Genomic DNA, 51,097 nt, shown 5'->3' on the forward strand with positions numbered 1-51,097 from the left:
GTTCTTCAGGTCGCGCTTGAAGTTCTTGAGGCGCGTGTGCGCGCCACGCACGGCGGCGCGATACCCGGCCTCGGCGACGACGCGGGCCGCCTCGAAGGGTCGATACGCTTTCACGGCGACGTCGTACGCCTCGCCCTTCGCCTCGATGGCTGAGGCCCAGGCATTGCGCTTGTTCTCGGGCCATTGCGGCGCGTTGGCGGCGAGGATGCGGGTCCTTAGGACCTCCATGAGCAAGGGCTGCCCGAGCGGGTCGCCCGCGGTATACGTGCCGATGCCCTCGGGATAGACGCCGTCCATGTGCGTGCTCTGCTGGGGCCGGCCGAGGGCATTCCACATCTCGTCGCGGACGCTGCCAATGAGGCCATCCGCGTCGTGATCAATGCCGGCCACGGTGGCCCACGCGAGGGACTCTGCCTTTTTCGCGGCCTCATGGATCGCCTTCGCGTTGTCGAGCGCCGTGACGCCCGGCTGGAGCCGGGCGACAGCCGTCTCGGCGACCTCGCCCCCGCGCCCAATGGCGGTCTCGTATGCAGAATGGACGTCCTCGTCGATGCGCTCGATGGCCGCCGTCGCGGAGATGACTTCTCCCATGGGAAATGCCCCCTTTATGTGTGTAAAGGCGTATGGGCGGGCACCATGCTACAAAGGTAGGGGAGATGTCAAGGGGGAAGGTGTGGAACCGGTCGATGATGGGCTACGTCGAGCGGAACCATCGTTTCGGACACCTCGTGTTCGAACGCGACGCTATCGTCCGCGCCGCGTTACGCGCTTACGTCGAAGCCGTCCTCGCAGGCTACCCGCTCCAATACCCCTCGTTCGCCACCGCCTCCTTCTATCCGCGTTGGCTGGGCGACCTCGGGCGAGGCGCCTTCGACAACGCCAATGGAGAAGGAGACAACGACGTCGTGGCCTGGACCGAGGCGGGCGTCGTTGGCCTTGCGTACGAGCTGGGGTTCGGGCCGATCGAGCACTTCGGCCTGTCAGAAGACGCGGTGACCGGTGGCCCGGACGATGTGCGCGGGGCCGTGCCGGGGCTCCCCGCCGAGCTTTTGCCGGCCCTCGTGATGGCCGTCCGCATGCTCGGAGAGGGAAATCAGGGGGAGAAGCTGGCAGGGGTCGGCTTCTGGCTCTACGGCGATCGCGTCGCCGGCACGCTGTTCGACGACCCGACGCTCTGTGGCGCCGACCGGCTGGCCGCGTGGGGCTTGCTCCGAGGTGGTCGGCTGCTGCCCGTTCATCACGCCGATGTGGCGGAGTACAACCGAACGAACGCCGCCTCCATCCACGCGATTGTGGACGCAGTGACCGCCCGCGCTCTGGTTGGCCCTACGGAGCTGACGACGGACGAGCTCGCGACGCTGCTTCCCAAGCCGCCCGATCCGAAGCAATTGCTTCACGCGCAACGCAAGCTTCAAAAGGTGGGCATCACGTGGCCCGGTTCGCCCGAGATCCCGCCGCTGCCGCCTCCAGGGCTCAACCCTTTTACGGGCGAACCCTTTACGGCAGCGGAAATCGATCGTTTCATCCTATGAAGGCGTAAGCTCCCACGGATCAACATTCCTCGATGCAAAGCGGCAGCGGTGGCGGTCGCGGAAACGGTAATCGGGATCTGATTGTGTACCGCTGTTGCGGAAACTCGCCGAACGGCTGCTCGTTGGAGCGTCAGGGGCCTAGGAACTTCGTGAGAAAGCCGCCCCAGGGGGCGCCGGGCGGGGTCGGCTGCGCGGCGTTATAGACGGGGAAATTCGCGGAATCCGTCCAACCAGCCACGACGGCGTTTCCATACTTATCGACGGCGACGCCGTACAGAGAATCGTGGCCGCTCCCGCCCAAATACGTCGAGTACGCCGCCGCCGATCCCCAGACATTCAGCTCCATCAAGAATCCGTCGGCGGAGCCGCCGCGGTACGTCTTCTGAAGCGCGTTCGCCGTCACGGGGAGGCTAGACGAGGTCGTCATCCCCGAGACGTACGCCTTTCCGCTGCTGCTCACGGCGATGAAGGGAATCTCGCGGCCCGGGCCGCTCCCCACCCAGGTGGAGTACGAAATAGCGCTGCCAGGCTCGTTGACCTTCGTCACGAATACGTCGAATTCATCGGCAAGCCCCTTCTTGACCCCGCGGAACGCGCCCGGCGTCGTGGGGAAATTGGTGGAGTCCGAAATCCCAACCACGTATGCGTTGTAAGCGCTGTCCACCCCGATTCTGTACCCGACGTCGGAGCCGCTGCCTCCGATCATGGTCGAGTAATAAAACGCCGAACCGCTGGGGATCAGCTCGGTGACGAAAACATCCCCGCCAAACGTGGGGTCACCGTAGGTCCTTTGATATGCGCCGGGTGTCGTCGGGAAGGGGAGCCCGACGCCATTCGGCGGAGGGTACGTGGCCCCGGCGACGTATGCATAACCGGCCGCATCGACGGCGATGTCCATGCCGTCGTCGGAGCCGCTACCTCCGAGGTAGGTCGAGTACACGAGGCTCGAGCCCGCCGCATTCAGCTTCGTGACGAATGCATCCATGTCCCCGCGGAGCGTTTGCTGTATTGCCCCGGGCGTCACAGGGAAATCGGCCGAAAGCGTACTACCTGCCACGTAAGCATTTCCAGCGGGATCCACGGCGATTCCGTACGGCCGGTCTTCTCCGCTGCCGCCAAACCGGCTGTAGTAGGCGAGCGCGTTGCCCGCGGCGTTGAGCTTCGCGACGATGATCGTCTGCGACGGGTGCGCATAGGTCTTCGCGAGCACGTACACGCATCCCGCGTTGTCCACCGCGATATCCCGGACACTCTCATTGTAGGAGGCGCCGAATGTCGCCGTCCACAAGAGCGCGCCGCTGGGGCTGTATTTGGCGACGAAGATATCAAGGTTGCTGCTATTGATGATCGACGCCGTGCCCGCCACGTACACGTTCCCCGCCGGGTCCACCGCCGGTATGCCGCCCGAGATGCCTCCCGTTCCTCCGACGAACGTCGAGAAACCCACCGAGGTGAGCGCCTCCGTCGCCTCGGCGACGTTCTCCTCTTCGCTCACCACGTCGGAGCCGCCGCGTACCTCGATCTCTTCCCATTCCTCGACGACCATCTCGTCCACGGGCCCGCAACCCAGCATCGCCGGCGCGAGGCAGGCCAAGCAGAGCCCCGCCGCCGTCCATCGGCCCGTCGTCATCATCGCTTTGCCCAAGGTATGCGCAGGATTCATCGTATGCCTCCGGTGTCGGAGGCAGCATTTGCAGGAACCGGGCCAACGCTCGGGCGGTGGGAATGGCGGGTAAAAGCTCGAGCGAGTTTGGCTGTGAAGGGCGGCTGGCGCGTCAATCGCGCGCGGGTGACGTCGACGGGACCGCTGACGTGTCAGCCCCGACGTCGTGGCGGCCTGAACCGGGAGGGAACGCGGCTCGTCACGGGCTCGTAGGATGGTGCCGCGCGAATTGGGAGCGAGGCGGGCGCAGGAACGGATACGTATACGGGAGCGGGTTTGGTAGCGGAAGCGGGAGCGAAGGCGGGACTTACGCGGGCGCGAGTATCTTCAAACGCTTCCGGGCGAGACGCAGGCGACCGTGCCATACCGTGATGAAGACGTCTTGCAGGACATCGTCCACGTCGCTGAGAGGGATGGCCTGGACGAGAAGAAGGCGGCGCAGGAAAGCGCGGTGTTCGAGGTAGAGGCGGCCGAGCAAGGCGTGCGATGCCGAAAAGTTTGCCGGCGGAGGATGGAAGAGTAGGGTGAGCATTAGCTCATGGCTCCGTGGCGTCGGGGTTGTGGGTGAGACGCTGGTCGGTGTTGCAGCACCGACCAGCGTCGCTTGTTTTGTCCCACGAATCGGGGACGAACTCAACGATAAAAGTTGAATTGGTTCGTCCCGGGGGAACCACCCCGTTGCTCTTGGCAGGACCGCTTGCGGTCTTGATTCGGCCTGTTCGATGAACTGCGCATCGCGCAGTTCATCGACCCCGGGTCCAGCGCTTGCGCAGGCCCCGGGTCCAGGGGCGGATAGCCCCGGTGGGGTCTGGGGCAAAGCCCCAGCGACCCGCCTTCGACTACATGGGCTTCTCGCACATCCCCGCGATGCAGACGTAGCCGAGACAGGGCTGGCCGCAATCTGCGTCGACTGTGCAGTTTGGCGGGAGACCGCCGGCGGAGTGGCACTCGGTGTTGATGCAGACGCTGCCGCAGCCGCATTCCTCGTCGGTGTTGCACTGCTCCGGGAGCGGGTCGATCTGCACGCAGCAGCCGACGCCGATTCCCGAGCCGCACGGGTAGGTGTTGGCGTCGAGCCACTTGCCGTTGAGGCAGGCGCCGGGCGCGCTCTCGGTGCAGATGCCGCCGGCGTCGGTGCAGGCGTTGCCGCCGCCTGCGCCGCCTGCGCCGGCGGTACCACCCGCGCCGCCTGCGCCGGCGGTACCACCCGCGCTGCCGGTGCTGCCGGTGCTGCCGGTGCTGCCGGTGCTGCCGGTGCCGCCGCTACCTCCGCTGCCTCCGTTGGCGATTGTGGCGGGCGTGCAGGCGGCGATTGCGAGCGTGGTGGCGAGGGCGATGAATGAGAATGAAGCAAGACGAAGCATCATGTTGGGCCTCCTTGCGACGTGAATGCGGGGGGGGAGGCGGGACCTTCGGAGAATCGACAGGGAGAATCTTTTTTTCGAGCCCCTCACCGCGCCCCTTCGAGGCGCTTGCGCACGCGCTCCTCGTATAGGCTCCCGCGTGCTCGGCTGAGGAGGGCCTCGCCGCGGGTGCGGGCCTCGTCGGTGCGGCCGAGACGACGGAGCGCGTCGATGATCACGATTTCGCGCTCCATTCCGAGCTTGCCGGTGGGGAAGCGGGCGGCGTGCGCCTCGGCGAGGGAGAGTGCCTCGGCGGGGCTTGTGTTGAGTGCGGCGCGGGCGCGCTCGAGCAGGGCGGCCTCCTCGGCCAGCGGATCGGGCGCGGGGGCTTCGGCGGATGCACTGAGCGACGGCGCGGGCGCGGCGGAGATTGGGGCGCGCGGCGCAGGCGGGGGCGGGGTGGCCGTGGAGGACGGCGACGGCGCGGGCGGCGCGGCTGGAGGCGGGGGCTGCGCCACGGTGAGCGCGGCGGGAGGCGAGGGCGGCGGCGCGGATGGGGGCGGCGCGGGCGCAATGAGGGCATGCACGCCCCAGGCGACGAGCGCGGTCCCGGCGCCGAGGCCGGCGCAGAGCGCGGCGGCCGGCAGCCATGAGATTCCTCCCGCCACGACGGCGGCGGCGGCGTACCGCCCGAGGCGCGCGCTGGTGCGGGCGCGCTCGGCCTTCGTCATCGGGCGTGCCTTCGATCCGGCGCGGAGAAGCGCGCGCACGTCGTCGGGACCGTCATCGCGAAGGCGGGTCGGCTCGCTCATTCGAGGCTCCCTCCGCGCGCCTTGTGGCGCGCCACGATCTTCTGGAACTGCTTGCGCGCGGCGCTGAGCCGCGACCACACCGTGCCGACGGGGACGCCGAGGATCGCCGCGATCTCCTCCGATGGCAGCTCGTCCAGCTCGAACATCACGAAGACCGCGCGCTTGTCGAGATCCATCTCGTCGAGCACGCGGTCGAGCGCCGCCCGCGCGCGGCGCGCCTCCAGGGCGGCGTCGGGGGACTCACCCGTGGGCGCCTCGAAGGTCGCCGCGACGTTGTCGGTCGGCACCTCGCGGCGGAACCACGCGCGCCGCCGGTGCGCCGCTGCGACCCGCAGGCACACGCCGAAGAGCCACGTCGTCAGGGCCGAGCTCCCGTCGAAGGTGTGCAGGCGTTTGTGCACGACGACGAACACCTCCTGGAAGACGTCCTCCAGATCGGCCGGCCGGATGCCGAGCCGCTGGAGCGAGCGCCACACGAAGTCGGCCTGCGCCTCGTGCACGGCGAGCACGTCGAGCTCGTTCGTGGCGGAGGAGGGCGCGGTGGCGGTGCGGGGGGCGAGGGCGGCGAAGATCACGCGGCTGGCCGTGAATGCGCGGAGGTGCGCCGGACCTTCACGGAAAATTTGCCCCCAATCCCACGAAGGGCAGCCCGGTCACCGGCGCTTGCTCGAAGATGGGCTGCGTCCACCCGTTCACCTCGAACGGGCGCTGTGTGATCGGCACGATCACGTGCACGCCCATCTCCGCGTGCAGGCGCGGCGCGAGACGCACGCGAAGCCGGGGCGTGATCGCTGCGCCTGCCCAGAACCAGTCCCCGGGCTCGGCCGGCTCGAGGTCGTAGACGACGGCGTGCAGGGCCCCCGCCCAGAACGACCCACAAGCGGCCAGATCCGCCGCGCTGGTGCGCGCCACGTCGACGCACGCCCCGAGTGCGAGTGTCGACAGCCCGAAGCCGAAGTGCCCGTCTTCCGTCCGCGCCTCCGGCAGCCACAACATCTCGCCGGTGATCTGCACGCGCGGCGCGACGGCCACGTGCCCTGAAAGCCCGACGCCCGGCGCCGCCTTTGGCAACAGGCCGAGGCCGATCCCGCCCCGCAGGGCGATCCCCGAGGCCCCGAGCGCCTCCGGCGGCGTGGGCGCGGGGGCGGGGACGGTGGGCGCGGGGGCGGGGACGGCCGGTGTGGCAGAGGGCAGCGGCTGCGGAGGCGGCGGAGGCGGAGGCGGCGGAGGCGGAGGCGGAGGCGGAGGCGGAGGCGGAGGCGGAGGCGGAGGCGGAGGCGGCGGCGGCGGGAGCAGGCCGGCATCGGGATCGATGACGAGGGCGACGGCGAGCACGATCGCAGCCTCGATCGGGCCGCAGTTGGTCGCCTCGCTCGTCAGATCACGCACACCGGCGAGGGCCCCGTCGCGGCCCCGCACGTAGATCTCGGCGCGGAAGCCGCGGTCCGCGCGCGAGATGATGGCCTCGATCGAGCGTTCGGCATCGGCTGTGAACGGGCTCCTCCCCAGCCGCGCCGTCACCAGGTCGGCGATTTGCTGCTGGCTGGAGCATGCGTCCGCGCCCTGCCCCCGCACCCAAGCGAAGCGTACCGACTCGGTCTCCGCCCCCGCGTCCGGCGCGAGGAGCGCGAGGGCAAGCGCGGTCGCGCCCGCGCAGAGGGAAGAGGAAGCGATGGGTCGGGGAGGGGAGCGCACGGCGGGGAGCATCGCTCAGTGCAGGCTGATCGACCAGGAGGCTGGTGTCCTGGGACCGAAGCTCGTCGAAGAACGATTCCCTCACCCCCCATCCCCTCTCCCTCGCGGAAGAGGGGAGAAACGCCATCTGTCACCCCTCTCCCAGAGGGAGAGGGGCCCGGGGGTGAGGCGCGTACTTTTCATATGGCGATTGCCGATCCCCTCTACGACGGTCCGCGAGGTCATTACGACATCTGTGGCCTGTGGCGCAAAGAGGCATCTCGCGCACGGCTGCCTTGTCATACACCCGTAACACACTTGTCAATATCCCCGGCGCCCTTGCCAGGCCGACGTTCCTGAGCAATAAAGGGTCGCCACCCCTCGCTGGAGATACCATGGTGAACAAATCGCGCTTCCTTGCAATTGGTCTCCTTGCTGCCCTTTCCGTCCCCGCCTGCGCTGCGCAGGATTCTACGCTCCCCGAGGAAACAGAATCGGCCGCCTCCGCCGCCACGGCGACCCGGATCTATGCCTCGGAGGGAGACCTCGACTTCTCCTTCGAGACGCTCGGCACCTTCGAGGAGCGCGACGGCGTCCGCGCCCTCATCTTCCGCGGCACCGCGAACCGATACCTGCAGAACGTCTTCAGCTTCGTGCCCGATGACGCTTTCGCGCAGGCCAACATCATCAGCGAGCGCCGGCTCGAAGTCGTGATCCACGAGGGCCACGAGCTGAATACCTTGCTTTCGGGCCTACCGCTCTTCGTCTCCATCAACACCTTCACGGGCTCGCCCAACCAGTACACGGCTCGCGTCGAGATCTCGGCGCGTTTTTACGATTTCCTCGGGGCAAGCGACCTCTGGATCGACGAGGCCGTGAAGCCTTCCTACGTCGTCAACGGCACCGATAACATCGTCTATCGCGGTGGCGTCAACGTGCTCGGAAACCCGCTCACCGTCACGGCGCCCGATGGCGCGCCGACGGTCTTCCCCGTCGATGCGGATAGCTATCGCCTCGACTGGTCGTACGCGAATCTGCACGACGCCATCGATCCGCACACGCAGGCCTTCTCCTTCAGCGCGACGCGTCCCGACGGCACCATTGCGAACAAGACGGCGCGCCTCGTCGCGCGCGTGACGGGCCTCGCCCTCACCTCCGGCGACCCCTACAACGTATGGCCGACGCCTCCGTGTGAGCCGGCGGTTTATAGCTGCTACCACAGCCAGCCCGCGGGCACGACCGACTTCGCGGCGTGTGGCACCTACCGCCAGGTGCAGCGCTGTGTTTATGCGAACGCGTGCGACGTGGCCCAGGAGCCCCTCTCGCTCTCCGCGATTGATGCTTCCTCGCTCGAGCCCGCGCGCGCGGCGTGGAACCAGGGATCGACCGGCTACAACTGGCGCAACATCCAGCCCATCGCCGCCTACGATACGCCGGAGTGTCCGGAGGCGCCGGTCACGATCACGAGCATCGTCGACGAGATCGCCTCCACGGATCAGAACCAGCCGGCCGCCGAATACGGCACGTTCACCGATCGCGCCGGCCTCGCTTCGACCACGTTCTTCGGATCGAGCGGCGGCAGCGCCCTGCTCGCCGCGATCGACGCCTTCGCGGGCGGCGGCGACATCGAGGCGTGGTCCTACAGCGAGCAGGTGTCGTGCCACAACTGCACCGACAACATTGCGCGCGTGGTGCTCTACTACCCGCAGAGCGGCGTGGTGCTCGTCCTCGACGGCAATTACGGCTACGACTCCTGATCCGAAAGACCGCTTGTAGCTGTCGCGCTCGGCATACCCGAAGACTGGACAGCCCACCCATTCCAGGCAAACGCCTGCGCGGCGCAAGAAAGGCGTGCGCCGCGAAAAGCCCGATCTCCCACCGGACCCCTGCGCGATCACGCTCGACCTCCCCGCCCTCGCGAAGCGCCCCACGCTCGCCACGACGCGCGCCGCCTCCTGGTCACGAGCGCCCCGTGCCTCTTCGCCCGCGGCGCGCCTCCCGCTCGAACCGCCCCGCCGCCCTTCCTCCGCAGAGGCCACCCCGACGCAGGGGCCCCCACCCCCCGAGCGAAGGAGCCCGCCGACCGACCGAAGGACCCCGCGCACCGGTTTCCGGACGGCCCCCCCGATCGCCCCGCAGCCTATCCGCCCGTCGGAAGCGCCGCGCCTTCGGCCGCAGGGGTGACGGGCGCGCACCACATCACCGAGAGCCCTCGGTATCTGCCGGGGCACTACGACCGGCGCCGTCGTTCGGGGACGTGACGACCACCGATCGACCCCTGAGAGGTGCAGGGGCTTGGTCGCTCGTCGCCTCGCGTTTGCCCTGGGACGTTCACATGTTTGGGCTCACACGTGCCTCTGGCGGGTGCGTCGGAAAGACCCCGACGACGGCTACGACGTAGACGAGGGGACGAGCGCAACCCTTCGACGCGGTCCTCGGGGCGCGAGGACCTGGCACGGCGCAGCCGAGCGCGCCTCGCCTCTTGCTTCGGAAGAATCAGCTCTTGCGAGGGCGAGAACCCTCCCGCTTGGCGTAGATGCTCGGCAACACGCCGTACACGAGCGGCACGAATGCATAGACCACAACACTGAGGACGGTGCTCATGAACGAGAGCCCTATCGCGATCAGATAGATCACCGGTGTGGCGAGCGAGCGGCGTAGATGGATTTTGACGTCCTCGAGATCAATGTGGGGATCGACCAGCCGCCGGTTCCTGGTCGCGTAACGCCACGTCGCATGGTGGACGAGGCTGATGGCCAGGAGGTGTGCGCCGTAGAGCACCACGACCGCCTGCTGATCCAGGTACCGGCCGAGCAACGTCGTGGTGAAGGGGACGGTCGCGATGAGCATGAGGAACAGCATGGTCATCCACAAGAGGGCTTGATCGGCGCGCTTGACGAAATGAAATTGCTCGTGCTGCGCCACCCAGGACATCCCCAGCACGATGAAGCTGACGAAATAGCCAAGGAACATCGGCCACAAGCGGAGCAGCGCGCGGGGTATGTCCTGGGCTGTAGGATGCTCGATCTCCGGTACTGGTATCTCGAGGACGAGGATCGTCATGACGATGCCGAAGACCGCATCGCTCAGGGCCTCGATCCGACTGGTCCGGAGGCTCGACGCGAATTCGTGCGGGACGGGTGGAAGCGCCATTGGGTCAGTGTATTCGAGCCGGACGCGCGCGCGAGGGGAGTGCGTTTTCGAGGATCTGTCTGGCCACGCTCGTGAGCTGCGCCCGGAAGCTACCGGTGTTGTAGCTCTGCCCGTACCGTTCGCAGATCGCGCGCACACGCGGCGCGATCTCCGGGTAGCGGCAGGCGGGGAGATCGGGGAACAGGTGGTGTTCGATCTGGTGGCTGAGGTGGCCACTCAACACGTGGAACAGGCGACCTCCTTCGATGTTGGCCGACCCGTGGATCTGGCGCAGGTACCAGGCACCGCGTGGTTCGTCCTGGATTTCCTGCTCGTGGTACATGCGCACCCCTTCCGGGAAGTGCCCGCAGAAGATGATGGCGAAGGCCCACACGTTGCGGATCCCATTGGCGATGAAGTTTCCGAGCGCGACCCGTGGCGCATTCGCCAGCGCCAATGCCGGAAAGAACACGTAGTCCTTGAACAGTTGTCGCGAGCCCTTGGCCAGGAATGGCCGCGCACGGGTCCAGAGCTCGGCGACGGACTGGCGGCCGGCGATGGTCTCGTCGAGGCGCAGCGCATGAGCCCCGATGCCCCACTGGAACAGGAATGCGAGCCCCACCGCGACGAACGGCTGGATGATATGGGCCGGATTCCACGGCTGTTCCGACGTCACCCGAAGAAAGCCGTAGCCGACGTCGCGGTCGCGACCGAGGATGTTGGTGAACGTGTGGTGCTCGAAGTTGTGGTACTCGCGCCACTGGTGGGCGGCGCAGGCCATGTCCCAATCATAGGTTTCGCCGTCGAGCTCGGGATCGTGCGTCCAATCGTACTGGCCGTGCATCACGTTGTGCCCGACCTCCATGTTCTCGAGGATCTTGGCCAGGCCGAGTGCTCCGCTGCCGAGCGCGAAGGTGACGGGATCGATCCCGACGTGGAGGAGCAACCGGCCGGCGGCCTCCGCGTAACGCATGGTGCGCACGACGCTGCGAATGTGATCGACATCGCGTTGTCCGCGCTGGTCGAGAACTTCTTGGCGGATTGCATCGAGCTCGCGGCCGAAGGCGTCGATTTCGTGGGGGGTGAGGATGCGGTTCATCGGAGGTCCTGTCGGATCAGAGGGCGAGCGTGAGATCGGAGCGGGCGACGGACACGCAAAGGCGGATGTCGTCGTCGGGTTCGCTGGAGATCGCGCCGGTCAGGACGTTTTCGACCACCCCGCTCCGCTTGGCGCACCGGCAGGTGTTGCAGATGCCCATGCGGCAGCCGTATTCGAGGCGTTCACCGGCCTGCTCCAGTTCGTCGAGCAGTGTCCCGCGGCCCGTGGTGGTGATGGTTCGTTTCGAGCGACCGAGATGAATCAGCGCACCTGCGCCGGGCGCCGCTGCCGCAGGTTTGGCCGCGACGAATCGCTCGTGATGCAAACGTCTTTCGAAACCCAGGAACGCGGGCGCGACGGCGTCCATCATGCCGGTCGGACCACAAAGGAACGTCTCGCGGTGGGCGAGGTCGGGGACCAACACCCAGAGCTGTGTGGCATCGAGTCGTGGCGATTCGTCGTCGAGGTGGAGCACCACCCGGAGCCCGGGGTACAACGCCGAAAGGCGCGCGAGATCGCGGGCGAAGAGTACGTCTCGTTGCGAACGCGCGGCGTGGAGATAAGTCACGTCCTTTAGCGCGCGCCGATGGGCAAGGTCGCGGAGGATCGCGATCAGCGGTGTAGCCCCGCTGCCGCCGCTCAGGAGGAGGAGTTTCGCGGGCGTCGCCTCGGGGAGGACGAAGTCGCCTGAGGGCGCGCCGAGGCGAACGAAGTCGCCTGCGTGCAGATGCGTATGCATCCAGTTCGAGACGCGGCCGTCGGGGACTCTCTTGACGGTGATCTCGACGTGGGGGTCGTTCGGTGGGGAGGAGATCGAATAACAACGACGGAGGCGTATGCCGTCCACCTCGATTTCGACCGGTACCCATTGCCCTGGCAGGTGACCGGGCCATACCCGGGGTGCGAGCACGAACGTTTTCACGTCGTGGGTCACGTCGGCCACCGAAAGGACGCGTGCGCGAAGCTCGGCACGCGAGGCGACCGGAGCGAACTCGTCGACCCAGAACCGGAACGAACGGTCGAGGAGCAACGCGCGGCTGACGCGCTGCGCGGCCCGAAGGGCGAACGAAGCCGTACGCGCCACGCGCGGCGCGCTTGTCGCGAGCGTGTTCATCTGCACTCCTCGATGGGCGCTGGTCCTACACGTCCACCCTGCCACCCTGCCGATAAACCTACGCCCCCGCAGGTACGTGGACAAGATGCGATGCGTCACGATTCGTTCAGGAATGGGTCGAGCGCCTGTTTTCCTCGTGTGGCTCGGCCGCTCTGCCGGCCTACCCGCCACAGCGAGCGGCGCTCGTCGGCAAACGGTGGGACGAGACGCAAACGGCAGGCGGCTCCGGGCTTCCCACGCTCGAAGCGCCCGAAAGGCTGCTGTCGATCGGTCATCAGGCGAGCCTCCTCCGCGAAGGAGCAGCCGGTCAGCGTCCGACGGATCCTCGGCGGTGCCGATCCATTCCCGGCCGAAGTCGGACAGTCACGGCGGCTTCGATATCTGGGAGATCCTGCATTCCGGGCCCCGCTGGGTGCGTTTGGCGAAAGCTCAACGATGCGGCCATTCGTCACCTCGACGCAGCCCAGGGCCAAAACGACTTCCTGCTCGCCGCGATCGACGCCTTCGCGGGCGGCGGCGACATCGAGGCGTGGTCCTACAGCGAGCAGGTGTCGTGCCACAACTGCACCGACAACATTGCGCGCGTGGTGCTCTACTACCCGCAGAGCGGCGTGGTGCTCGTCCTCGACGGCAATTACGGCTACGATTCCTGATCCGAAAGACCGCTCCCATCGTCGGGGCGGCGCAGCCTGCGCCGCCCCCGTCCCCCCCTTCCGCTCCCGTGCCCGCGTTTGTCGTGTGAGCCGCGCCTCGCCTGTGGTAGGAACGTGAGCCGTGTCGATCCGAGGCCGCGCCGCGGGGCAAGAGCAAAGCGACCGGAACATCCCCGAGGGCGCCGCTCCCTCCACGACGCTGACGCAGGCCGACGGCCAGGCCTCCACGAGAGGCACGGTCCGCCGCTTCCGCCTCACCGTCGTCGAAGGGCCGGCGCGCGGGCTCGGCTGGCAGTCCACGGGCGACCGCTGCTCGGTCGGCTCCCACCACCGCAACGACCTCATCGTCGACGACCCCACGGTCTCCCGGTTCCACTGCGAGATCGTGGTCGACGAGGGCGGCGTGCGCGTTCGCGACCTCAAGAGCCGCAACGGCACCGTGCTCGACGGCGTCGCGGTCCTGGAAGCGTTCCTGCGCGTCGGTAGCCTCCTCCGGCTTGGAAAGACGGTGATCCGCTTCGAGCTCGCCGCCGAGACGAACCGGCTCTCGGTCTCGGAGGAGACACGCTTCGGCTCGCTCGCGGGTGTCTCGCCGGCCATGCGCGCGACGTTCGCCATGCTCGCGCGGGCGGCGGAGAGCGACGTGACGGTGCTGCTCGAAGGCGAGACCGGCACGGGCAAGAGCCAGGCGGCGCACTCGATTCACAAGAAGAGCGCACGCAGCGAGGGGCCGTTCGTCATCGTCGATTGCGGGGCCATCCACGGAAACCTGCTCGAAAGCGAGCTTTTCGGGCACGAAAAAGGAGCGTTCACCGGGGCCATGGAGCGGCGGGTCGGCGCGTTCGAGGAGGCGTCGGGCGGGACGTTGTTCCTCGACGAGGTCGGCGAGCTGCCCGTCGACCTGCAACCAAAGCTGCTCCGCGCGCTGGAGGCGCGGGAGGTCCGCCGCGTGGGGTCGAATGCGTACAAGCCGGTCGACGTGCGCGTGATTGCCGCGACGAATCGCGATCTGCGGACGGACGTGAACGTCGGTCGATTCCGCGCCGATCTGTATTTCCGCCTGGCGGTGGTGACGATCGGAATGCCTCCCCTGCGCCGGCGGCCCGAGGACATCCCGGCGCTGGCCGAGGAAATCATCGCGTCCTTGCGCGCGCCCGAGGGCGCGGCCGAGCAGCTCCGCACGCCCGAGTTCATGGCGCAGCTCCGGAATGGGGCCTGGCCCGGCAACGTGCGCGAGCTACGCAATTACGTCGAGCGTTGCTTGATCCTCCGCACGATCGAGCCGGCCATCGAGCCCTCGGGCGCGACGGAGGAGGGGTTCGTCGTGGACCCGACGGCGCCGTATGCGTCGGAGCGGGAGCGGGCCATGGCCGATTTCGAGCGGCGGTATTTCACGGCGCTTTTGCGGTTGCACGACGGCAAGGTCGCGCGGGCCGCGGGCGCGGCGGGGATGGATCGGACGTATCTGTATCGGCTGCTCCGGCGCCACGGGATCGAGCCTTAGGGGACGGATCGCATGGAGGGCCATCCGGAGAGCCAGCGCGATCGCTCGGGAGAAGCTCCCAAGAGGGAGCCGGAGGCCGATCCCGCGTTCGCCCGGACCGCGCGGGCCATGACCGGTCCCAATCCGGAGCAGCCCTCCCGCTCGACGGTCTCGGCGACGTCGCCGCCGATCGCCTTCGGCGCGCCCGCGATTCCGGTGGAGTCGCTTTCGCTCCAGCCGGGCAGCGTCATCAAGCAGTACGAGATCATCCGCGAGCTCGGTCAGGGCGGCATGGGGCGGGTGTTTCTGGCGCGTGATACGAGGCTCGCGCGGCTCTGCGCAATCAAGCTGCTCGTGGGGTACACGGGCAAACGCGCCGGGAGGTTTCTGGCCGAGGCGCGGGCCACGGCGCGTTGCAAGCACGAGAGCATCGTGGTCGTGTACGAGGTCGACGAGCTCGAGGGGTATCCCTACATGGTGCTCGAATACCTCGAAGGTCGCACGCTCAGGGCGTGGATGACGGGGCGCGAGCGTTCGAGCGGGGTCTCGCCGAGCGTCGCGGCGGAGCTCATGATTCCCGTCCTGCGCGCGCTCGTCTGCGCGCATGAAATGGGCATCGTGCACCGGGACCTCAAGCCGGAGAACATCCTCCTGACCGAGGGCGGGCAGGTGAAGGTGCTCGATTTCGGAATCGCCAAGCGCTTCACGCTCGACAATACCGGGACGATGAAGATCGCGCCGCCGCGTCCCGGCGATGATCTCACGACGACGGAGGACGGGAGCGTGGTCGGCACGCCGCCGTACATGTCGCCCGAGCAATGGCTGGGGCTCGATGTCGATCCACAATGCGACGTCTGGGCCGCCGGGGTCATCCTGCACGAGCTCGTCACGGGCGCGCACCCGCTCGCGCCGGTGAGCATGGCGCGGCTCGTCGGCGTCCAGGTCCTCGAATTGCCGATGCCAAGCGTGCTGGAATCACGCCCGGACCTCGGGGCCCTCGGCACGCTCATCGATCGATGTTTGAAGAAACGCAAAACGGAGCGTATCGGTTCGGCGCGGGAGCTGCTCACGGCGCTCGAATCCCTCGTGGACGAGCCAACCACGGTGGCGCTGTCCGACGACGACAATCCGTTCGCCGGCCTTTCGGCGTTTCAGGAATCGGATGCTGCGCGGTTTTTCGGGCGTGAGCGCGACATCGCGGGTGTGCTCGGGCGCCTGCGCAACCAGCAGCTCGTGGTCGTGGCCGGGCCCTCCGGCGCGGGCAAATCGTCGTTCGTGCGGGCCGGGATCCTCCCTGCATTGAAGCGCTCGGGGGGCACCTGGGAAGCCTTCATTCTGCGCCCAGGTCGAAAGCCGCTCACCGCGCTCGCCGATGTGCTGGTCCAGATCGCCGACCCGCCCATCGACCTTCGAGGGAGCGTGCCCCCCACCACCGACGCCGAGGAGCTCGCGGCGATGCTCCGCAGCCGCCCCGGCTACTTCGGCGCCCGGCTCCGCGCGCGGTGCCGCCGCGCGGGGCAGGACCATCACATTCTGCTTTTCGTCGATCAATTCGAGGAGCTTTATACCCTCGGCGCGAGCTCGGACGAATGGAAGGGGTTCATCGCCTGCCTCGAAGGCGCGGCCGACGACGCATCCTCGCCGCTGCGTGTGGTGCTCGCCATGCGTTCGGATTTTCTGGATCGGCTCGTCGACAATCGTCCTTTCATGACCGAGGTGACGCGCGGGCTCGTTTTCTTGCCACAGCTCGGCCGGGAGGGGCTGCGCGCGGCGCTCACGAAGCCCATCGAGGCGGCGGGGTATCGATTCGAGGGCGACGAGCTCGTCGAGCAGATGCTCGATACCCTGGAGAACACGCGGAGCGCCTTGCCGCTTTTGCAGTTCACGGCGACGAAGCTGTGGGAGGCGCGAGATCGCGAGCACAAGCTCCTGTCCCGCGAGAGTTATCGCGCGCTCGGCGGGGTCGCGGGGGCGCTTTCCACACACGCGGATGCGGTGCTCGCGACGCTTTCAGGGCCGGAGCAGGCGCTCGCCCGGTCGATTCTGCTGCGGCTCGTCACGCCCGAGCGGACGCGCGCGCTCGTGAGCTTGGCCGAGCTTCGTGAGCTATCCGAGGGCGCCGATGCCACGGAGCAGGTCGTGCAGCACCTCGCCGCCGCGCGGCTCCTCGTCATCGAGACGGGCGGCGATTGGGAGGGGTCGACGGTCGAGATCGTCCACGAATCGCTGGTCGAGCGGTGGGCAAAGCTCCGGCACTGGCTCGACGAGAACGAGAAGGACGCGCAATTCCTTTCGCGCCTGCGCGCCGCGGCCCAGCAATGGGACGCGAGCGCCGAGGCCGAAGGGCTGGTCTGGCGGGACAGAGCTGCCGAGGAAGCGCGGCAATGGCTCGCGCGCCGCCGCGCCGCGCAGGGAGCGGGCGCGCCGTTCCGGCTCGGCCGGCGCGAGGAGCGATATCTCCTCGCCGTCGTGGCGCTGGCCGATCGCGAGCGGAGCTTGCGGCGGCGGGTGGCGATGGGCGCCATTGCGGCGCTCTGCGCGATCACGGTCGTCGTGTCGTACCTGGCCCTCCGCGCCGGGGAGCATGCGCGGCGCGCCGATCAGCAGGCCTCGCACGCGGACGCGGAGGCGGCGCGCGCGCAGGCCGAGGCGAGGCAGGCGCGGAATGCGACGCGTATCGCCGCGGCGCGTGAGCTCTCGGGGGATCCGACGACGGTGCTCGCCCTTTTGCGCGAGGTCGAGCCGCCCGAGGTACCGCGCGGCTTTTCGGAGCTCGCGCGCTGGGCGCTCCAGAGCGGGCCGGCCCGCGTGGTGCTCGTGCATCCGGCCCTCGTCATGTCCGCGGCCTACAGCCCCGACGGCAAACGGATCGCCACCGCGTCGGAGGACGGAATCGTCCGCGTGTGGAATGCCGACGGCCGCGGCGAGCCCTTGCTGCTGCGGGGCCAGGAAACCGTGCAATCGGTCGCATGGAGCCCCGACGGCCGCCGCATCGCGGGGGCGTCGTGGGACAAGACCATACGGATCTGGAATGCCGACGGCTCGGGCCGCCCGATGACCCTTTTGGGCCACGAGGACGCGGTCCGAACCGTGACGTGGAGCCCCGACGGCACGCGGCTCGTCTCGGCGTCGCGGGACCGGACGGCGCGCATCTGGCGGAGCGACGGTACGGGCGAGCCCGTGATCCTCCGCGGGCACGAGCAAAGCTTGCGCTCCGCGGCCTTCAGCCCCGACGGCGCGCGTGTCGTCACGGCCTCCGAGGACAGGACGGCGCGGGTCTGGAATGCGGACGGCTCGGGCGAACCCGTGGTGTTTCGGGGCCACCTCGCGGCGGTCAATTCGGCGACATTCCGGCCCGACGGCGAGCACATCGTCACGGCCTCGTGGGACAGGACCATTCGGGTGTGGAATGCGGACGGCTCGGGCGAGCCGCAGGTGCTCACGGGCCAGAAGGACGGCGTGTATGCACTCGCGTTCACCTCCGAGGGCGAGCGGATCCTCACGGCCTTCCAGAATGAGGGCCTGCGCCTCATGACCGCGGAGAACTCGGGGGATCCGCTGGTGTTCCGTGGCCACGAGGACGCCATTCAAAGGGCCTCGTACAGCCCCGATGGCCAGTTCGTCGTGACCGTCTCCTCGGATAAGACGGCGCGGGTCTGGAGCGCGGACGGCGCGGGCAGACCATTGCTGCTCAAAGGGCACCAGCGTATGGTCTACCGGGCGTCCTTCAGCCCCGACGGCCGGCATATCGTGACGGCCTCGTGGGACAACACGGCCCGGGTATGGAATGCGGACGGCGCGGGCAAACCCCTGGTTTTGCGCGGCCATGAAAATGTGGTCCACTGGGCGGAATGGAGCCCGGATGGGAAACGTATCGTCACGGCCTCCGAGGACAAGACGGCGCGGATCTGGAATGCCGATGGCAGCGGCGAGCCGTTCGTGCTTCGGGGCCATCTGGCCACGGTGAAATCCGCCTCGTGGAGCCCGGACGGGAAACGTATCGTCACGGCTTCCGAGGACAAGACGGCGCGGATCTGGAATGCCGACGGGAGCGGCGCGCCGCTCGTTTTGCAGGGCCATCAGGCCGCAGTCAATGTGGCGTCGTGGAGCCCCGACGGCCAGCGCGTCGTGACGGCGTCCCGCGACAAGGCTGTTCGGGTGTTTTACGCGGATGGAAGCGGTGAGCCGCTGCTCTTGCTCGACCACCAGGGGAACGTGCGGAGCGCGGTGTTTAGCCCGGATGGGACGCGGATCGTCACGGCCTCGCACGACCGGACGGCGCGGGTCTGGAATGCCGATGGGACGGGGACGCCGCTCGTCCTCGAAGGGCATCAGCACTGGGTCAATTCGGCCGAGTGGAGTCCGGATGGGAAGCGGATCGTCACGGCCTCGCAGGACAAGACGGTACGGATCTGGAATGCGGACGGGAGCGGCGAGCCGCTCGTGTTGCGGGGATCCGATTTCGTGCTGAATTCGGCGGTGTTCAGCCCCGACGGGAAGCGGCTCGTCACGGCTTCGGACGACAAGGCCGCGTGGGTGTGGACCGACCTCGAGCCGCTGACCGGCGCCCTCGATCCGAAGTTGTGGTCGGCGACGACGTACTGCATGTCGGTCGAGCGGCGGATCGCGCTTCTCAACGTGCCGGAAGCCACGGCGCGGGCCGAGCAAGAGGCCTGCGAGCGCCGCGTCTCCGGGCCGCCCCGCTGATCTGTCGACAACGAGTCCACACCTGTCGACCGCGGGTCCACGCCCGTGGAGGACGCGGCGAGAAACCGTCGTGATCGCGCGGGAGAGCGGGATGGCACGATCGCTGCTGAGGGCCCCCGCAACCGTCTCGACCGAGGTGTCCCGATGCGCAACGTTCTCGCCCCCCTCTCGCTCTTTTGCCTTCTCGGCTGTAGCAATGCCACGAGCTTCGTCCGGAGCGACACCACGCTCGGGCGTGTCGTCGTGTACCGCAATGGCGTCGCGTACTTCGAGCGGTACGCGGAGATCGACGGGGATTCGCTCCGCCTCAGCGTGCCCGACGACAAGGTCGACGATTTCTTGAAATCGCTCACCGTGATCGACGCGACCACGGGCAAACCCGCGCCGATCGCGTATCCGACCGTGGGATCGGGGTATGCCGGGCAGCAATACGATGGGCAGGGGGGAAACCTCGTCAACATGGAGATCCAGCTCCAGGGCGCGCGGCCGCACAAGCTCCGGCTCTCGTACGTGACCGAGGCGCCCTCGTGGAAGCCGAGTTATCGCATCTCCGTCGGCAAGGACGGGAAGATGAAGGTCGATGCGTGGGCCGTCGTCGACAACACCTCGGGTGAGGACTGGAATCAGGTCAAGCTCGGGGTCGGGTCGAGCTCGGCGCTCTCGTTCCGCTTCGATCTGCGAACGATCCGCGTGGTCGAGCGAGAAACGTTGCAATCGGACGGCCTCTTCGCGCAGGCGCCTCCGATGGGCGGGGCGACGCACGGGGGGCAGCCGGGGCAGCCTGGGAAGCGCATTCTCGCGAATCTCGACGACACGAAGCTCGCGAATGTCGCGAATGTCGGGGGGAGTACGAGTCCCGAGAGTGGCTACGTCGTCGACGGGTTGAGCGCGAGCGAGGAGGTCGTCGTGGCCGGGAGGCCGCCGACGATCGATGTGGGGAGCAGCCGCACCGCGGCCAGCTCGGATTTCACGAGGAGCATTCCCACCCGCTCGTTCGAGTCGCTCGCCGGCGTCGCGCCCGGGGCGCAGGCCGCGCCCGCGGAGCCGGCGCAGCCGCCGCCTCCTCCGCCGCCGAAGACGATGGAGCAGATCCAGATCGAGCAGCTCGCGGCCAAATATCGGAGCAACAAGAAGCAGATCGTCGTGGAGGGATATGCCGACGCGAAGGATGCCGACAAACAGGCCGCCTCGCTCCAGCGGGCAAACCGAGCGCGCGAGCAGCTCATCCGTGCGGGGCTGCCGGCTTCGCAGATTGCGGCGGTGGGCAATGGGCTGCAGGAGGGGCGCAAGGGCGGCGTGAGCATCGTGGAGTCGGTCGACACCGAGGCGCAAATGCAGAAGACGGCAAGCCTATCGCCGGCCGAGGAGGCGAGCGCCGAGCCGATCGGCACGGCGCACTTCGAATCGACCATACCGATGACCGTGCCCCGCACGACGAGCGCGATGGTCTCGATCCTGAGCACGGAGACCGACGGCGGCTTCGTGTATTTCTACGATCCGGAGAGCACGCGCGGCAATGCGACGTTCCCGTTCAAGGCGGTGCGCCTGAAGAACCCGACGGATTCGGTGCTGGAGAGCGGGCCGGTGACGGTGTTCGGCGAAGGCCGGTTCATCGGCGAGGGCATGAGTGATCCGATCCCGGCGCGCTCGTTCGCATTCATCCCCTTCGCGCTCGACCGGCAGATCGTGGTGGAGCGAAAGGACGACGAGGCCGACGCGATCACGCGGATCCTTTCGGTGCAGCGGGGCGTGTTTTCGACGGAGGTGAAACATACGCGGAGAAAGACGCTCGTCATGACGAACCGGTCGCAGGACAAGGCGACGGTGTACGTGCGGCATACCGTGGCGAAGGGGTATACATTGGCCAAGGCGCCGCCTTCGCAGGAGCGGATGGGCGAGTCGTATCTGTTCAAAGTGGAGATCGAGCCGGGCCAGAAGGTGGACGTCGATATCGACGAGGAGACGCCGGTCTTCCGGACGACGGATCTGCGCAACGAGGTGGGGATGGAGATGGTGCGGGTGTATCTGTCGGGCCCGGCGGCGAGCGGGAAGCTGAAGGAGAGCGTGGGGGCGCTCCTGGAGCTGCACAAGGAAATGGCGAACCTGGAGCAGCGGATCACGACGACCCGCGAGCAGCTCGCCGAGTATCGGCAGCGATTGGACGAGCTGCACGCGCAGGTCGTGACGCTGAAGATGGTGAAGAGCGGGGGACCCCTGATGCAGAACTTGGAGAAGAAAATGCAGGAGGTGAGTGATCGGATCTCGAAGGCGACGATTGATCTCGTGGCGCTGCAAGAGAAGCTGATGCTCGCAAGGATAAGGTTCCAGGACGGGGTGGCAGAGCTGTCGCTCTAGCGGGAGCGTGAGCACACCCAGAATTCCGGGAAACCAGACGCCACGTGTGAGCGTCAATCGTTTGTCGCTTTGCATTCGTCCCGCCCGCGCAGATCTCCTTTCTCGCCAGCATTGATTTCGGATACTGTACGTTGCCGAAGTCTGGCCCTATGCAGGTCCAACCGAGCATGTTGGCCGTGACTGCCATGGAGAGAGGACGAGCGTGAACGACGAGCCGACCTACGAAGCCCTACGAGCCGAGAACGCGGCCCTGCGCGCGCGGGTGAACGTGCTCGAACGTGCGCTCGCCGAGCGCGAGGTGCTGGAGGATACCCTCACCGAGCACGAGCGCCGCGTTCCGTATCGTAAGATCTTCGAAGCCATCCCCGTGGGCCTGGGCGTCTACCGGCGGGATGGCCTGTCGGTGGCGATGAACCGCAATTCCCTGGACGTCATCGGGGGTGTGAAGGACGAGATCATCGGGAAGTTCAACATCCTGACCGATCCGGCATCGATATCGATGGGATTCGTCGCCAATTTCGAGCAGGCGGCTGCCGAGCACACGAACATCACGATGCCGCCGACTTCCTACGATACCTCGGGGTCCACCCTGGCGACCGTCGACGATCGCGTGGTGTGGACCGAGACCACCTATATCCCGATCCCGGGCGACGACGGCACCGAGTACGTGGTCGAGTTCAACATCGACGTCACCTCGCAGCTGCGGGCAAAGCAGGCCATTGAGCAGACGCAGCGCGCCGAGGCCGAGAACATGCGCCTCCAGGCGGAGATCATTCGCATGCAGGAGGAGACCCTGCGTGCCCTGTCGACGCCGCTCATCCCCATCGCCGAAAGCGTGGTGGTCATGCCGCTTATCGGTACCGTGAACAGTAAGCGCGCGCAGCAGGTCATCGAGACATTGCTCGAGGGGGTGATGGCGCATCGAGCGGCGGTCGCCATCCTCGACGTGACCGGCGTCCCCGTGGTGGATGCGGAGGTCGCCAATGGGCTGCTCCAGGCCGCGCAGGCCGTTTCGCTCCTCGGGGCGGAGGTCGTGCTCACTGGCATCCGGCCGGAAATCGCGCGCACGCTCGTCGAGCTCGGGACCGATTTGCGTGGCCTCGTCACCCGTAGCACGCTGCAGAGCGGAGTCGAGCACGCGCTCCGGCGCAGCGCCGGGGTCCGCCCCGCGACACTCGCAAGGAAAAGGTGATGACTGGATCTGGATTGCTGCGCAAAGCCCTCGCGATTGCCGGGCTCGCCGTCCCCCTCGCCGCCTCCACCCTCGCCCACGCCGCCCCGTCGTACACACTTTTTGAAAGCGGTCAAGTGCGTCCCCTCGCGCTTTCGGCCGATGGCAAACACCTCTTCGCGGTCAATACCCCGGATGGTCGCCTGGAGATCTTCCGCGTCCAAATGAGCGGCCTATCACACGTCGGCTCGGTGCCCGTGGGACTCGAGCCCGTCGCCGTCGCGGCGAGGAACGATAACGAGGTGTGGGTCGTCAATCATCTCTCGGATAGCGTCAGCGTCGTCGACGTGAGCGATCCGGCGCACGGGCGGGTGGTGCGAACGTTGCTCGTGGGGGACGAGCCTCGCGATATCGTCTTCGGAGGGCCAGGCCGCCGGCGCGCGTTCATCACGACGGCCCACCGGGGCCAGAATCGCCCGAGCGATCCCCAGCTCGCCACGCCCGGCGTCGGCCGCGCCGACGTCTGGGTATTCGATGCCAATGCGCTGGGCGCGCCCCTCGGCGGGACGCCGCTCACCATCCTGACCCTCTTCAGCGACACGCCGCGCGCGCTCGCCGTCTCCCCCGACGGTTCCAAGGTATATGCGGCCGCCTTCCACTCCGGCAACCGAACCACGGTCGTCAGCGACCTCCTGGTGCCCGACGGAGGTGAATCGGCCGGAGGCGTGCCCGCGCCCAATACGAACTTCGAGGGCCTCCCGCAGCCCGAGACCAGCGTCATCGTCAAGCACAACGGCGCCAACTGGGTCGATTCGATCGGCCGCACCTGGGACGACGAGGTGCGCTTCTCGCTGCCCGACAAGGACGTTTTCGTCATCGACGCCCTCGCCAATCCCCCGGCACAACTGGCAGGTTCGTCGGGATTTTATACCGGCGTCGGCACCATTCTCTACAACATGATCGTCAACCCGGTAAACGGGAAGGTCTACGTCACCAACACCGACGCGCAGAACGACAAGCGGTTCGAGGGCCCGGGGATCTATGCGGGCGAGACGCTGCGCGGACACCTGCACGAGAGCCGTATCACGGTGCTTGGCCCGGGCGGCGTGGCCCCGCGGCACCTCAACAAGCACGTCGATTACGCGACCTGCTGCGCGCCCTTGCCGAGCACGGAGAACGAGCGGAGCCTCGCGCTCCCGCAGAGCATGGCCATCACTAGCAATGGCGCGACGCTCTACGTGGCCGCCCTGGGCTCCGGCAAGATCGGCATTTTCAATACCGCGGCCCTGGAGAACGACACGTTCACGCCCTCGGCAGCGGACCATATCCCCGTCTCGGGCGGGGGGCCCACGGGGCTCGTGCTCGATCAAGCGCGCGGCCGTCTCTATGCGCTGACCTCCTTCGACAACGCAATCTCCGTCATCGACACCGTCGCGCGCGCCGAGGCGGCCCACCTGCCGATGCACAACCCCGAGCCGCCCAGCATCACCCATGGCCGGAGGTTCCTCTATGACGCAAAATTCTCCTCCAGCCACGGGGATTCGTCCTGCGCGAGCTGCCACGTATTCGGCGATTTCGATAGCCTGGCCTGGGACCTGGGTAATCCCGACGCGGTCACCGTGACGAACCCGGGGCCCTTCCTCGTCGAGGATCCCGGCAATCCCAACTATCGTCCGCTGAAGGGCCCCATGACCACCCAGAGCCTACGCGGCATGGCAAACCACGGCCCGATGCACTGGCGCGGCGACCGCACCGGCGGGAACGACGCCCCGTCGGTCCAGCCAGACAGCGGGATCTTCGACGAGTTCGCGGCATTCAAGAAATTCAACCCCGCCTTCGTGGAGCTGCTCGGGCGCGACACCGAGCTCTCCGAGGCGGACATGGACGCATTCACGGATTTCGTCCTGCGCATCACCTATCCGCCGAATCCGATCCGCAACCTCGACAACTCCCTCACCCCGGACCAGCAAGCGGGGAAGGCGTTCTTCACCGGCCCCCTGTCCGACGTCACGCATAGCTGCGAGGGATGCCACACCCTCGATCCCACCGGCAATCCGGGAAGCGAGGCGCCCGGTTTCTTCGGCACGATGGGCCTGAGCACCTTCGAGGGGACGCCGCAGACGATGAAGGTCCCCCATTTCCGCAATCTCTACCAGAAGGTCGGGATGTTCGGCATGGCCGAGGCGCCAGGGATCGAGCCGGGCGACAATGGTTTCATGGGCGATCAGGTGCGCGGCTTCGGCTATCTGCACGACGGCATGATCGACACGATCTTCCGATTCATGCATTTCGGCTTCGGCGAGAGCGAATTCAACCCCGAGGGATTCCCGGTCGGTCCGAGCGGCCAGCTCTTGCGCCGGCAGGTCGAGTCGTTCCTGCTCGCCTTCGATTCCAACATGGCGCCGATCGTCGGGCAGCAGGTGACGTTGTCCCACGCGAGCAACGCAGCCGTGCACGCCCGTCTCAATCTGCTGCGCAGCCGCGCCGAGGCCGGGGAATGTGATCTCGTCGTGAAGGGACACCTGCTCGGCAGCGAAGTCGGCTACCTCTACGCCGGCGGCGGTCTGTTCACGAGCAATCGCGCGAGCTCTCCCCCGATGGCGGACGCGACGCTCCGCCTCGTGTCCTTCCTGCTCGACCTGCCGCTGACCTATACCTGCACGCCGCCCGGCTCGGGCGAGCGTCTGGGGCTCGACCGCGACGAGGACGGGTTCCGCGACGGCGACGAGCACGACGCCGGGAGCGATCCGGCGGATCCCAGCAGCACGCCTTGAGAGGCGGGCCGCAGCGTAGCGCCGGGGTTTCACCCCGGACCCCGACCAGGGGTTGTCCACCCCTGGACCCGGACCAGCGCAAGCGCTGGACCCGGGGTCGCAGAACTGCACGATGCGCAGTTCTGCGAACAGGCCACGATGACCCTGCCGACCAAAACCGCAGCGCTGCTGTGGGAAGAACTGCGCATCGCGCAGTTCTTCCCCCTGAGGTCCAGGGCTTGCCCTGGTTCGGGTCGAGGGGCGAACAGCCCCCGCGGGGCCCGGGGCAGCGCCCCGGCGCGGCGGTTTCCTGGCCTCGCGTTAAGTCACTTGACTTCCTAAGTCGCGTGCCTTAGAACCGAACGCGGAGGTTATCTTCCCATGAGCAGCGAAAGCAGCGATCAGGTCTTGGATTATCCTCTCCGTGCGCCGTCGGCTCTGGAGCCGCCTGCGGAGTGGGATCGTTTGCGGCAGGGGTGCCCGGTGGCCCACGTCCGGCTGCCGAGCGGGGACAAGGCGGTGTTGCTCACGCGGTACAACGATGTCCGCCAGGTGCTCTCGGACCCGCGGTTTTCCCGCAACCTCGCGCAGGACGGCGCGGCGCGGATCACGACGAACGAGGGAGGGAGCGTCTTCGAAAACCCCGAGGCGGCGTCCTTGGCGGGTGGCGAGTCGCATCAACGGTGGCGGCGGCTCATCAACCGCGCGTTCACGGTGAAGCGGATTCAGGCGCTGCAGACGAAGATCGAGACGATGGCCAACCACCTCGTCGACGAGATGGTCAAAAAAGGCCCGCCGGCGGATCTCGTGAGCGACTTCGCGTTCCCGCTTCCCGTCTGGGTCATCGCCGATCTGCTCGGCATCGCCGTGACCGACCGCGAGAAACTCGCGTACTGGTCCAATGCGATGCTCACCATGACGCAGTTCACCCAGGAGGAGGTCAACCAGGCCCAGATGGAGTTTGCCCATTTCCTCATGGGCCACATTGCCGCGAAGCGGGCAAACCCCGGCGATGACCTCTTGAGCGAGCTCATCACGGCCACGGACAAGGAGGACGTGCTCACCGAGCGCGAGCTGATCATGACGGCCCAGGGGATCCTGGTGGCCGGGCACGAGACGACCTCGAACATGATCGGGAAGATGATGTCGATGCTGCTCTCGGATCGGAGCCGCTGGGAGCGACTCCTCGCAAATCCCTCGCTCATCCGCACGGCCGTGGAGGAATCGCTGCGCTTCGACGCGAACATGGGCTTCGGTTTGCCTCGGTTCATCTCGGAGGACACCGAGGTCGCGGGCCAGCCGCTCCCGCGCGGGACGACCGTGATCTGCAGCATGTCCTCGGCGAACCGCGACGAGTCGTTCTTCGAAGGCGCGAGCGAAATGAAGCTCGATCGTACGCCGAACGCGCACATCACCTTCGGCGCGGGCGCGCATTCGTGCCTGGGGCAGGCGCTCGCGCGGACGGAGCTCCAGACCACGCTGCAGGTGCTCCTCAAGCGGCTGCCGACGCTCGATCTCGCGGTGAAACCGGAGGAGCTGCCGCGGCGTGAAGGGCTTCTTGTCGGCGGGATCGAGAAGGTTCTGGTACGCTGGTGAGCATGGCCGGCTCGAGGGTGAGGCAGACGCACGGGAGCGAGACGCGCGAGGTCATCCTGGCCGCGGCGGAGAAGCTCTTTGCGGAGCACGGCGTGGCGGCGGTCTCGAATCGTCAGGTGAGCGAGGCGGCCGGACAGGCGAACAACTTCGCGGTCGGGTATCACTTCGGGACGAAGAACGACCTCGTACTCGCGATCGTGCGTCGGCATGCCCCACCCATCGAGCGGCGGCGCGAGGAGATGCTGGCGAAGTTCAAGGGTTCCTTGGAGCTCCGTGATGGGCTTGCTTGCCTCGTCTTGCCGATCACGGAGCACCTCGCGTCGCTGGGCCCTGCGAGCTGGCATGCGCGGTTTCTCGCGCAGGTGACCACGGATCCGGCGTTGTGGAAGCTCGTGCACGACGAGACGGTTGCCTCGCCGTCGATGCGGGAGACGACGAAAGTCTTCGAGCGGCTCTTGCCGATCTTACCTGCGGAGGTGCGCGAGGAGCGGGCCGACATGAGCCGGCAGATCATCGTGCACATGTGCGCCGAGCGAGAGCGAGCGTTGCACGCGGGGACACCCACGCCGCGCGCCTCCTGGGAGGCCGCGGGCGTGGGGCTCGTGGACGCGCTCGCCGGGTTGTGGATGGCGCCGTTCACGCCAGCGAAATGAGCGTTCGGAAAAAAAAACGAAAGAAGGTTTGTCATGGGAATGCGCGTGCTCGTGGAATACGAAAAATGCTGTGGCGCGGGGCAGTGCGTGATGGTCGCGCCGAAGGTCTTCGATCAGCGTGACGACGGGATCGTGGTGCTGCTCGACGAGACGCCGCCGCCGGAGCAATACAAGGCGGTGCAGGAAGCGGTCACCGTTTGTCCGGGCGCGGCGCTGCGGCTCGAAGAGAGCGCGTAACGCTGCCCGTTCTTTCCCACGGCGTGGATGGCGATCCCCCTTGCACGGAGGGATTCGCCATCCACGCACCGGTGCCCGGCGCCGATGGCCGATTGTGAGGTAAACGAGGAAACGCCATGAGCAACTTCCATCCTGACCTGGCCCTCGTCGCGCGCTTTTTGCCCCGCATCACCGCCGGCCCTCGGCTTTTGAAGGTCGTGCGCCGGCTCGCTCGAGACACGGGCGCGCCGCGCAGCACGCCGGGCGTGCGCGCGTTCCTTCGTGACATTCCGGGCGCCCGCACGGCGCGTGTCTTCGTGCCCGAAGGCGTCACGCAGCCCATGCCGGCGATGCTGTGGATTCACGGCGGCGGCTTCATCATGGGCTCGCCCGCGCAGGACGACGAGGGGGCGGCGACGTTCGCGCGTGAGCTCGGGATGACCGTCGTCGCGCCGTCGTATCGCCTCGCACCGGAGCATCCCTTTCCCGCCGCTCTGGACGACCTGTATGCGGCGCTCGCGTGGATTCACGCGAACGCTCCGGCCCTCGGCGTGCGTACGGACCGCATCGTCATTGCGGGCGCGAGCGCCGGTGGTGGACTCGCGGCCGGGCTCACGCTCCTCGCGCGTGACCGGAAGGAGATCCCCGTCGCATTCCAGCTCCTCGTGTATCCGATGCTCGACGACCGGACGGTGGGCAAGACCATCGACGGCACGAATCATCGGCTCTGGAATGCGGGGAGCAACCGCTTCGGATGGACGTCGTACCTCGGGCGCGAGCCCGGCGGGGCGGACGTGCCGGTGTACGCCGCGCCCGCGCGCGCCGAATCTCTCGCAGGTTTGCCGCCCACCTGGATTGGCGTGGGGACCTTCGACCTCTTCCATGACGAAGACGTCGAATACGCGAAGCGACTCGAAGCCGCCGGCGTCCCCGTCGAGCTCGAAATCGTCCCGGGTGCCTTTCACGGCTTCGATGTGTTGCGGCGCGCGAACGTCGTGAAGACCTTCCGCGCGCGTCAAATCGAGGCGCTGCGCCGCGCGCTCGTCTGACCGTCAGCCCGCGGCGACACAGTGGATCGATTCCGGCAGCAACTTCCCCTTTTCATCGAGCGCAAAGCCAATCGCGAAGTTCGAGCCGCCCTCCTCTTCGCCCTCCTTCGGCTCGGGCGCCTTGCGCCAGTCCGGGCTTGCGTGCACCACGCAGTACCAGGCGGCGCCCGCGACGGGGACGGCGAGGCGCGCGGTATCCTCTTCCTGCGCGGGCTTGCATTCGCCTTGCTCCAGGAAGGGCACCGAGAGGCTCTGCGCGAGCTCTTTCATCACGTTCGCCTGCGCGGCGTACTCCGCGCCCAGCGTCGCTTGCTGCATGCCACTACACTCGCCGGGCGGGATCTTCGCCGAGCGGATGGCCGCCACGAGCGCGTCGGATGCCGGAGGGCTGCCCGCAATGACCACGGCGGACCCTTCCTGCGAGGAAGAGGCAGGCGGCGTGGACGACGACGCGCCACCACAGGCGAGGAGAGCAAACGACACGAGCGTGAGCGAGAGAGAACGCATGAGAGGCTCCAGAGGTTCGGCGACCTTCTTATCCTATGACGCTCGGCCGCGCACGTTTCCCGGGATGTTCCTCGGCAAATCGTGGTTCCCAGGGAACCAGGGGCCCCTGACAGCACCGTCAGGGCACGGACAGCGTTGTCAGGGGGAGACCGTGGGCTCGAACTGGAAAAACCGCCGTCTTTTTGTGGGCACGCCTCGTGCAAAGCGGCGCGCGCATGGCATTCAATGCGTATCTTGGGCTTGCGATCGTTGCCGTCGCGATCGTGATGGGGTGTGAAAGCGAGCCGGAAAAGGGCGTGACAAGCGGAGCGGGCGGGGCCGATAGCTGCGCGACGCTGCCTGTGGCAGAGGAGGGGGAGCTCTGCGTCGCCTCGTCTGCCTTCGGCGGGATTTATATCGAGCAAGTGGAGAAGCCCGACGGGTATTCGATCATCGGCTTCGCGGAACCCGATTCATGCTCGTACTTCCTCGAGGTGGAGAACGTGCTCGAGGAGAATGGGACGCCGGTCTCGTTCCTGAAGGTGGAGCTTTTGGGCGAGCTCCCCGGGACCTGCAAGATCAGCTCCGGTCCGGACCTCCCGCCTGTTCCGCACGACGGGAGCTGCGTCGCCGTGGTGCGCACACGGCGCTTCTCGGCGGCTGGCAAGGAAGATCTGATCGCGGACAGCGGCGAGGTGGTCGTCACGCAGAGCGACGCGTCGACGCTCGAGGCGCATGTCGAGGCGACGATCGACGGGCGCGCCGTGAGCCTCGACCTCGCGGCCCCGCATTGTCAGGTCATGTGCACGTGCGTGGCCAATCTCGCCGGCTGTCCTTGCTTCTGAGGAACGCCGAGGAGGGCCTTGTCCGCGCTGCTAGAACATCGATCGGTTTGCAACCGCTCGATGTTCTAGCTCTCTTGTCCCGAGGGGGACGCCTCGCGTCCCCCTCTCGTCCGGGCAAAGCCCGGACGATTCACCCCCCGAGGGAAGATCGCTTCGCGATCTTCCGAGCATCGAACCGGTCGATGCTCTAGGCGCGGACCCGCTCACTTCTTGATGACGGTCTCGCCGCCGAACGTCATCGGGTAGGTGATCATCACCGTTCCGCCGCCGGCCGGGCGCGGGAACTTGGTCGTCTTGAACGCCTTGCGCACGCAATCCTCGACCTTCGGGTTCTTCACGGTCGAGTTCTTCACGCTCGCCTCGTTCACCGTGCCGAGCGGACCGACGGTCGCTTGTATCGTGACCGTGCCGGCGAGCTTGCCTTCCTTGTCCACGCCGAGCGAGTAACAGCCGTCGAACGCCTTCACGTTCTCGTTCACCGCCGCCTGGATCTGCTCGTTCGTGAGCGTGCCCGAGAGCGGGACGGTGTCCGGGTCCGGGGCCTTCGGTATGCCCTCCGCCGGCTTCGCTTCCGCCGGCTTCGCTTCGGAGGACGTTGGCTCTCCCGTGGTCACGGGCCCCGTCGTGGGCTCGTTCGGTCCCGACCCGCCTGCAGGTGGCGTCGCCCCGCAGCCCGCGAGGACGACGCAAACGATTGGAGTGACGAACCAGCGCATGCATGCGACTTCAGTCGAGATGCGCCTCGTTGTCCACCGGGAACGTACCACTCATGCGACACGCGCGCGCGCGGCGCTTCCGCCCCTGGCGGCACGGCGGTAAACGGACTCGTACGCGGTCGTCATGACCGAGGTGGTGAAGCGGTCGCGGGCGTGGCTCGCGCACCGGGCCCGGTCGAAGCGCGCGAGCTCGGGCGAACGAGCGATGTGGGCGAGGGCCTCGAGGTCGTCCGGAGGGACGAGGAAGCCGGTGACGCCCTCGTCGATGATTTCGGGGAAGGACCCGCGCGCAAAGCCGATCACGGGCGTGCCAGAGAGCATGGCCTCGACGGCGACGAGGCCAAACGGCTCCTCCCAGAGGAGAGGACAGACGAGCGCACGCGCGCCCGATAGCAGCCGAACTTTCTGCTCGTGGTCGACTTCTCCATGGTCGACGACGCCCGGGAGATCGAGCCGCGGCGCGATCTGCTCCTCGAAGAACGCTCGATCCTGCGGATGCGTGCGGCCTCCGAGGTGGATGGGCATGCGCGCGAGGCGCGCGACGTCGAGCGCGAGGTGCGTGCCTTTCTCCTCGCAGTAGCGTCCGATGTGCGCGAGGTAGCCGTGGTCGTGGAGGCTCGGCGGGTACCGGCCCGGCGAGACGCCGTGGTGGATGACGCGCGCGCGGAGCAGCGGGACCTCGAGGTCGAGCTGACGCTGGCTGATCGCCACGTAGGAGATCTGCGGGTGCGAGGCGAAGATCCGGGAGAAAGATTCTTCGCGGTGATGGTGCAGCGTGTACACGATCGGCACACTCACGAAGGCCGAGAGCGTGACGCCGAGCGGGCTGTTCAGGTGGACGACGTCGAAGTGGCTGCGCGCGATCTCGGAGAACGCCCACGCGACGTGGTTGAGCTCGTCGGCGGCCGTGGGAGGCCAGACGGGGCGATGGTAGAGCGCGCGCTTGTGGCAACTCGTGATGGAGTCGCCCGTCGTGAACACCGTGACCGCGTGGCCGCGTGTTTCGAGTTCTTCGGCGAGCTCGTAGCAGAAGAGCTCGGTCCCGCCGTAGCCGATGGGCGGCATGCGGATGAATGGAGTCGAGATCATCGCGATGCGCATGACTGACCGTGCCTCCCGCGCGCATTCGCCCCCAGTTGCGCGCGAGAGACCAACGCTACACGTGGCGTGCCAGGCGTGGTCTCATCGGGGGCCGCTTCGCTGGGGCGTTGCCCCAGGCCCCACCGGGGCTATCCGCCCCTGGACCCGGACCAGCGCAAGCGCTGGACCCGAGGTCGATGAACTGCGCGATGCGCAGTTCATCGAACAGGCCGAGTCAAGACCAGGAGCGACCCTGCCACTCGAGACAGCAGCCCTGCCGTTTCAAGCGGCAACGCCTTCCCACGGGCCCGTTGGAAGAACTGCGCGATGCGCAGTTCTTCCACCCGAGTCCAGGGCTTGCCCTGGTTCGGGTCGAGGGGCGAACAGCCCCCGCGGGGCCCGGGGCGGAGCCCCGGCGCGGCGGCCTCGAGAAGAGACCCGTCCTCAGAGCTCGGGCGCTTGCCAGGCTTCGAGGCGACGCCAAACGGCGGCGAGGAGCGCCGGCGACGAACGTTTGAGCGCATAAATGAGGTGCGCCTCCTTCGTCACAGGGACGAGGCCCTGGTCGCGTTCGACGGCGTTCAGGATCTTCTCGGCCACGAGCTCCGGCGAGGCGCCGCGCTCCATCAAGCGGCGCGAGCGCTCCACCGCCGCAGGCTCGGCCCAGCGGCCGCGGCGGCGGCCCGCCTCGTTGATGTTCGTCCGGATGAACCCGGGGCAGATCGCAGTGACGCCGATGCGGTGGCGGCGCAGGTCGGCGCGTAGCGACTCGGAGAAGCCGACGACGGCGAACTTCGTCGTGGAGTACGCGACGAGCAGGCGGCTGCCCGCGAGGCCCGCGGCCGAGGCGATGTTGACGACGTGGCCGCCACGGCCGCGCTCGATCATGCGCGGCACGAAGAAGTGACAGCCGTGCACGACGCCCATCACGTTGATGCCCATCACCCAGTTCCAGTCCTCGAGCGTGGTGTCGCGCAGGCCGCCCGTGACCGCGACGCCAGCGTTGTTGACGAGCACGTCGACCGCAGGAAACGAAGCGTGCACCTCGTCCGCGAAGCTCTGCATGGCCGCGGCGCTCGACACGTCGACCTTGCGCGTGAGCACGCTCCGGCCCTGCGCGCGCACGGCGGCGGCAGCCTCGTCGAGCGTCGCCTCGTTGACGTCGCAGAGCACGAGGTCCGCGCCCTCCTTCGCGAACGCGACCGCCGTCGCCCGCCCGATGCCGCTGCCCGCCCCCGTCACGAGGACAACCTTGCCCGCAAAACGTCCGGTGCTCATGAGCATCGACGGAAGCGCCCCGGGGCGCGGGCGTCAAGTCATGTGCCGAGCGTGATGAGCAGCGCCTCGACGGCCGGCGGCCAGATCGCCTGCGCCTCCGTGAGGAGCTCTCGTTCTTCGAGGACGCGGTAAATCGCGAGCGCGCGGCGCAAGAGCGAGCGCGCCTCCAGTCGCTCGGCCGACGTGCCCTCCGCGAGCACCGTGGCCGCGCGGAAGCAAAAGAGCGCGTGATCCCCCTGGATCGCCGCCATGTCCGGCTGCTCGGCCGCGAGCCGCGCGGCGAGCTTGAGGCCGGTGCGGAACGCGTCGAGCGCGCCACGCAGATCCCCCATCGCGCGGAGGACGTGGCCGATGCGGCCATACGTCGCGTAGAGGTCACGCCGCGCCTCGTCGTCGTACGTGGCGTCGGCGAGGTCCTCGCGCAGCGCGAGGCAGGCGCGGTAGGCCGCGAGCGCGTCGGGCTTCTCGCCCATCGCGCGCAGCACCTCGCCGATGCTCTCGTGACAGCGCGCGAGCGCGCGGCGGCGGGCGATGTCGTCCGGCGCGTCGTGCGCCAGCCGATCCCGCACGACGAGGGCCTCCTTGTACGCCGCGAGCGCGCCGTGGCCGTCGCCGGCCGCGAGCAGCGCGTCGGCGTAGCGGTCACGGGTGATCGCGACGAGGGTGCGATGATCCTGATCGTCGGGCGCGTCCCCGGCGAGGCGCTCGGCGAGCGTCATCCCGCGCTGGAAGGAGGCCGCGGCCGCGGCCTCGCGCTCGTCTTCGAGCAGGTAATCTCCGACCATGACGTGGCAGAGGGTGACGCCCGTGAGCACACCGGCAATGGCCTCGCGGAAGATCTCGTCGCGGTGCTCGGGGTCGTCGAGGGCGCGTCCATCACGCGGGTAGATGGTGCGATCCGCAAGCAGGCCGGCTTGCTCCGGAGCGCCCGCGCGGGCGCGGAGCGGGATCACCACGGCCCGCTTGTCACGCTCCATCGTGAGCCCCTCGCGTAGCGTCGCCTCCACGATCGAGCCGGACGTGAAGGCCTCGGGGCTCACGAGCACCACGATGACGTCGGCCGTGTGGAGGAGGGTGCGCGTGTCCGGCGGGGGGGCCGCCGGTACGGATTCCCGTACGATCCCGGCGTCGACGAAGGCCGCGAGCCGCGCGCAGAGCTCCTCGCGGATCGCCTGATCCCCGGGGGCGGAAGACACGAAGAGCTCGACGGCGTGGTGCATGACGGGACCCGCGGCCCATCTTACCAGCGCCCGCGGCTCCGAGGCTGCCGTTCCCGTGCTCTCTTTGAAATCGAGAGATCCGAGCCGATCCCTGGTAAATTCGCCATCCACAGCGACCAACCCCGAGGACACGGGCCCGATGCGACTCTTGATCACCGCGATTTCTGCGCAGGAAGGCGCCACGAGCGCGTCCCTTGCGGCTACGGGCGCAGGGCAGCTCCGAAGCCGCCTCGGTCGCGACGACGCCGCGTTCGAGGTCGTGGAGGCCGATCCCGGCCGCGACCTGGCCGAGCAGATCGAGGCCCTGCTCGCCGAGCGCGGGCCGAGCTTCCGCGACCCCGTGATGCTCTACGTGGCGTGCCCTGCGCTGCTCTCCATCGACGGCGAGCTCTTCCTGTCCCTCGATCCGCAGAACCCCACCGTCGGCGACGCACTCGCGGACGTCGTGGCCGTGCTGCGCGACGGCGCGCCCGGACCAAAGCTCGTCGTGCTCGAGCTCGCCGACACGAAGCTCGGCCTCGATCCCACACGCGCCGAGGTGCTCGTGCGCGCAGCCGAAGCAGCAACCGATCCGACAACGAGCGGCGTCGAGCTGCTCCTCGGCGCGCGCCCGCGCACGGCCGACACCGCAAGCTTGCCGCTCGCGCAGGCGATCGTCGCCGAGCTCGACGCGCTGCCGAGCGGACGGGCCTTGACCTCACGTGGTCTCTTCGATCGGCTCGCGAGCAAGCTGCGCGAGTCGGTGCCGTGCTTGCACCACGCGCGGGCGAAGGTGAGCTTCGAGCTCGCCCCTGGCAAACCAGGCCGGCGCGACTCGACCTCCACGATGCCCGCGCCGCGTCTCGACGTGCTCCCGCGCAGCGTGACGCCCGCGCCGCCGCCCGTGATTCCGCCGGCGCCGCCGCCGCCCGCGCTGCCGCCCGTGCTGCCGCCGCCGCCTGCCGAGGTCTCGCTCGCGCTGCCGCGCCCGCCGCGCACGTTCCACCCGCCGCCGCCGCCTGCCGACGTCGATCTCACCTGGACCGGCGAGAGCGAGGACTGGGGCAGCATCCCGCGCGTCATCCCACTCGCGCGTCCACTCGCCGCGCCGCCAGGCGCCTCGCTGCCGCCCCCACCGATGACGAGCAGCAGCTCCTCGAGCATCGGCAGAGATGGCCCGATCTCGAGCCCGATCTCAGGCCGCGAGATCTCTCCCTTCGCGCGGTACACCGTCGAGGGCGAGCTGCTCGCGTCGCAGGGCGAAGTGAACGGCGCGATCAACGCATTCCGCAAGGCGCTTTCGGTGCTCGGGCCAGGAGGTGATCCGCACTCGCGCGCCGAGATGTACGTGCGCATCGGCGAGCTCCGGTCGCGGCACGGCCAACCCGAAGACGCGATCTCGGACTTCGAGAAGGCACTCGCACTCCGGCCGGGGCACCTCCCCGCACTCGAATCGCTGCTCCAGCTCTGCGCATCGGAGCGCGACTGGCGCGGCGTGATGAGCGCCGAGGAACGTCTGATCGCAGCGCTGCCGAGCGACACGATGCGGTTCGAGCGACTCATCGAGTTCGCCGCACGCTGGGAAGGCGAAGCAGACAAACCAGCACGCGCACGTCTGCTCTTCGAGCGAGCACGCGAGATGCGCCCGCACGATCCGATCGTGCGCGAGCAAATCCGGCGCCTCACGCTGAAGTCGCTGCCGCCAGCGCCGCGGGAGTGACGTGGGGCCGCTTCGCCGGGGCGCTGCCCCGGGCCCCGCGGGGGCTATTCGCCCCTCGACCCGAACCAGGGCAAGCCCTGGACCTCAGGTGGAAAAACTGCGCTACGCGCAGTTTTTCCAGCAGGCCGGTGGCAAGACCGTAAAGGTCTTCTCCAAGCTGTCGACGTCAGCGCTGCTGCCTTGGTTGGCAACATCGTCGCCGGTCTTGACCCGGCTCGTTCGATGAACTGCGCATCGCGCAGTTAATCGACCCCGAGTCCAGCGCTTGCGCTGGTCCGGGTCCCGGGGCGGACAGCCCCGGGGGGGGTCTGGGGCAACGCCCCAGCGCGGCGCCTCAACGTGGCTGCTTGCCTCAGGCGATCGCTTCGGCCTCGTACATCTTGATCTGCGCGGCGGTCATTGCCTTCTCGCCGCGCAGACCCTTGTGGTGCTTGCGGAACAGCTCGGAGCGCGGGTAGGCGAGGAATGCTTCGCGTGTGGACCAGCGGGAGACTGCGAGCAGGGCGCCGTCGTCTTGCCAGAGCTCGATGCCGAGAAAGCCCTCGAACTGGTCGAGGTCGTGCGCTGTGTCGCGGAAGGCTCGTTTGATCCGTGAAAGCTCGTGCTCGGGGGCCCGGATGGTGTTGACCACGATGTACATGGGGGTGACTCCTTCGAGGCAGAGCGCGCGTGGCGCGAGCACGTCGGGGCAAACCGTGTTCCACCCCGAACGCGGAAATGCCTGTAGCATGGGCGCGAGAGCGTTTGCCATGACCACCACCTCGAGCCCCCTCTCCAAGAAACTCCAGATCAAACCGGACACACGCGTCCTTCTCCTCGGCGCCCCAGACGGACGCGCGGACCTGCTCGAACCGTTGCCCGAGGGCGCGAGCGTGTCGACGGCGGCGCGTGGGTCGTTTGACGTCGTCGTGTTGTTCGTCGAGAAGGCGAAGGAGCTCGAGAAGGGCGGATTGAAGGCGATCTCTGCGGTGCGCCAGGGCGGCGTCCTCTGGATTGCTTATCCGAAGAAGAGCTCCAAGGTGGAGACGGATCTCACGCGGGACGTCGGCTGGAACGTGATCGAGGAGGCTGGCTGGGGTGGGGTTGCGCAGGTCGCGATCGACGAGACTTGGTCGGCGCTGCGCTTCAAGCCTGAGGCGACCGTTGCACGCAAGGAGAACTCGGCTGCGGCGCCGGGTGCGATGAAGAAGCGCGCGGGCGCGGCGAAGAAGACGGCGAACGTGCCGGCGCCGGCGGATCTGGCGGCGGCGCTTGCGAAGAGCAGCACGGCGAGCATGACCTGGGATGCGCTCGCGCCGTCGCATCGCAAGGAGTACGTCGGCTGGATCGAGGAGGCGAAGAAGCCTGAGACGCGCGCGCGTCGGATCTCGTCGGCGGTCGAGATGTTGGCGGCCGGTATCAGGGACCGGAACGCCAAGTACGCGCGCTGAGCGCTCGCATCAGTTCTTCTCCGACGGATGCCACCGCCGGAGCAAGAGCCAGCCGCCGAGGTTCGTCGCGCCGAACAAGCCGAGCCCGAGCGCCGAGGCGCAGAGCACGGCTGCGAAGAGCAGGTCGGTTCGGAGCTGCCGCGGCGCGCTCATGATGAGGATGCCGAGCCCGGGCGTGCCCTCGGCGAAGCCCGCCACGAATTCACCCACGATCGCCCCGATCACCGCGAGCCCGCCTGCGATGCGCAGGCCTGTGACGATGCTCGGCAAGGACGAGGGCAAGCTCAAGAGCACGAGCGTGCGGAGCTTGCCCGCGCCGTAGAGGCGGAACAGATCGCGCAGCGCGGGCTCCACCGATCGCAGCCCGGAGAGCGCGTTCGCCACCACCGGAAACACGCTCACGATGAACGCCGACACGCTGACCGCGCGCTCGCCCGGCCCGAACCACAACACGAGCAGCGGCGCGATGGCCACGATCGGCACGGTCTGCAGGAAGACGGCGTAGGGGTAAAACGCGCGTTCGAGCAGGCGCGAGGCGGAGAGCGCGACGGCCACGAGGACGCCGATCACGCCGGAGAGCACAAATCCGAGGAGCGCGCTTTTTGCCGTGGTCAAGGTCGCGAGCGCGAGCGTGGTCGCGTCGGCGGCGAACGCGGCGGCGATCTGGCTCGGCGGGGGCAGGAGATACGCCGGCACCGCGAGGACGCGCACGAGCACCTCCCAGACGCCGAGCATGAGGACGAGCGAGAGAACCGGCGGGGCCGCGGCGGCGAGGGACCTTTTCATGGCGCCTCCCCGGCGAGGAGCGCGTCCTGGAGCGGGCCGAGCACGCGGGCGAAGCGCGGATCGCTGCGCAGGGAGGCGGCGCGCTCGCGGGGCAGGTCGATCGGGGCGTCGAGGAGGATACGCGCTGGGCGGCGGGAGAAGACGATGCAACGCTCGGCGAGGTAAGCGGCCTCGGCGTTCGAATGCGTGACGAAGAGGACGGTCATGCCGAGGTCGAGCCAGAGCGCGCGGAGTTGATCGTCGAGCCTCTGGCGCGTGAGCTCGTCGAGGGCGGCGAAGGGCTCGTCGAGGAGCAGGATGCTCGGGCGCGTGACGAGGGCGCGGGCAAGCGAGACGCGCATCTTCATGCCGCCCGACAGCTCCGCCGGATACCGCGCCGCCGCGTCGCCGAGACCGACCTGCTGGAGCGCGGCGAGCGCCTGCTCGCGCCTCTCCTCGCGAGAAACGCCCGACAGTTCGAGCGGCAAGGCTGCGTTGTCGAGAACGTCGCGCCAGGGGAGCAGGTGGGCGTCTTGAAACACGTATGCGATGCGCGGACGCGTGGCGCCGTCCGGAGAGACGAGCCGGACCGAACCCCCGTCGGCCTGGTCGAGGCCGGCGACGAGGCGGAGGAGCGTGGATTTGCCGCAACCGGAGGGGCCGAGCAGGGCGACGAAGGTGCCGGCCGCGACGTCGAGGTCGAGGCCGTCGAGCACCACGCCGCTCCCGGCAAAGACGCGCCGCGCGCGCTCGACGACGACCCGCACCCCGCCCGAGGAAGGCGCCTCCGCCGCGATGCCGGGTTCGAGGACCAGGGCCGTCATCGGGCGATTTCCCGGTAGACGTCGAATCCGTCGATCGTCCGGACGAGCGTGTATTGATTCTCGAGGAGCGCCTGGAGCTCGGGGAAGCTCGTGAGCGCGTCGGCCGAGCCCATTCCGTCTCCCGTGACCATGGCGACGATGTCGTAATGCTGGACGACGATCGCGGCGGGCGGGCGATGGCGGAGATCCTCCATGAGAATACGCCGGTGCTCTTCCTTGGCCCAGGGCACGCGTTGCGGGATGTCGTAGATGTACCGCGTCGAGGAGGCGCGATCCGCCATGTCGTAGAGGTTCGGCACGAAGCCCCAGACGAAGATGGGGCGATTCGTGGGGACCTCCTGGCGGAGGAGATTCGAGACCTCCCGCAGCGCCACGATGTTCACGTCGCAGAGGCTATTCAGCTCGTCGAGCCCACGCTGGTCACGGAACCCCTCGGCCACGATGGCGAGGCGCTTCTGCGAGCGCACGAGGAACGAGCCGGGGACGTCCTTCGTGGCCGATCGGCCGAACGGGACGAACAGGACGAAAAGAGCAAACCCCGCGAGGCCGAGGGCGCCGCGCGCCCGCGCCCATTGGAAGAGCGCGTGATACCCGAGCGCGGCGCAGAGGGCGGTGAGCGGCCACGTGGCGCCGTAATGGTACGGGAAAAACTTCCCCTGCATGGCCACGCCGACGAGGTGGATGACCACGATGCCGAGCGAGAGCAGGACGAGCGGCCGCTCCTTTGCGCCGATGCCGAAGCCGAGCGCGAGGAGCAATCCCACGGTCGGGACGCTGCCGTATTGCTGGAGCCACTCCGTGAACGCGTAATACAGCATGCCCGTCACGGTCGCGCCGTGCCAGCCGAGCGCCGTATAATGGGGCGTGAAGACGAAAAGGACGCGGTGAAGATCGCCGAGCGCGCCACGCGCGGCGAACCACGCAATGCAGAGCGCGATCGGGATCGCCCCGCCCGCCGCGAGCAGGAGCGAGGGGCGGACCAGGTTCTGCGCGGCAGCTTTGAGGCGCTCGATCGTGGGCTGTTCGGCGTCCGTATCCCACCACGCGGGCAGGAGCGCGAGGATCGCCGCGCCGCCCACGAGCGGCGGCTTGAGGAGGAAGGCGAACCCGAAGAGGAACCCGGCGACGAGATACGAGCGCGCCTTCGTCACCGCGTGCGAGGGCAGTCCCGAAGGGCCGAGGGCCGGGACGCAGAGCAGGGCGGCGATCGTGAGCATGCCGCCGAAGGACTCGGGCTGCGCCGTGTGCCAGAACTCGAGCTGCGCGTGGATGAAGACGGCGATCGTCGCGGCCACGAGGCCGATGAGGCCACTTCCCCAGAACCTGCGCGTGAGCCGGACCATGCCGAACGACATGAGCGAGAGGCCCACGATCTCCACCACGCGGATGCCCCACTCGGCCGAGCCGAACAGGAGCCGGGCGAGGGCGTAGATCAGGAAGATGCCGGGGGGCTTGAAGTCCCAGGCGTCGCGGTAAGGCATGCCGCCTTCGACCACGGCGCGCGCGACGAGGGTGTAGATGCCCTGGTCGCGCCCGTGGCCGAACGTGAGCATGTCGAGGAACAAGACCGCCATGATCCCGAGGCACAAGGCGACGAGCGCGCGTTCTGCGAGGTTCGCGAAGCGCGTCGGGGTCGCGGATACGGGGGGCGGCGTGGCCCGCTCGGGGGCGGCTTCCGGTTCGTCGGCAGCGAGAGTCACCGGGGCGACGTTCTAGTCGGAACCGGCGGAGGCTCCAACCTATTTGGGCCCGCCTCTCAGATGCGGTACGTCCGCTCGATCGCGTGGACGAAGAGCGGCGCGACGGACTCGATGGCGGAGGGCGCGAGCTGCTGGCTGCCCGGGTGCGAGTCGGTGCCGAGAATGTGCTCGAACATGCCACTCGCCTGGAGTTTTTCGCGCGCGCCGGGGGGCAGGACGAGGTGGCTCGCGACGGCGTGGCACCGCGTGGCGCCGGCGGCGAGGTAGGCCGCGGCGGCCTGGATGAGCGAGGATCCCGTGCGGATCATGTCGTCGTAGATGACGACCTCGCGGCCGCGCACGTCGGCGTTGACGCCCGTGACGGCGAGCTTGCCGGTGTCGGGATCGCGGCGTTTGTAGACGAACGCGGGCTCGACATCGAGGTCACGCGCGAGGCTCTGGACCCACTTGGCGCGGCCGGCGTCGGTGGCGCCGAGCAGGTACGAGCGGCCGTCCATCGTGCGCTGGATGAGCTTCGTGACGAGGGGGGCGCCGTAGAGGTGGTGGGTGACGTGGCTGTCGCCGAAGTAGTAGGGGATGCCGTCGGTGTGGAGGTCGAAGAGGTAGACGCGCGTGCCGCCCTCGCAGGGGGGGATGGCCGAGATGAGGCGGGCGCGGGTCTTGGCCGTGACGACCTCGCCGGGCAGGACGGCGCGCTCCATGGTCGCGTAGCCGAAATACGGCATGACGATGGAGAGGGAGCGGGCGCCGCCGGTGCTGATGGCGCAGCCGAGGTCGTAGAGCTCGAGCCAGTCGAGGTCGGTGGGGGTGCCGCCGAGCAGCACGACGTCGCGGCCCCACGGGTCCTCGGCGACGCGGAGGTACCGCTCGCCGTCGGGGAAGGTCTTGTGCACGATCTCGCCGCGATCGAGTTCGCCGGCCGCGAGGAACCGGGGCTCGAGGTAGGCGTACGAGGAGATCGTGAAGAGGAGCTTTCTTGCCATGGAACCCGGGTTCTCCTCGCCCATCTTGGCGCCGTTGTCACGTCTCGAAGGAGGAGCCCATGAGAAAAATCGCGTTGCCCGGCCCGGTCGCATCCGCCTTCGTCACGCTCATCACGCTGACCGTCGTCCCGGGCATGGCGCGCGCGGACGAGCCCGCGAAGGCGGGATGGGATGGACGGTTCGTCGTGGGGATGAGCGCGCTCGGCGTGTCCGCGGTGTCGCTGGGGTTCGGGATTCTGTCGACGTATCAGGTGTACGAGGTGAATGAGGCCATCCGAACGAGCGCGTTCGCGGCGAGGTTCACGGATGCGCAAAACGTGTGCGTGGCGGCGGAGACGTCGGCGGATGTGGGGGCGGGGGTGATGCGGGAGACGTGTGCGCGGGGGAATACGTACAACACGCTGCAATACGTGATGTACGGGCTGCACGTGGGGTCGGCGCTGGCGGGGATTTATTTGGTCGCGACGAGTGGGAGGGCGGGGGAGAGGAAGGGGGTGGCGGTGGTGCCGGTGGTTTCGGCGGGGTTTGGCGGGGTGGTGGTGCGGGGGGCGTTTTGAGGGCTAGCGGATGGGGCGGAGGTGGTCGATTCGGCGGTCGTGGAGGATCTCGTAGGTGGCTTTGAGCGTGGCCGCTTTCCCGGGCTCGATCTTCTCCATGCAGTAGAATCGATTGCCCAGGCGTAGGCAGTCACCCAGCAACAGGCCGGTTGCCGGGGGTTGCATGCCGTCCCCCCACCAATTCTTTTCGTTGATGAACGATTCGGGGACGTCGCAGACGTAGGTGATATCTGCACCGAGCGGCTCCCCGCCGAGCGCGTGGTGCAAGAAGACGTTGCAGCCATTCACGCGCGTGGGCTGTTTGAGTTCGAGCGTGACCTCGGAGGGTTCGGCACGCCCGCAGGAGGCGAGGACCAGGGCGGCAATCATGAAGAACGAGAATCGCATAATCAATTCCTGGGATAGAGGCGTCGATCACAGGTAGCGAAATTTATCTCTTCTTTGGGCGCACAGTCGAGGCACTTACGACGCATCTCAATGCAGCAATCGTTGCAACTACGCTGGGCACCCTTGTGGTCGCAACTGTTGTGACAAAGAGGGGTCTGCTCCTCACACCACTCGGGGGCTCTGCACTGGGTCGCAGTCACATTGGACCCTCCACAGGCCGTGAGCCAGCTTGCCAGAAGGAACAACACCGGAGCCCCACGCATCGTACGACCTCACCCGAGCCTGCCGGCCCTCAGCCGACGCGTCAACCGCTTTCCCCGCCTGGATCGCCCCTCGCGCGCCGCGCAACCGGGTGGATCGAGACCTCGATCGCCCCTCGCGCCTCACGCAACCGGGTCGCTCGACACCTCGATCGACCCTCGCACCTCACGCAACCAAGTGGATCGAGACCTCGATCGCCCCTCGCACCTCACGCAACCAGGTCGATCGAGACCTCGATCGCCCCTCGCGCCTCACGCAACCGGGTCGCTCGACACCTCGATCGACCCAGTTGCGCAGTCTACCTCACGAATCCTCGCCCTCCGGACCCTCGTCCGCGTCACCCGCTTCACGCTTCCGCTTCGGCCGCGTTGGCTCCAGGAAGGCCGCGACGCGCTTCGGTTGCCCCGGGAAGAGCTTCTTCAGGTCACCTTCGAGCCGGTCGAGCTCCAGGTTGATGTCCTCCACGTAAAGCTCCTCCGACGTGCCCTGCAAGGCCAGCGCGCGCAGCCCATTCGCGCGCTCCTTCGCGGTGTCGTCGAGCTTGTCCGTCACCGTCCCGAGCCGCGGCGACCATTTCAATGCGAGCGGCTCGTCCGGGTTCCGCCCGAGCTCGTCGAGCCATTCGCGACCTTGCTTCACCTCGCGATCAATTCCGAACGCCTGCGCCGCCGACGGCGAGACGTCCTTGAAAAACCGCGTATAGGGCGGCACATCTCGGCGGCCGCCCGTCTTGTCGACGACGTCCCTGCCAAACGACGCGACCTCGGGATCCCATTGCGCATCCGCAACGGCGAGCCGCGCCCGCGCGCGGCCGAGCGCGCGCTCCTGCTTGCGGCCCTCCGCCGCGAGCGCGTCGCCCTTGGCCGTGAGCGATTCCCACAGAGGCGCGAGGTGCTTCGTGGCTTCGTCGCTCGCGAGGCCGTCCGCGATCGCGGCGCAGATGTCGGCGGCAGGTTGGGCGGATGTATTCGGGCGTAGATGTGTAGCCATGTGGGGAACGTAACCGAGGCGGCGGGGGACGTGTCAAGGGGGAAGGGGGCCTCGTGCGGTGCAGGGATACGAGGAGAAATTGACGCCTTTGCCATGCATTCGGCACCATTGCCGGCCTACCAGAGCATGCCCGATCATCACCGCAGGGGTGGTTTGGGAGGGCGCGTTCACCTCGGGAACTGCCGATGCTTCCTCGCGTCTTCGCCTGGTGCTTGCCGTTGACCCTTCTCGTTCTGTGCGTGCCGACGGTCGCCCGCGCGGAGATCCGCGTCTGTGTACGGCTCCCAGGGCACCCGAAGATGGACCAGTGGGCCCTGTCGGGGAGCGCGACCGTGATGACCCAGAGCTGGCAGGTCTTCACGGCCAAGACCAACGGCCTCACGACCTTCGCCTACGACCCTTATGCGCCGCCTGGAAACGTACGGTTTCTGCCGCCTCCGTACAACAAGCTGAAGTGTCCCGCGCCGCCGCCGCGACCGAAGCCAGCTCCGGCGAAGGACCCGCCCAAGGCCTCGGCCGAGGAGAACAAGGCGGGAGCCTCCACATCCGCCGAAGCCTCGGAGACGCCGAAGCCTCCGCCGACGAAGGATGAACAAGTCGAGGCCGTGCCGCCGGGCGTGAAGAAGATGCCAGAGCGCCCGCCAGAGAAGCCGCGGCCCGCGCCGCCTCCGCCCGAAGGCGTGCTGTCGAACGAGCCGCTCTTGCCGTCAACGTCCACCTTGCCGAAGCGGGACGAGGTGCATCCGCCGAAGTGCGTGGACGAGCATTGCACGCTGGTGGATCGGGGCGGAGCGCTGCCCGAGCTTCAGCACGGGCAAGGGCGACCGCTCGTGAGCGCGGTCCCGTGCGCGCAGACGAAGGAGGGGTGCAACGGGAACGGGAAAGGCAAGGCGAAGCCCCTGACGCCGATCGAGCGGATGGTCCGCGAGCTGACGATCGCCTCCGCGATGCTCAACGGCGAGTTCAACCACGACCTCGCGCGCAAGGACGGCAAGCGGTTCGGCATCATCGGCGGCGACGATGAGGACGGCGTCGATAGCGCCATTGTCCAGGCCGCGGCGGCCCTCACGCAGGTCGCGTCCGCGGTGCTCGTCGGGCAGGCCGAGAAGTTCGCCAAGAAGCTGGAAGAGGCGTGCGCGAAGAAGGCGCCGCTCATCATCGAGGGGGCGGAGAAGCTGTCCAAGGAGACGGCGGAGCTCCTTGCCCAGCGGTACGGCGTGGACATCGCGCACGGGCTGGAGCAGAACGGCGCGATCGGCGCTTATGAGGTGATGCGCGAGTTCACGCGGGGGTTAGAAGGGTCCTACCAGGCGCATCACATCCTGGAAAAGGATATAGGCCGAGCTTCCCTTGCCCTATGATCCCAGCGGTTTCGCGCACGCTGCGCGGAACCCTCGACAGATTCCCCGACAAATTCCCGCTCGTCCGCGGGCGCTCCACGGTCGAGCCCAGCAGGGAGGCGGGCAACGGCGGGAAGGGCTCGCCGACGTTGCCCGTCACCGACTCCGCCTCGCGAATGTAGAGCATCGTCGTCTCGAAGTTTCGATGCCCCGCGCGCTGCATGATGACGTGCGGCGTGTCGCCGCGGAGCGCCATCCAAGTGCATCCCGTAGCCCGCAAGTCGTGGAAGGTGATCCGCTTGTGGAGCTCGTCGGCGATGAAGAGGTCCGGCCGGGTGATTCCGGCCCTCGTCAGGGCCTTGCGGAAGCGCCGGGCCATCGCCCAATTTCGGACGCGTATCACGAACCCGCTGTCATCGCGCTCCGCGTAGAGCACGCGCAGCAAGGGGAGCAGGTTCGGCTCGATCCTGAAGCCGCGCGGGCGCTTGCCCTTCGTGCCCTTCTCCTGCTTCCGCTGGCGATCGTAGCTGCGCCGGATGTGCGCGACGCCGTGATCGAGATCGATGTCTGTCCACCTCAGTTGCAGCACTTCCGAGACGCGGCAATAGAGGTATATCGCGAGCGCGTAGAGGCGCCGCAATTCCAGGTCTACCCCTTCGCACGATGCGAGTTTCAGGAACTCGTCCGGGTAGAGGTAGGCTTTGGATTTTTCGGTCCCCCGGTCGGGGGGCGTGATGCCAAGCGCCGGGTTATCCGCGCGCACGCGCAGCGCGAGGTTTTTGGAGGCAGACGCATCCTTGAAGAGCTTTCCGACGGCAAGCCATAGCTTCGACACGCTCTGCCATGAATACTCTTTTCGGGCGATCTGCCCGTCGAGGGCTTGCACGAGCTTTTCAAGGTCTCCACGCGTGATCGCTGTAATCGGCTTTGTGCCGATGTGCGGCAGGACGTGCAGCTTGAACGCCGAACGGTCGCTTCCTACGTTCGAGTAGCCGCGCTCGTCGCGGTCTTTCAGCCACCGTTCGAGGTACTCTGCGAAGGTCTCGCCCTTCGGAATGGGCGCAGCGCTGCTACGCTCGCGCGCCTGCTCTTCAAGACGCGCGCGTGCCCGGTCGGGATTGTCTGTGTAGAACTGCGCAGACTCACGGGCGCGCGCTTCGGACATGCCTGGGGAGAGGTGGATCCGCACGTAGCGACCGTCCAGAAGGACGCGCGCAACGTAGCGATTGCCCTCGAGCAAAACATTACCAGTGCGACGGCGGCCCATATTACAGGACCTCCGCGCATGGAAAAACGCTGGATCTCGCCCACGTGGGCGCTATGGTGCCCATAGGTCAAACCTCGTCTCAGTCGGGGTTCGGCTCAGGGGTCCGTTCGGCGTGTTCAGCACCGGGCGGGCCCCGCTTTTTGTTACTGCCCGTACAGGCGAACACAAGCGAGGGCCGGCGTCAAGGTGCCTGACGAGGGGGCCGGACCCGTAGGGCCTTCCTCGCCGCGTGGTTCGCCCGTCGTGAGCCTCGCGAGCCTGGGGAGCATGTCCGCGCGTCGCTCGTTGCCCGGACGCGTCCACGGGCGTCCTGGGGCCGCGTGCGGGCCGCTCGCCTGCTACATGGGCTCGCGTTCGGGTGCGTCTGCGGGGCCTGGCGTGGCCGGTGGAGCCTCACCCGCCAACCACGCGAGGCCGGCAGGGGTTATGTAGTGACAGACGGGCTTGTTCTTTTCGTTCGGTCTGTCGACCCGCAGATATTCGCGCCGCCTCAGTTCGTCACGGGCGCCGTAGACTTTCTCACTACTGCCTTCGACGCCGGCCACAAGCGTCCGCGCGGAGCATCCATCATGGTCTTTCACGAATGCCAGGACCTTGCGCATCAGGCGTTCCAACTTCGGATCGTGCTTCTGTTTCTGTTTCTGGTCCTGCTCCGCGCTCCGGTACACGACCCGCACGCCTCCCTTGGGATCGTTGCCGATCGCGACGTCCTCAAACTGGAGGTAGAAGGGCTCGATCAGCCCTCCGGTGGACTCGGCCGCGGGCTTGACGTGGACGAGCCTTCGGGCCGGCTCGTCGGGCTTGCTCTGCAACGTGAACACGGAGCCGCACGCGTCGAAGATCCCAGACGAACCACGCAGCCCGAGCCGCGCGTCTCCGTTGTCGTTATCGCGCGGTTTGCCTTGGTGGTGGATCAAGACGATCGCCGCGCCGGTTTTCTCCGATATCAGGGTGAGCTTGTCGATCTCATCGCGCACGCGGGAGTCGTTTTCGTCGACGCCAGCGATCAGGCCCCGCAGGGCGTCGATGAGAACGAAGTCCAGGCCATCGAGCGCACGGCAGAAGATATCCACCGCTTTCGCGTGTGTCAGCGGTATCCGAGCAAGCGACGACACACGCAGACGATAAGCAATGTCCCTGGGATCAATGCCCTTGCCAGCGCAGAGACGCTGATAGCGCCTCCGTGTCGCCCAGGCGCCCTGGTCGTAATCGAGGTGTCCGACCCGTAGAGGCCCCGGAACCGTGAAGTCTACCGCGTCCCATAGCGGGCGTCCCGCCGCGAGCGAGACGAGGGCGTCCTGCATGATCATCGTCTTGCCCGATGCCCCGTAGGCTGCGAGTAACGGCGGCCGGCCGGGAGCCCATTGCATTTTTTCGCATATCCACTTGATCGGAGGCAACGGCGCGAAGATGTCCGGCGTGTCGAGCCACTGGATCCGGGGGCCTTCTGGCGCGCTCGCCACCTCCGCGCGGGCAGGCTCCGCGCGCTGTGCTGTCATCGGCTCCGGTGGGGTCGGTGCTCGTCCCATTGCCTTGTGGAGCATCCACGGCGGCAACGGCGCGGGGGCCAGTGCATCTGGGTCGGCGCTCGTAGGCCATTCACACGGCGCCCCGTCCGCGCTTCGGTATGGCGGCAGCACGACGAACGAGCCATCACCACGCACGTAGAGGCCATGATCCACCTTGGCACGCTTCGGGATCGGTTCTTGTGGCGCGCTGAATAGGAACAGTATGCCGTCTGTCGTGTCGATCCGCGGGACGTCGGGAAACGAACCGTGCTCCTCCACCGCAGCGAGGAACGCCTGATCGCCCCCTTGGCCGATGTTGATCTCCAGCGCCACGATTCGGGACGCTGCGCCGGTAGGAAGGCCGATCGGGGCGTCCGGCCATGTCGTCCAATATCCAAGAATTGCGGTCTCGTCGGACGTGGCCCGCTTCAGGTAGTCATCGTGCCGCGGGTGGCGTCCCTTGTGCTTGCACTTCGGCCCGTCGTCGCACGTGCAGGAGGTCTCTTCGCCGTCGACACGTACGCCGTGCAGCGGGAAGACAGGCCAGCCTCTACGGGCGCAATCAAGGGCTGCGTCGAGTTGCGGGCCCATTGCGCCTCCGTGATCCGTCTTTGCGTTCGGCGTGCCGTCGCATTGCTAGCTCGTGCTCCTCGGCCGGTGACAAGGCGTTCACGTCTACCGCCGCGAGGTCGCGCGCCTGGGGAGGCGGGCGGGGAGCTCGGGGCCGTGCGCCTTCCTGCGCTTCGATGAACGCGTGAGCCTCTTCCCGCAGGACAAGGATCGTCTTCCCGTCGGGCGCCTTGAAGCTCCGGATCTTGCCTTGCCCCGTGAGCCGCTCGAATGCCCGTTCGCCCCACGGGAACGACTTCCTGTCGTAGTAGCGCGGTCCCTCGTCGCCTTTGGCGAGCTTCGCCGTCTCCTCGCGAAAGGCCGTGAGAAGTGCAGCGGCCAAGGGTCGGACGGCTTCTACCAGGGGGTCAACGGGCGCCATGATCGGCCCCCCCTTGCCCCGCGTGCGCCTGTAGCTGCTGGCGAACCTGGACGAGCGTCCCGATCCGCACGGGAAGGCCGCCCGTCACGCGTGCCAGGGTTTGGCGGCTGATGTTGAGGCGATCGAGGGCCGCCCGCTCGCCGATGGCAGACACGAGAGCGCCGAGGGCTTGGCGCACGTCATCCGGCGGGGTGACGCCTTGGGCCCGGGGAATTGTGGAGCGTTGTGCTTGCCGCATGGTGCGCGGAGCGAAGCACCACGCACGAAAAGAAGCCCTGAACGGCGGAACGGTGCCTGCCGTTCTACCGCGGTCGGTAGAATGCCCTCACCCGTTCTACCGATCCTTGACGGTGCGCCGCGTTACTCGGCTTCCTCGTCGCGCGGACCGAAGACGAGGACATGCCCCTCGTTGCCGTCCGGATCCTCGGAGACGATCACCGCGCGTTCGTCATCGTCTAGGTGGAAATAGACCGTGGCAGGGTCGGTGTCTTTCTCGAGAATTGAGATGAAGCTCTTGGGGTTCTTATGCCCCAATGCCTCGAGCACGTCGAATATGAGGCGGCATATTGTCTGCGGTCGTATCCACTCGCCGAGCGGCGTCCGGAGTAGTTTTGCCTGGATCGCCCCTTGGACCACCCCCACGCTTCTCTCGTCGGCTCGGCGCTGCGGATCGATTCCGTCCGCGTACAGATCAAAAAACTTGTAAACAATGGGGGCGGCCAACTCGCTCGCCAGCACTTTTGCGGCGTCCTCTTCGTTGGCCGCGTAATCGTCGATATGGTGCGACCACAGGTACATGCTGCCTGCAATGAACTGCAAGAGGGACCGCTTCTGATCGGCTGGATGGGGGATGACGTCGCCGCCCATGACCACAAGGCCGGCCCCTCGGGCGTCGGCCCCCTCCTTTTCTTTTAGGTAGTTTGCTGCCTTCGCCGCGGAAGCCTGCAAATACTCGTTGTCGTCGGTCAGGTGGGCGAATAGCGCGGCGCGCATGATGCGCGCGAGCTTGACGAAGCGGTCACGGTGCTGCCGGTGGGGGGTCGGGGCGAATGCGTAGGATGTCGCTGCGCGGCTGTACCAGTCGGTAATGCCGGCGAAAACGCCTAGAGCTTTGGCGCGCGCTTCGTCCGTCCAGTCAGCCGCCCACTCGGGCGGGGGAAAGTCGGGGCCGCGTAGCGATGGGGAGAGCGGAGCATCATCGGGCGGGGGGGCGTCGTCGTGGTCGGGGTCGGTGCTCATGGTCGAGCGCGGAGGCTACCGGCGCGCGGGGGCCCGGGTCTAGGGTCGGTCGGTCGTGTTCCTGCGTGTTTCTCCCGTGGTTCTGCGTGATCCTGCGTGATCCGAGGAACACGGCGGCAAGGTCGTGTGTGTGTGCCCCTACGTGGTCGGTTTTCTTCTGCTCGGTGCTCGGTTCGTGTGGCGGTGTGGTCCTGCGTGTTTCTCCCGTGGTTCTGCGTGATCCACTTGGCGTTCCGGTAGGGCCGGGGCGTGTGTTCCGTGTTCCCCGCCCCCTTAAGGGGCGGGAACACAGGAACACGACGCAGCCCCGGACCGGAGGCGGAAGCAGGCTAAACAGAGAGGCGGGTTACAGTGTGATGGTTGGTGCGGCACGGCGCCAAAAGACGCGGGATCTACGGGGGGCCGCGAACAGTGGCGGGGGCCTTCGAGGCACAAGGGAGGCGACTTTCGCGCGGCGCCCCGATCGGCGCGAAGTGCTCGTGAACGTCGCCGGGGCCCGGGGCCGGGCCTGCGTCGCCGCTCGCGT

Annotated in this window: 42 protein-coding genes; 16 read left to right on the top strand and 26 right to left on the bottom strand. The window is 67.7% G+C overall.

Annotated elements, in window-relative coordinates; translation table 11 throughout:
• A partial coding sequence (locus KEG38_RS48545; protein WP_272427781.1) for a hypothetical protein occupies positions 1-591 on the bottom strand: 591 nt, incomplete at its 3' end.
• A gap of 98 nt (positions 592-689) precedes the next feature.
• Here KEG38_RS48545 and KEG38_RS48550 point away from each other — a divergent pair.
• A complete protein-coding gene (locus tag KEG38_RS48550) occupies positions 690-1,532 on the top strand; it encodes a hypothetical protein (RefSeq protein WP_272427782.1) in 843 nt (280 codons plus the stop codon).
• 130 nt (positions 1,533-1,662) lie between these two features.
• Here the strand turns inward: KEG38_RS48550 and KEG38_RS48555 are convergent, their stop codons facing one another.
• The 6 genes from KEG38_RS48555 to KEG38_RS48580 form a co-directional block, all read right to left on the bottom strand.
• Positions 1,663-3,195 (bottom strand): SBBP repeat-containing protein, encoded by a 1,533-nt coding sequence (locus KEG38_RS48555; RefSeq protein WP_272427783.1) that lies wholly within the window; start codon positions 3,193-3,195, stop codon positions 1,663-1,665.
• Between the two features lie 307 nt (positions 3,196-3,502).
• Entirely contained in the window at positions 3,503-3,727 is a 225-nt protein-coding gene (locus KEG38_RS48560) for an RNA polymerase sigma factor (RefSeq protein WP_272427784.1), read from the bottom strand.
• A 307-nt stretch (positions 3,728-4,034) separates the two neighbouring features.
• A complete protein-coding gene (locus KEG38_RS48565; protein ID WP_272427785.1) occupies positions 4,035-4,562 on the bottom strand; it encodes a hypothetical protein in 528 nt (175 codons plus the stop codon).
• An 83-nt stretch (positions 4,563-4,645) separates the two neighbouring features.
• Positions 4,646-5,350, bottom strand: a complete 705-nt coding sequence (locus tag KEG38_RS48570) for a hypothetical protein (RefSeq protein WP_272427786.1) — start codon at positions 5,348-5,350, stop codon at positions 4,646-4,648.
• Positions 5,347-5,925, bottom strand: a complete 579-nt coding sequence (locus KEG38_RS48575; protein ID WP_272427787.1) for an RNA polymerase sigma factor — start codon at positions 5,923-5,925, stop codon at positions 5,347-5,349. Before KEG38_RS48575 ends, KEG38_RS48570 begins: the two co-directional genes overlap by 4 nt.
• Positions 5,926-5,962: 37 nt before the next feature.
• On the bottom strand, positions 5,963-7,045 hold the full coding sequence (locus KEG38_RS48580; RefSeq protein ID WP_272427788.1) for a hypothetical protein: 1,083 nt from the start codon (positions 7,043-7,045) through the stop codon (positions 5,963-5,965).
• A 374-nt stretch (positions 7,046-7,419) separates the two neighbouring features.
• On the opposite strand from KEG38_RS48580, the gene KEG38_RS48585 reads away from it, so the two are divergent.
• A complete protein-coding gene (locus KEG38_RS48585; protein WP_272427789.1) occupies positions 7,420-8,781 on the top strand; it encodes a hypothetical protein in 1,362 nt (453 codons plus the stop codon).
• Between the two features lie 739 nt (positions 8,782-9,520).
• On the opposite strand, the gene KEG38_RS48590 is transcribed toward KEG38_RS48585, so the two are convergent.
• Genes KEG38_RS48590 through KEG38_RS48600 form a run of 3 tightly spaced genes read right to left on the bottom strand, consistent with a single transcriptional unit; the run spans position 9,521 to position 12,369 of the window.
• Positions 9,521-10,177 carry a TMEM175 family protein gene (locus KEG38_RS48590; RefSeq protein WP_272427790.1) on the bottom strand — a complete coding sequence of 219 codons (657 nt, stop codon included), beginning with the start codon at positions 10,175-10,177 and terminating at the stop codon, positions 9,521-9,523.
• A gap of 4 nt (positions 10,178-10,181) precedes the next feature.
• On the bottom strand, positions 10,182-11,255 hold the full coding sequence (locus KEG38_RS48595; protein WP_272427791.1) for a fatty acid desaturase family protein: 1,074 nt from the start codon (positions 11,253-11,255) through the stop codon (positions 10,182-10,184).
• A 16-nt stretch (positions 11,256-11,271) separates the two neighbouring features.
• Positions 11,272-12,369 (bottom strand): ferredoxin reductase, encoded by a 1,098-nt coding sequence (locus KEG38_RS48600; protein ID WP_272427792.1) that lies wholly within the window; start codon positions 12,367-12,369, stop codon positions 11,272-11,274.
• A 774-nt stretch (positions 12,370-13,143) separates the two neighbouring features.
• Here KEG38_RS48600 and KEG38_RS48605 point away from each other — a divergent pair.
• From KEG38_RS48605 to KEG38_RS48645, 9 genes are all read left to right on the top strand, one after another.
• The gene (locus KEG38_RS48605; RefSeq protein WP_308216901.1) at positions 13,144-14,526 is read left to right on the top strand and encodes a sigma 54-interacting transcriptional regulator; all 1,383 of its coding nucleotides are present in this window, start codon (positions 13,144-13,146) and stop codon (positions 14,524-14,526) included.
• Positions 14,527-14,634: 108 nt separating this feature from the next.
• On the top strand, positions 14,635-19,212 hold the full coding sequence (locus KEG38_RS48610) for an nSTAND1 domain-containing NTPase (RefSeq protein WP_272427793.1): 4,578 nt from the start codon (positions 14,635-14,637) through the stop codon (positions 19,210-19,212).
• A gap of 144 nt (positions 19,213-19,356) precedes the next feature.
• A complete protein-coding gene (locus KEG38_RS48615) occupies positions 19,357-21,567 on the top strand; it encodes a DUF4139 domain-containing protein (protein WP_272427794.1) in 2,211 nt (736 codons plus the stop codon).
• A 202-nt stretch (positions 21,568-21,769) separates the two neighbouring features.
• The gene (locus KEG38_RS55890; RefSeq protein ID WP_272427795.1) at positions 21,770-22,759 is read left to right on the top strand and encodes an STAS domain-containing protein; all 990 of its coding nucleotides are present in this window, start codon (positions 21,770-21,772) and stop codon (positions 22,757-22,759) included.
• Positions 22,759-25,512: a beta-propeller fold lactonase family protein gene (locus KEG38_RS48625; protein ID WP_272427796.1), complete on the top strand. Its 2,754-nt coding sequence runs from the start codon at positions 22,759-22,761 to the stop codon at positions 25,510-25,512. The genes KEG38_RS55890 and KEG38_RS48625 overlap by 1 nt, the downstream gene beginning before the upstream one ends.
• A 360-nt stretch (positions 25,513-25,872) precedes the next feature.
• Entirely contained in the window at positions 25,873-27,087 is a 1,215-nt protein-coding gene (locus KEG38_RS48630) for a cytochrome P450 (RefSeq protein WP_272427797.1), read from the top strand.
• A gap of 2 nt (positions 27,088-27,089) precedes the next feature.
• Complete coding sequence (locus KEG38_RS48635) at positions 27,090-27,740, top strand: TetR/AcrR family transcriptional regulator (RefSeq protein WP_272427798.1); 651 nt, start codon at positions 27,090-27,092, stop codon at positions 27,738-27,740.
• Positions 27,741-27,773: 33 nt separating this feature from the next.
• Positions 27,774-27,977 (top strand): ferredoxin, encoded by a 204-nt coding sequence (locus tag KEG38_RS48640; RefSeq protein WP_272427799.1) that lies wholly within the window; start codon positions 27,774-27,776, stop codon positions 27,975-27,977.
• 116 nt (positions 27,978-28,093) lie between these two features.
• Entirely contained in the window at positions 28,094-29,005 is a 912-nt protein-coding gene (locus KEG38_RS48645; protein ID WP_272427800.1) for an alpha/beta hydrolase, read from the top strand.
• A gap of 3 nt (positions 29,006-29,008) precedes the next feature.
• Here the strand turns inward: KEG38_RS48645 and KEG38_RS48650 are convergent, their stop codons facing one another.
• Positions 29,009-29,512, bottom strand: coding sequence for a hypothetical protein (locus KEG38_RS48650; RefSeq protein WP_272427801.1), 504 nt, complete (start codon positions 29,510-29,512; stop codon positions 29,009-29,011).
• A gap of 215 nt (positions 29,513-29,727) precedes the next feature.
• Between KEG38_RS48650 and KEG38_RS48655 the strand changes: the two genes are divergently transcribed.
• Complete coding sequence (locus tag KEG38_RS48655) at positions 29,728-30,336, top strand: hypothetical protein (RefSeq protein WP_272427802.1); 609 nt, start codon at positions 29,728-29,730, stop codon at positions 30,334-30,336.
• 203 nt (positions 30,337-30,539) lie between these two features.
• Here KEG38_RS48655 and KEG38_RS48660 read toward each other — a convergent pair whose 3' ends face one another.
• The 4 genes from KEG38_RS48660 to KEG38_RS48675 all read right to left on the bottom strand — a co-directional run bounded on the left by KEG38_RS48660 (position 30,540) and on the right by KEG38_RS48675 (position 34,630).
• Positions 30,540-31,052: an AgmX/PglI C-terminal domain-containing protein gene (locus KEG38_RS48660; RefSeq protein ID WP_272427803.1), complete on the bottom strand. Its 513-nt coding sequence runs from the start codon at positions 31,050-31,052 to the stop codon at positions 30,540-30,542.
• Positions 31,053-31,103: 51 nt separating this feature from the next.
• On the bottom strand, positions 31,104-32,153 hold the full coding sequence (locus KEG38_RS48665; RefSeq protein ID WP_272427804.1) for a glycosyltransferase family 4 protein: 1,050 nt from the start codon (positions 32,151-32,153) through the stop codon (positions 31,104-31,106).
• 423 nt (positions 32,154-32,576) lie between these two features.
• A complete protein-coding gene (locus KEG38_RS48670) occupies positions 32,577-33,410 on the bottom strand; it encodes an SDR family NAD(P)-dependent oxidoreductase (protein ID WP_272427805.1) in 834 nt (277 codons plus the stop codon).
• A gap of 38 nt (positions 33,411-33,448) precedes the next feature.
• Positions 33,449-34,630, bottom strand: coding sequence for a tetratricopeptide repeat protein (locus tag KEG38_RS48675; RefSeq protein WP_272427806.1), 1,182 nt, complete (start codon positions 34,628-34,630; stop codon positions 33,449-33,451).
• Between the two features lie 139 nt (positions 34,631-34,769).
• Between KEG38_RS48675 and KEG38_RS48680 the strand changes: the two genes are divergently transcribed.
• The gene (locus KEG38_RS48680) at positions 34,770-36,329 is read left to right on the top strand and encodes a tetratricopeptide repeat protein (RefSeq protein WP_272427807.1); all 1,560 of its coding nucleotides are present in this window, start codon (positions 34,770-34,772) and stop codon (positions 36,327-36,329) included.
• A gap of 352 nt (positions 36,330-36,681) precedes the next feature.
• Here KEG38_RS48680 and KEG38_RS48685 read toward each other — a convergent pair whose 3' ends face one another.
• On the bottom strand, positions 36,682-37,080 hold the full coding sequence (locus KEG38_RS48685) for an antibiotic biosynthesis monooxygenase family protein (protein WP_272427808.1): 399 nt from the start codon (positions 37,078-37,080) through the stop codon (positions 36,682-36,684).
• Between KEG38_RS48685 and KEG38_RS48690 the strand changes: the two genes are divergently transcribed.
• Positions 37,079-37,759: a YdeI/OmpD-associated family protein gene (locus KEG38_RS48690; RefSeq protein ID WP_272427809.1), complete on the top strand. Its 681-nt coding sequence runs from the start codon at positions 37,079-37,081 to the stop codon at positions 37,757-37,759. The genes KEG38_RS48685 and KEG38_RS48690 overlap by 2 nt on opposite strands.
• Positions 37,760-37,768: 9 nt before the next feature.
• Here KEG38_RS48690 and KEG38_RS48695 read toward each other — a convergent pair whose 3' ends face one another.
• The 4 genes from KEG38_RS48695 to prs are packed head-to-tail and all read right to left on the bottom strand — an operon-like array spanning position 37,769 to position 42,031.
• A complete protein-coding gene (locus KEG38_RS48695; protein WP_272427810.1) occupies positions 37,769-38,545 on the bottom strand; it encodes an ABC transporter permease in 777 nt (258 codons plus the stop codon).
• Positions 38,542-39,348, bottom strand: a complete 807-nt coding sequence (locus KEG38_RS48700; RefSeq protein ID WP_272427811.1) for an ABC transporter ATP-binding protein — start codon at positions 39,346-39,348, stop codon at positions 38,542-38,544. The genes KEG38_RS48695 and KEG38_RS48700 overlap by 4 nt, the downstream gene beginning before the upstream one ends.
• The gene (locus KEG38_RS48705) at positions 39,345-41,048 is read right to left on the bottom strand and encodes an ArnT family glycosyltransferase (protein ID WP_272427812.1); all 1,704 of its coding nucleotides are present in this window, start codon (positions 41,046-41,048) and stop codon (positions 39,345-39,347) included. Before KEG38_RS48705 ends, KEG38_RS48700 begins: the two co-directional genes overlap by 4 nt.
• Positions 41,049-41,104: 56 nt before the next feature.
• Complete coding sequence (gene prs, locus KEG38_RS48710) at positions 41,105-42,031, bottom strand: ribose-phosphate diphosphokinase (RefSeq protein ID WP_272427813.1); 927 nt, start codon at positions 42,029-42,031, stop codon at positions 41,105-41,107.
• A 59-nt stretch (positions 42,032-42,090) separates the two neighbouring features.
• Here prs and KEG38_RS48715 point away from each other — a divergent pair, with 59 nt between their 5' ends.
• The gene (locus KEG38_RS48715) at positions 42,091-42,588 is read left to right on the top strand and encodes a hypothetical protein (protein WP_272427814.1); all 498 of its coding nucleotides are present in this window, start codon (positions 42,091-42,093) and stop codon (positions 42,586-42,588) included.
• A 3-nt stretch (positions 42,589-42,591) separates the two neighbouring features.
• Here the strand turns inward: KEG38_RS48715 and KEG38_RS48720 are convergent, their stop codons facing one another.
• Complete coding sequence (locus KEG38_RS48720; RefSeq protein WP_272427815.1) at positions 42,592-42,975, bottom strand: hypothetical protein; 384 nt, start codon at positions 42,973-42,975, stop codon at positions 42,592-42,594.
• Between the two features lie 564 nt (positions 42,976-43,539).
• Entirely contained in the window at positions 43,540-44,226 is a 687-nt protein-coding gene (locus KEG38_RS48725; protein WP_272427816.1) for a hypothetical protein, read from the bottom strand.
• Between the two features lie 185 nt (positions 44,227-44,411).
• On the opposite strand from KEG38_RS48725, the gene KEG38_RS48730 reads away from it, so the two are divergent.
• The gene (locus KEG38_RS48730; RefSeq protein WP_272427817.1) at positions 44,412-45,587 is read left to right on the top strand and encodes a hypothetical protein; all 1,176 of its coding nucleotides are present in this window, start codon (positions 44,412-44,414) and stop codon (positions 45,585-45,587) included.
• Here the strand turns inward: KEG38_RS48730 and KEG38_RS48735 are convergent.
• The 4 genes from KEG38_RS48735 to KEG38_RS48750 form a co-directional block, all read right to left on the bottom strand.
• Complete coding sequence (locus KEG38_RS48735) at positions 45,508-46,833, bottom strand: tyrosine-type recombinase/integrase (protein WP_272427818.1); 1,326 nt, start codon at positions 46,831-46,833, stop codon at positions 45,508-45,510. The genes KEG38_RS48730 and KEG38_RS48735 overlap by 80 nt on opposite strands.
• Before the next feature lie 338 nt (positions 46,834-47,171).
• On the bottom strand, positions 47,172-48,932 hold the full coding sequence (locus tag KEG38_RS48740; RefSeq protein WP_272427819.1) for a bifunctional DNA primase/polymerase: 1,761 nt from the start codon (positions 48,930-48,932) through the stop codon (positions 47,172-47,174).
• Positions 48,904-49,293: a hypothetical protein gene (locus KEG38_RS48745; RefSeq protein ID WP_272427820.1), complete on the bottom strand. Its 390-nt coding sequence runs from the start codon at positions 49,291-49,293 to the stop codon at positions 48,904-48,906. Before KEG38_RS48745 ends, KEG38_RS48740 begins: the two co-directional genes overlap by 29 nt.
• A 399-nt stretch (positions 49,294-49,692) precedes the next feature.
• Positions 49,693-50,571: a hypothetical protein gene (locus tag KEG38_RS48750; RefSeq protein ID WP_272427821.1), complete on the bottom strand. Its 879-nt coding sequence runs from the start codon at positions 50,569-50,571 to the stop codon at positions 49,693-49,695.
• Positions 50,572-51,097 lie beyond the last annotated feature (526 nt).

This window comes from Polyangium jinanense (genome assembly GCF_028435265.1).
Taxonomy (GTDB): domain Bacteria; phylum Myxococcota_A; class Polyangia; order Polyangiales; family Polyangiaceae; genus Polyangium; species Polyangium jinanense.

Coding starts and splice junctions, on each gene's coding strand:
- KEG38_RS48730 (WP_272427817.1), top strand. CDS start 44,412: ATGCTTCCTCGCGTCTTCGCCTGGTGCTTGCCGTTGACCCTTCTCGTT.
- KEG38_RS48670 (WP_272427805.1), bottom strand. CDS start 33,410: ATGAGCACCGGACGTTTTGCGGGCAAGGTTGTCCTCGTGACGGGGGCG.
- KEG38_RS48690 (WP_272427809.1), top strand. CDS start 37,079: ATGACCACCACCTCGAGCCCCCTCTCCAAGAAACTCCAGATCAAACCG.
- KEG38_RS48695 (WP_272427810.1), bottom strand. CDS start 38,545: ATGAAAAGGTCCCTCGCCGCCGCGGCCCCGCCGGTTCTCTCGCTCGTC.
- KEG38_RS48645 (WP_272427800.1), top strand. CDS start 28,094: ATGAGCAACTTCCATCCTGACCTGGCCCTCGTCGCGCGCTTTTTGCCC.
- KEG38_RS48720 (WP_272427815.1), bottom strand. CDS start 42,975: ATGCGATTCTCGTTCTTCATGATTGCCGCCCTGGTCCTCGCCTCCTGC.
- KEG38_RS48615 (WP_272427794.1), top strand. CDS start 19,357: ATGCGCAACGTTCTCGCCCCCCTCTCGCTCTTTTGCCTTCTCGGCTGT.
- KEG38_RS48685 (WP_272427808.1), bottom strand. CDS start 37,080: ATGGCAAACGCTCTCGCGCCCATGCTACAGGCATTTCCGCGTTCGGGG.
- KEG38_RS48700 (WP_272427811.1), bottom strand. CDS start 39,348: ATGACGGCCCTGGTCCTCGAACCCGGCATCGCGGCGGAGGCGCCTTCC.
- KEG38_RS48625 (WP_272427796.1), top strand. CDS start 22,759: ATGACTGGATCTGGATTGCTGCGCAAAGCCCTCGCGATTGCCGGGCTC.
- KEG38_RS48640 (WP_272427799.1), top strand. CDS start 27,774: ATGGGAATGCGCGTGCTCGTGGAATACGAAAAATGCTGTGGCGCGGGG.
- KEG38_RS48655 (WP_272427802.1), top strand. CDS start 29,728: ATGGCATTCAATGCGTATCTTGGGCTTGCGATCGTTGCCGTCGCGATC.
- KEG38_RS48610 (WP_272427793.1), top strand. CDS start 14,635: ATGACCGGTCCCAATCCGGAGCAGCCCTCCCGCTCGACGGTCTCGGCG.
- KEG38_RS48665 (WP_272427804.1), bottom strand. CDS start 32,153: ATGCGCATCGCGATGATCTCGACTCCATTCATCCGCATGCCGCCCATC.
- KEG38_RS48565 (WP_272427785.1), bottom strand. CDS start 4,562: ATGATGCTTCGTCTTGCTTCATTCTCATTCATCGCCCTCGCCACCACG.
- KEG38_RS48550 (WP_272427782.1), top strand. CDS start 690: ATGGGCTACGTCGAGCGGAACCATCGTTTCGGACACCTCGTGTTCGAA.
- KEG38_RS48675 (WP_272427806.1), bottom strand. CDS start 34,630: ATGCACCACGCCGTCGAGCTCTTCGTGTCTTCCGCCCCCGGGGATCAG.
- KEG38_RS48585 (WP_272427789.1), top strand. CDS start 7,420: ATGGTGAACAAATCGCGCTTCCTTGCAATTGGTCTCCTTGCTGCCCTT.
- KEG38_RS48660 (WP_272427803.1), bottom strand. CDS start 31,052: ATGCGCTGGTTCGTCACTCCAATCGTTTGCGTCGTCCTCGCGGGCTGC.
- KEG38_RS48650 (WP_272427801.1), bottom strand. CDS start 29,512: ATGCGTTCTCTCTCGCTCACGCTCGTGTCGTTTGCTCTCCTCGCCTGT.
- prs (WP_272427813.1), bottom strand. CDS start 42,031: ATGGCAAGAAAGCTCCTCTTCACGATCTCCTCGTACGCCTACCTCGAG.
- KEG38_RS48735 (WP_272427818.1), bottom strand. CDS start 46,833: ATGGGCCGCCGTCGCACTGGTAATGTTTTGCTCGAGGGCAATCGCTAC.
- KEG38_RS48570 (WP_272427786.1), bottom strand. CDS start 5,350: ATGAGCGAGCCGACCCGCCTTCGCGATGACGGTCCCGACGACGTGCGC.
- KEG38_RS48715 (WP_272427814.1), top strand. CDS start 42,091: ATGAGAAAAATCGCGTTGCCCGGCCCGGTCGCATCCGCCTTCGTCACG.
- KEG38_RS48600 (WP_272427792.1), bottom strand. CDS start 12,369: ATGAACACGCTCGCGACAAGCGCGCCGCGCGTGGCGCGTACGGCTTCG.
- KEG38_RS48635 (WP_272427798.1), top strand. CDS start 27,090: ATGGCCGGCTCGAGGGTGAGGCAGACGCACGGGAGCGAGACGCGCGAG.
- KEG38_RS48630 (WP_272427797.1), top strand. CDS start 25,873: ATGAGCAGCGAAAGCAGCGATCAGGTCTTGGATTATCCTCTCCGTGCG.
- KEG38_RS48740 (WP_272427819.1), bottom strand. CDS start 48,932: ATGGGCCCGCAACTCGACGCAGCCCTTGATTGCGCCCGTAGAGGCTGG.
- KEG38_RS48560 (WP_272427784.1), bottom strand. CDS start 3,727: ATGCTCACCCTACTCTTCCATCCTCCGCCGGCAAACTTTTCGGCATCG.
- KEG38_RS48680 (WP_272427807.1), top strand. CDS start 34,770: ATGCGACTCTTGATCACCGCGATTTCTGCGCAGGAAGGCGCCACGAGC.
- KEG38_RS48555 (WP_272427783.1), bottom strand. CDS start 3,195: ATGAATCCTGCGCATACCTTGGGCAAAGCGATGATGACGACGGGCCGA.
- KEG38_RS48590 (WP_272427790.1), bottom strand. CDS start 10,177: ATGGCGCTTCCACCCGTCCCGCACGAATTCGCGTCGAGCCTCCGGACC.
- KEG38_RS48595 (WP_272427791.1), bottom strand. CDS start 11,255: ATGAACCGCATCCTCACCCCCCACGAAATCGACGCCTTCGGCCGCGAG.
- KEG38_RS48750 (WP_272427821.1), bottom strand. CDS start 50,571: ATGAGCACCGACCCCGACCACGACGACGCCCCCCCGCCCGATGATGCT.
- KEG38_RS48725 (WP_272427816.1), bottom strand. CDS start 44,226: ATGGCTACACATCTACGCCCGAATACATCCGCCCAACCTGCCGCCGAC.